The following is a 53,545-nucleotide window of genomic DNA, read 5'->3' as shown; positions in this document are numbered from 1 at the left end:
AGCGCGGTGCCCGTGCCGCGGCCTTCCTGGATCGCGCCGTCGCCGCGGGGGCCGAGCGTGCGTTCCTGGAGGTGTCGGCCGACAACGCCGCCGCGCGCGTGCTCTATGCGCGGGCCGGCTTTGCCGAGGCCGGCCGGCGACGCGGTTATTACCGCCGGCCAGACGGCGGCGCCACGGATGCGCTTCTCCTTGCCTGCCCGCTCGGGCCTGCCGCGCCGGCCGAACCGCGTCAGACTGCTTGACCAATCGGTCAAGTTAACCGCTCGTCATGCGGAATCGCTATTGACCGGCAAGAGCCCTTTCGCCCTAATCATCGGCAATCCGCGCCGTTGAGAGGCCGACCCGCGGGACGGCGCTGAGCGCGGATCGACAGGGATTATCAACCGGGAGTTCCTCCATGACCCTTCAGAGAAAATTCCTCGGCGCGGCCGCGGTGCTGGCGCTGACCTCGGGCGCGGCGCTGGCCGACCCGGCGATCATCTACGACCTCGGCGGCAAGTTCGACAAGTCCTTCAACGAGGCCGCGTACAACGGCGCCGAGAAGTGGAAGGCGGAAACCGGCGGCACCTACAAGGAGCTTGAGATGCAGTCCGAGGCCCAGCGCGAACAGGCGCTGCGGCGGCTGGCCGAGGCCGGCGCGAACCCCGTCGTGATGACCGGCTTCGCCTTCGGCGACGTGCTGAACAAGGTGGCACCCGACTTCCCCGACACCAAGTTCGCGATCATCGACATGGTGGTGGAGCAGCCGAACGTGAAATCGGTGGTCTTCAACGAACACGAAGGCTCCTACCTCGTCGGCATGATGGCTGCGCTGGCCTCGAAGACAGGCACCGTCGGCTTCATCGGCGGCATGGACATCCCGCTGATCCGCAAGTTCGGCTGCGGCTATGCCGAGGGCGTCAAGGCGGTGAACCCCGACGCGACGGTCGTGATGAACATGACCGGCACCACGCCCGCGGCCTGGAACGACCCGGTGAAGGGTGCCGAGCTTGCCAAGGCACAGAAGTCGCAGGGCGCGGACGTGATCTATGCCGCCGCGGGCGGCACCGGCATCGGTGTTCTGCAGGCGGCGGCAGACGAGGGGATCCTCTCGATCGGCGTCGACAGCAACCAGAACTACCTGCACCCCGGAAAGGTGCTGACCTCCATGGTCAAGCGCGTGGACAACGCGGTCTATGACGCCTTCAAGGAAGGCGCCGACATGACCACGGGGATCAACGTGATGGGCCTCGCCAACGAGGGCGTCGGCTATGCGATGGATGACAACAACGCGAGCCTCGTCACCGACGACATGAAGGCGAAGGTCGAGGAGGCCGCCGCCAAGATCAAGTCGGGCGAGATCAGCGTGCACGACTACATGTCCGACAACACCTGCCCCGCCGCGACCTTCTGATGGCCGCTGGCGGCGACAGCGCGACGGCAAGGACGGGGCGGCCGGAAACGGCTGCCCCATTTGCCATCGAACTGAAGGGAATCTCGAAGGCCTTCGGCCCCGTGCAGGCCAACAAGGACATTTCGATCCAGGTGGCGAAGGGCTCGATCCACGGCATCATCGGCGAGAATGGTGCTGGCAAGTCGACACTGATGTCGATCCTCTACGGCTTCTACAAGGCCGACGCCGGGGAGATCCTCATCGACGGCCGCGCGACACAGATCCCCGACAGCCAGGCCGCGATCCGTGCCGGCATCGGCATGGTCTTCCAGCATTTCAAGCTGGTGCAGAATTTCACCGTGCTGGAGAACGTCATCCTCGGCGCCGAGGATGGGCCGCTCCTGCGCCCCTCGCTGGCCAAGGCGCGCAAGGTGCTGGGCGAGCTTGCGCGCGAATACGAACTCGACGTCGATCCCGACGCGGTGGTGGAGGAACTCTCGGTCGGACACCAGCAGCGGGTGGAGATCCTGAAGGCGCTCTACCGCAGCGCCGAGATCCTGATCCTCGACGAGCCCACCGGCGTACTGACGCCCGACGAGGCGGATCACCTCTTCCGAATCCTCCGGGGCCTGAAGGAACAGGGAAAGACCGTCATCCTCATCACCCACAAGCTGCGCGAGATCATGGAGATCACCGACACCGTATCGGTGATGCGTCGGGGCGAGATGACGGCGACGGTGAAGACGGCGACGACAAGCCCGGAGGAACTTGCCGAGCTGATGGTCGGCCGAAAGGTCCTGCTCGACGTGGCCAAGGGGCCGGCGACGCCCGGCCGGGTGGTGCTCGAGGTCGAGAACCTCCGCGTCGTCGATGCCGACAAGGTGGAGCGGCTGCGCGGCATATCGTTCCAGATCCGCGCGGGCGAGATCTTCGGCATCGCCGGTGTCGCCGGCAACGGCCAGTCCGAACTGCTCGAAGTGCTGGGCGGGTTCCGCCGCGCAACCGGCACCGTAAGGCTGAACGGCGTCGAGCTGGACCTGACCGGGACGAAATCCGATGGCCAGACCCGGCGCGCGAAGGGCATTTCCCATGTGCCGGAGGATCGCCAGCGGCTTGGCATGATCATGGATTTCGCCGCCTGGGAGAACATGGCCTTCGGCTACCACAACGACCCGGCCTACCAGAAGAGCCGGCTCCTGATGGACAACGACGCCATCCTCGAGGACACCCAGGGCAAGATGGAGCGCTTCGACGTGCGCCCGCCGATCCCGACGCTCGCCGCCAAGAGCTTTTCCGGCGGCAACCAGCAGAAGCTGATCCTCGCGCGGGAAATCGAGCGGAACCCCGAGCTTCTCCTCGTCGGCCAGCCCACGCGCGGCGTGGACATCGGCGCGATCGAGTTCATCCACAAGCGCATCGTGGAGCTCCGGGACGCCGGCAAGGCGATCCTGCTCGTCTCCGTGGAGCTTGACGAGATCCTCGGCCTCGCCGACCGCATCGCGGTGATGTTTGACGGCCGCATCATGGGCGAGCGCGACCCCGAGAAGACCAACGAGCGCGAGCTCGGCCTTCTCATGGCCGGCGTCGAGGGAGGTCAGGCGGCATGACGAAGCTTCCCCGCTGGGCCGACCTCGTCCTCGTGCCGGCCATCAGCCTTCTCCTCGCGGGCATCATCTCCGCCCTCGTCATCCTCGCCATCGGGCAAAGCCCGTCCGAGGCGCTCAGGACGATGGTCCAGGGCGCGGTCGGATCGGCCTATGGTTGGGGTTACACGCTCTACTATGCCACGAGCTTCATCTTCACCGGGCTCGCGGTGACGGTGGCGTTCCACGCCAGCCTCTTCAACATCGGCGGCGAGGGCCAGGCGCAGCTTGGCGGCCTTGGCGTGGCGCTCGCCTGCCTCGCCCTGCCCTGGCCGCACTGGACGCTCGCGCTTCCTGCGGCGATGGCGGGCGGCGCGCTCTTCGGTGCGGCCTGGGCGGCGGTGCCGGCCTACCTCCAGGCGAAACGCGGGAGCCACATCGTCATCACGACGATCATGTTCAATTACATCGCCGCGGCCCTCCTCATCTATTTCCTCGTGGAGGTCCTGCGCCCGCCGACCAGCATGGACCCGGCGAGCGCGCGCTTTCCCGAAGGGACGCGGCTGCCGACGCTGCATGAAATCCCGGGGCTGAACCTCGTCTTTTCCAAGCAGGTGCCGGCGAACGTGACGCTCTTCGTGGCGCTCCTCGCCTGCTGGCTCGTCTGGGTCCTGCTCTGGCGCACGCGGCTCGGCTATGAAATCCGCGCCTTCGGAAAATCGGAACCGGCCGCGCGCTATGCGGGGATCAACCCCTTCCGGGTGACGATGATCGCCATGCTGATCTCCGGCGCGCTCGCGGGCCTCATGTCGATCAACAACGTCATGGGAGAGGCCGGACGGCTCTTGCAGAACTCGGCCGAGGGGGCCGGCTTCATCGGCATCGCGGTCGCCCTCATGGGGCGCAACCATCCGGTCGGCGTCTTTCTCGCCGCCATCCTCTTCGGCTTCCTCTACCAGGGCGGGGCGGAGCTCGGCCTCTGGACGGCGATCCCGATCGAGCTCCGGACCGTCGTGCAGGGGCTCGTCATCCTCTTCACCGGGGCGCTTGACTACATGGTGCGGATGTTCCTCGGCCTCTTCTTCCGGCCGCGACCGCTCGGGGGGGCCGCGTGATGGACTATGCGACGCTTCTGCAGATTCTCGACTCCACGCTGCGGCTTGCGACGCCCCTGCTGCTGGCCTGCCTCGCCGGGCTCTACTCCGAACGGTCCGGCGTCTTCGACATCGGGCTCGAGGGCAAGATGCTCGCCGCGGCAATGTGCACCGGGGCCGTGGCCGCGCTGACCGGCAACGTCTGGCTCGGGCTGCTCGCGGGCATCGCCGGTTCCCTCGTCTTCGCGGCGATCCACGGGCTCGCCTCGATCACCTTCCGCGGCAACCAGCTCATCTCGGGCGTGGCGCTGAACTTCGTCGCCTCCGGGATCACGGTTCTGGCGGCGCAGTCGCTCTTCCGGCAGGGCGGGCGGACGCCGCCGCTGACCGGCAACGGCCGGTTCAATCCGATCGAGCTTCCCTTCGCCGACGCCATCGGGCAGGTCCCCCTTGTCGGCCCCTTCTACCGCGAGGTCCTGTCCGGTCACGGCGCGCTCGTCTACGTCGCCCTTCTCGCCGTGCCCGTCACATGGTGGGCGCTCTACCGCACCCGCTTCGGGCTCCGCCTGCGGGCGGTGGGTGAAAACCCTGCCTCGGTCGATACCGCCGGCATCTCGGTCGTGCGGCTGCGCTATACCGCCGTGATGATCACCGGCGTCCTTTGCGGCATCGCCGGCGCCTACATGGCCGCCGGGCTCCAGGCCGGCTTCGGCAAGGAGATGACCGCGGGGCGCGGCTACATCGCGCTCGCCGCACTCATCTTCGCCAAGTGGCGGCCTTGGTACGCGCTGATGGCGACGCTCCTCTTCGGCTTCTTCCAGGCGCTCGCGCTCAGGCCGGACGTCATCAAGAAGACTGTGGGATTCGACGTGCCGGTGCCTATGCTCGACGCGCTGCCCTACATCCTGACGGTGATCGTGCTCGCCGGCTTCGTCGGCCGCGCGATCCCGCCGCGCGCGGGAGGCGAGGCCTATGTCAAGGAGCGCTGACCTCGCGCGGCTCATCCGCCAGCGCGCCGGACCGGAAGCGGTCAGCCACGGGCTTATCCTCGGCTCGGGCCTCGGCCACATCGCGGACGAGGTGGACGGGGTGGCAATCGACTATGTCGATCTGCCGGGCTTTCCCCATGCCGGTGTTTCCGGCCACAATCCGAGGCTGGCGGTCGGCATGCTGGAGGGCGTGCGCGTCGCCGTCTTCGGCGGACGGGCGCACTATTACGAGAGCGGCCGCGCCGACGCGATGCGGCTGCCCCTCGAAGTGCTGAGATCCCTCGGCGCCGAGCGGCTGATCGTGACGAACGCGGCCGGCTCGCTCCGCCCCGCGACGCCGCCGGGATCGCTGATGCTGCTCTCCGACCACATCAACTTCTCCGGGCTCAATCCCCTGATCGGCGAAGCCTCCGACGCACGCTTCGTTCCGATGACGGACGCCCATGACCCCGCGATGCGGGCGGCTCTTCGCGCGGCGGCCTCCGCCGAGGGGCTTGACCTCGTCGAGGGTGTCTATGCCTGGTATTCCGGCCCCTCGTTCGAGACGCCGGCCGAGATCCGCGCGATCCGGACCCTCGGGGCTGACGCGGTCGGCATGTCCACGGTGCCGGAGGTGATCCTCGCCCGCTTCCTCGGGCTGAGGCTCGCCGCCGTCTCGGTCATCACCAACATGGCCGCCGGCATGAGCGACGAGAAGATCAGCCACGAGCATACCAAGGCCATGGCGCCGCTCGGCGCGGCCAAGCTCGAACGGGTGCTCCGACGATACTTGCGCGACCTGGTCTGAGCGGGGCCGGCGAACTGGCCCCACGGCTGTGGCGGCAAGCGTTTGACAGCGTCCCGTGAGGGGGGCAAGACTGGTCTCAGGCGCGCGCTTTCATCGGACACGGCGACGAGATGCAGATCTACCTGCCCATCGCGGAGGTTTCGGTCAACGCCTTCATGCTGTTCGGAATCGGCGGGCTGGTGGGCGTGCTCTCGGGGCTCTTCGGCGTGGGCGGCGGCTTTCTCATCACGCCGCTCCTGTTCTTCATCGGCATCCCGCCCACGGTCGCGGTCGCGACCGGCGCGAACCAGGTCGTCGCCTCCTCCGTCTCGGGCGTGTTGGCGCATCTGAAGCGGCGCACGGTGGACATGCGGATGGGGGTCGTGCTTCTCGTCGGCGGCCTCATCGGCTCGGCACTCGGGATATGGGCCTTCAATCTCTTGTCCCGTCTGGGCCAGATCGACCTGGCCGTGCAGCTTTCCTATGTCGTGTTCCTCGGCCTGATCGGGCTGCTGATGTTCCAGGAAAGTCTTCGCGCCATCGCACGGGCGCGGAAAGCGGGGCCGCATCCCTCGGTGAAGCGGCACCAGCACCTCTGGGTCCACCGGCTTCCCTTCAAGATGAAGTTTCGCGCCTCGGGCCTGTACATTTCGGTCATCCCCCCCGTGCTCGTCGGCATCGCCGTCGGAGTCCTGGCCGCGATCATGGGCGTCGGCGGCGGCTTCATCATGGTGCCGGCCATGATCTACCTTCTTGGCATGCCGACCAAGGTCGTCATCGGCACCTCGCTCTTCCAGATCATCTTCGTCACCGGCTTCACCACCTTCATGCACGCCTGGACCAACCGCTCGGTGGATCTGATGCTCGCGCTTCTCCTGATCCTCGGAGGCGTTGTCGGGGCACAGGTCGGCACGCGGTTCGGCGCGCGGCTGAAAGCGGAGCAACTGCGCATCCTGCTGGCGCTTCTGGTACTCGGCGTCGCCCTGAAGCTCGGCGTCGACCTCCTGATCGAGCCGCGCGAACTCTATTCCATTTCAGCAGCGGGGCGGCCATGAGGGTGGCCGCACTTCTCCTCGCGCTTCTGGCCGTCCCGGCCCCGGTCGCGGCCGGTGAGGAGGTCGTCGCCGGCCTCAGCCGGAGCGCGATCTCGATCACGGCGAATTTCGACGGATCGGACCTCATCGTCTATGGTGCGGTGAAGCGCGATGCACCGGCACCGAGCGACTCCAGGCTGGAGGTGATCGTCACCGTCGAAGGGCCCTCGACGCCGATCACGGTGCGGCGCAAATCCCGCGCCTTCGGCATCTGGGTCAACACCGCCTCGGTCGAGGTGGATCGTGCGCCAAGCTTCTATGCCGTGGCAACGACCGGCCCGCTCGACCAGATCCTGTCACAAACCGAGGACCTCAGGCGAAAGATATCCGTTCCGCAGATGATCCGCTCCGTCGGGGCGCCGCAGGACATCGCCGACAGCCCGGCCTTCACCGAGGCGCTCATCCGGGTGCGCGAGGCGAACGGGCTCTATTCCCTGCACGAGGGCACGGTCAATCTGGCGGAGGACACGCTTTTCCGCACCGACGTGGACCTGCCCGCGAACCTCGTCGAGGGCGACTACCGGACGCGGTTCATCCTGCTCCGCGATCGGCATGTCGTCGCAATGACGGAGACCGCCATCTACGTCCGAAAGGTCGGGCTCGAGCGTTGGCTCTACGACCTCGCGCAGCGCCAGCCCGCCGCCTACGGCGTCCTCGCGCTCGCCATCGCGGCGCTGGCGGGCTGGGCGGCCTCGACCGCGTTCCGCCTGCTGCGGAACGGCTGACGTCTCATCCCCGTCCGACGAAAGGCATATTGGTCGCCATGATCGTCATCGACAGGACGTTGGTCGACAGCGGCAGGCTCGCCATGTGCAGGACCGCCGCCGCAACTTCCGCGGCGTCCATCATCGGCTCTGCCCGGACGGACCCGTCGGCCTGCGGCACGCCCGATTCCATCCTCGCGGCAAGCTCCGTCCGGGCGTTGCCGATGTCGATCTGCCCGGCGGCGATCCCGAAGGGGCGCCCGTCCAGGGCGAGCGTCTTCGTCAGCCCGGTGATCGCGTGTTTCGTCGAGGTATAGGCAATGGAGCCCGGCCGTGGTGCATGGGCCGAGATCGAGCCGTTGTTGATGATCCGTCCGCCCTGTGGGCTTTGCGCCCGCATCCGGGCGAAGGCCGCGCGGGCCGCGAGGAACATGCCGTTGAGGTTCACGGCGACGGTATCGAACCAGTCGGCCAGCGGAATCTCGTCGATGAGACCCGCCGGGCGTGAAATGCCCGCGTTGTTGAACAGAGTGTCGATCCGGCCAAAGCGGCGCATGACGGCGTCGAAGGCGGCCTCAACCCCGGCGGGGTCGGTCACGTCGCAGGCGATGGGCAGGGCTTCGGGCCGACCCGCCGCCGCCTCGGCCATCGGTTCGCGCCGGCGGGCAAGCAGGGCGACATTCCAGCCCTCGGCGAGGAATCGTTCCGCAACGGCAAGACCGATCCCGGCGCTCGCACCGGTGACGACGAGGGTCCGGGCCATCTCAGAAGGCCCGGAAGGTCATCGTCGTCAAGGTCCGGGCGATGCCGGGAATGTCGAAGAGCTTGTCGTTGAGCCAGTGGCCCACGTCGACATCATCCGGGATGTAGACCTTGGCGATGAGGTCGTATTCGCCGGAGGTCGAGTAGAGTTCGGACACGACCTCGCGGTCATATATCTCGTTCGCGACCTCGTAGGTCTTGCCTGGCTGGCAACGGAACTGGACGAAAACGCAGCGCATGGGGGCCTCCTTTCGGCCAAGACTAGCGGGGCCGCCGCACGACGGAAAGCGGCGGATGCCCCGGAGGAGAGGGTTTTGGGCGACGGCGAAGGTGCCATCAGTCCTCCTCGCCGGCCGATAGCGCGAGGGGCCCGGCGGATCTCGGCAGGTCGTCGGTGGTCAGCGGACGGGCCGGCCGCGCGAGGCGGTTGCGCACGACCCAGTGGAGCCGCGTCTCGGCCCGGGTGATGGCTACATAGGCGAGGCGCTTCCAGAGCGGGATGCCCGCCTCCATCCGCCCCGTCCGGGCGGCCACGAAAAGGTCGGGCGCGAAGACCTGCACCTCGTCCCACTGGGACCCCTGCGCCTTGTGGATCGTCACCGCCGCGCCATGCAGGAAAGCCGCGCCCATGGTCGCGGCGGCGGGGATGAACGGCTCTTCCTCGTCCGGGAACTCAATCTTGATGATCGAGGCGGCGGAAACCTGCGGGTCCTCGGCACCGATGACATGCAGCCGCGCGAAGCCCGGCTTCTTGCCCGGGCCTAGGTAGATCACCTGCGCCCCCTTGATGAGGCCCCGCGCCTCGAGGTCGATGCGCTTCTTGCGATGCTTCAGCGGCAGCTCGATCCCGTCGCAGATCAAGGGCTCGCCGGGCAGGAGTTCGTCGGGCGGCGCGCCGTAGGCCGCGCGGAAGGCCTGGATCAGGCGGATGCGCGTCTGGTTGCGCCAGACCAGCGCGGGGGAGCGAGCCATCAGCCCGGCATCCACCCGTTCCGCCCAGCGCACCCGGTCGTCGCGCCGCGCGGCCGCAGCCACCATCGCCTCGAAGGCCTCGAAGCTCAGGTCGGGATCGGCCAGCGCATGGGCAAGGTCGAGGATCGGGTTGTCTTCCTCCTGCCGGTGGATTCGGTGGAGCGTGAGCTTGCGCGCCTCGGGCAGGCGGTCGAAGACCATCTCGCCCGACTGGCCCACGGGCGCAAGCTGGGCCGGATCGCCGAAGAGGATCAGCATGGGGAAGATCTCCTTCAGATCCTCGAGCTGGCGTTCATCGAGCATCGAGGCCTCGTCGACGAAGCCGATGTCGAGCGGATCCTCGCGCCGCTTCCAGCCGAGGATGAAGTCCGAACCGCGGAGCCCGGCAGCGGCGAGCGCGCCGGGGATCGACTTCACCTGATCGTAGAAGGCCTTCGCCCGGTCGAGCGCGAGGTCCGTCAGCCCCTCGACCACGGGCCGGTCGCCCTGCCCGGCGAGCCATTCGGCGATCTTCTCGTATTCGGGATCGTAGACCGGCGTGTAGAGGATGCGGTGGATCGTCGTGGCGGGAACGCCCCGGTTCCGCAGCACGCTCGCCGCCTTGTTGGTCGGAGCGAGGATCGCGAGCGTGCGGCGGTCCTTGCGGCGGCGGCCCTCGTAGTCGCCGGAGATCGTGTCCACCCCGGCTTCCGCCAGCGCCTTCGCCAGCGCGGCAAGGAGCATGGTCTTGCCCGAGCCGGCCTTGCCGACGACCGCCATCACCTGCGCGCGCGCCGGCGCGTCGGGGCGCAGCGTGCCTTCCAGGAGGTCGATCCCGGCACCTGCGAAGGCGTCGGCGACACGGTCCCAGGCTTCGGCCTGATCATGGGAAAATCTGAGCGCGGGGGCGGACATGGGCGCGACCCTACAGGGGGGATGCGTCCCTTTCCAGCGGCATGGGTCCGTGGCGGTATGTCCCGCCCCGATGCGGCTGCAAGACCGGTCCGCGCCAGGGGGCCTCAGCCGCCGCCTGTCTGGGCACCGCCCGCAGTCCCACCCGGGTCCGCCACGCGCAGGGCACCCGGATCATCGCGCAGTCGCACGATCTCGGTTTCGGCGACGCGAAGGGTTTCCTCGAGCTGCGTCGCCAACGTCTTCAGCCCGTTGGTCTGGGAAAACGCCCGCAGATCGGTCAGCACATCCAGTATCCAGTCGTATCGCATGCTTGCCCTCGCCCGGCAGAAGGAATGCGCCCCGCACCTCGACCCCGTGGGGCAATTCTTCAGAGCACCGTCGCGCAATTGCAAGCCCCGCCTGTGACGGGATGCCCCCGCGCGGAGCGTCAGGAGGCAATGCGCGCAAGCTGAGGCCCGCGCCCCTTGCGGGAACGCGGACCCGTCTGGCAGGGCAGCGTTTCAGCGCGGCCGGCCGGCCTCCAGCGCGTCCTCGAAGGTCCGGAGCCCGGTGCGCGGCGCCTGCACCAGCACCGCCATGTTGCCGGGCTTGTGCTCGTTCCGGCGCATCTTCATGTGGGCCGCCGGAATCTCGGCCCAGGGGAAGACCTCGGACATGCAGGGGTCGAGCCGGCGTTCCAGCATCAGCTTGTTGGCCGCCGCCGCCTGCTTGAGGTTGGCGAAGTGACTGCCCTGCACGCGCTTCTGGTGCATCCACAGGTAGCGCACGTCGAAGGTCAGGTTGTAGCCCGTGGTGCCGGCGCAGATCACCACCATGCCGCCCCGCTTGACCACGAACACCGAGACCGGGAAGGTCGCCTCGCCGGGGTGTTCGAACACCATGTCGACGTTGTTGCCCTTGCCGGTGATCTCCCAGATCGCCGCGCCGAACTTGCGCGCCTCCTTGAACCAGGCCGCGTATTCGGGCGTGTTGACCTTGGGCATCTGGCCCCAGCAGTTGAAGTTCTTGCGGTTGATCACGCCTTTGGCGCCGAGGCCCATGACGAAATCGCGCTTGTCCTCTTCCGAGATGACGCCGATGGCGTTGGCACCGGCCGTGTTGATGAGCTGGATCGCATAGGAGCCGAGGCCGCCCGAGGCCCCCCAGACGAGCACGTTGTCGCCGGGCTTCAGGATATGCGGCCGGTGGCCGAAGAGCATCCGGTAGGCGGTGGCCAGCGTCAGCGTGTAGCAGGCAGCCTCTTCCCAGGTCAGGTGCTTTGGCCGCGGCATCAGCTGCTGCGCCTGCACGCGGGTGAACTGCGCGAACGAGCCGTCGGGCGTCTCGTAGCCCCAGATCCGCTGGCTGGGCGAGAACATCGGGTCGCCGCCGTTGCATTCCTCGTCGTCGCCGTCGTCCTGGTTGCAGTGGATCACCACCTCGTCGCCGACCTTCCAGCGTTTCACCTTGTCGCCGACCTTCCAGACGATGCCCGAGGCATCGGAGCCGGCGATGTGATAGGGCGCCTTGTGGCCATCGAAGGGGCTGATCGGCACGCCGAGCGCGGCCCAGACGCCGTTGTAGTTGACGCCGGCCGCCATCACGAGCACCAGCACCTCCTGGCTGTCGATCTGCCAGGTGTCGACGACCTCGACCTGCATCGCCGTGTCGGGCTCGCCGTGGCGTTCGCGGCGGATCGACCATGCGTACATCTTCTTCGGCACGTAGCCGAGGGGCGGCATCTCGCCGATTTCGTAGAGGTCCTTCTCCGGCGCGTCGTAGGGCGCAATCTCGGTCTTCACGTCAAGGGCCATCGGCGTCTCCTGCAGTCCTTGCCGCAACGCAGAATCGTTGCGGGCTCCCCCGGAGGAATATGTGCCGCCGCGCAACATTGCAATAGCGCATCAGGTCGGTTTTGTAATTTTATGTCTCGGCCGGCTTTCCCCGACACAAACCGGGGCGTGTCGCGGCCCAGGTCTATGCCGCAGCCGCAGCAAGATGCTGCGCGACGGGCGCGGCGTAGAATTCGACGAGGGCGGCATCGCGGGCCGGAACCGTGAGCCGCGCGCCGTCGCGGCGGACGACCTTGCGAAGCGTCAGAATCGCCAGCGCCGCCTCCACGGCGCGGGCCGGGTCGCCCCCAGGCAGTTCCAGCCGCACCCCGCGCCCCGCCAGAGCCGCGGCAAGGCGGGCGGCCTCGGCCGTGAGCGCGCCGATGTCCGTCTCCCGGCGCGCCCCAAGCGCCGCGCAGGTGAGCGGAACCGGCAGGACCGGAACATTCGCCGCGATCCGCCGCATCAGTTCCTCGGCGAGCGCCGCGGTGACGTCATCCTGCGGCTGGCGGAGGAAGTCCGACAACGACAGGGGCTCGCCCAGGTTGACCGAGGCGGTGCCGAACTTCTGGAAACGGCCGGTCAGAACCCTGCGCAACTGGCGCCCGAGGAAGAGGAGAATAGCGCCCGGAGAGGCGCGGAACCTCCGCTCTCCCGAGGCGGCGGCGGCGGTCAGCACGCGGTCCTCGATCACCCGGTCGTAGGCAAGCGACACCGGCACGAAGACGACATCGCGCCCGCCAGGCCGGTGACCCGCGACGATGTAGGAAAGGATGCCGAGCTTGGGGCGGCCCACCCGGCCGTCGAGCGACAAGCCACCCTCGGGGAAGACCGCCTGCGCGACGCCCTCCTCCGTCGCCATCTGGACATAGCGGGCAAGGACGCGCCGGTAGAGCGGGCTGGCCGACTTGCGGCGGATGAAATAGGCGCCCGAGGCGCGGATGAGCCACGAAAGCGGCCAGACCCGCGCCCATTCGCCGACCGCGTAGGAGAGCGCCGAGCGGTCGGCGGCAAGCCAGGTGACGAGCACGTAATCCATGTTGGAGCGGTGGTTCATCACGAAGACAACGGTTGCCTCCTTGCCGATGTCCCCGATCGCGTGGAAGGGCGCGACCTCGACCCGGTAGACAAGCCGCGCAAGCCACTTGGCCGCTCGGGCGGCGACGCCGAAATACACCGTGGCGGAAAAGCCCGGCACGATCTCGCGCGCATAGCGCCGGACACGCTCAAGCTGAACCGTCTCGGGCACGCCTGTCGCCGCCGCCTCGGCCGCGATGGCCTCCGCCACCTTGGGGTCGTGGGCAAGTCGCACGATCATGTCGGGCCTTGCCATCAGCTTGAACGGCCGGATCGGCTGCGCGAGTCGGCGGTTGAGCCGCTCCACCGCCCGCTCCATCCGTCGCCTGAGGAACCAGCGCACGGAGGGAAACAGGAAGTGGGACGCGAAGGTGACCCCGGCAAAGGCGAGGATCAGCACGAAGAGCCAGAGGGGCAGCGTCACGGGTCGGAACATGCGCGGACGGTGGCAAAAAATCGCCGCGCGGTAAATCGCCGGCGGGTCGGCCGCGGCCGGAAATCTCACGCATGCGTGAGCAGCCGGCCCGGTGCGCCATGCTACCCTGATCGTCTGAACGCGACACAATAAGCGCCAACAGGAGGATTTCATGATGATCTTGAGAACGATGACCGCGGCAGCATTCACCCTTGCCGCCTCGACCGCGCTCGCACAGGACGCAACGATGAGCTTCTTCGTGACGAGCGAGAGCCCCGGCCAGGGGGGCAACTTCGGCGGCATAGCCGGGGCCGACGCACATTGCGCGGCGCTGGCAGAGGCGGCGGGCGTCACCGGCAAGACCTGGCGCGCCTATCTCTCGACCAGCACGGAGAACGCGCGCGACCGCATCGGCGCCGGCCCCTGGGTCAACGCGGCGGGCGTCACCATCGCCGAAAGCGTCGACCAGTTGCACAGCGCCGAGAACAATCTGACCAAGGAAACCGCGCTGAGCGAAAAGGGCGAGGTGGTCAACGGCCGCGGCGACGAGCCCAATCGCCACGACATCCTGACCGGCTCGATGCCCGACGGTACCGTGGCCGCGGGCATGACCTGCGAGGACTGGACCAGCGACGCCGCGGAAGCGGCCGGCATGGTCGGCCATCACGACCGCATGGGGCTGGACGATTCGGATGCGGCGAAGTCGTGGAACTCGTCGCATTCCTCCCGCGGCGGCTGTGGGCTCGAGGCGCTGCGCGGCACGGGCGGCGACGGGCTGCTTTACTGCTTCGCCGCGAACTGACCACCGGGTCGGGCCGCATTTCTGCACTGCGGCCCGATCTTTTTGCAGCGCAGCATCTGGACGCGCAACTTTGTTCCGATTAGGTTGCCCGAAAAGGAACTATATTGCTGCGAGGCGACAGCCATGACCCTCCCCCCTGAACGCGAGAAGCCGTGGCTCTTCCGCACATACGCCGGCCATTCGACGGCGGAAAAGTCGAATGCACTCTACCGGATGAACCTCGCCAAGGGACAGACCGGGCTTTCGGTCGCCTTCGACCTGCCGACGCAGACCGGCTACGACAGCGACCATGAACTCGCCAAGGGCGAGGTCGGCAAGGTCGGCGTGCCGGTCTGCCATCTCGGCGACATGCGGGCGCTGTTCCGGGACATTCCGCTCGAGCAGATGAACACGTCGATGACGATCAACGCCACGGCACCCTGGCTCCTCGCGCTCTACATCGCCGTCGCGGAGGAACAGGGCGCGGATGTGTCCCGGCTTCAGGGCACGGTGCAGAACGATCTGGTTAAGGAGTACCTCTCGCGCGGCACCTACATCTGCCCGCCCAGGCCCTCGCTCGCCATGATCACCGATGTCGCGGCCTACACGCGAGAACACCTGCCGAAGTGGAACCCGATGAACGTCTGTTCCTACCACCTGCAAGAGGCGGGAGCCACGCCGGAACAGGAACTCGCCTTCGCGCTCGCCACCGGGATCGCCGTGCTCGACGACCTGAAGGCGAAGGTGCCCGCCGAAAGCTTTCCCGAAATGGTCGGACGCATCTCCTTCTTCGTGAACGCGGGCATCCGCTTTGTCACCGAGCTTTGCAAGATGCGCGCCTTCACCGAGCTCTGGGACGAGATCTGCCGCGACCGCTACGGGATCGCGGACGAGAAATACCGTCGCTTCCGCTACGGCGTGCAGGTCAACAGCCTTGGCCTGACCGAGCAGCAGCCGGAAAACAATGTCTACCGCATCCTGCTTGAGATGCTCGCCGTCACGCTGTCGAAGAACGCCCGCGCCCGCGCCGTGCAGCTTCCCGCCTGGAACGAGGCGCTTGGCCTGCCCCGCCCCTGGGACCAGCAATGGTCGCTCAGGATGCAGCAGATCCTCGCCTACGAGACCGACCTTCTGGAATACGGCGACCTCTTCGACGGCAATCCGGCGATCACCGCCAAGGTCGAAGCGTTGAAGCAGGGCGCGCGGGACGAGCTTCACACGCTCGACTCGATGGGCGGTGCCATCGCCGCCATAGACTACATGAAGGCGCGGCTGGTGGAGTCGAACTCCGAACGCCTGAACCGGATCGAGACGAAGGAAACCGTGGTCGTCGGCGTGAACCGCTGGACGGAAGCCGAGCCCTCGCCGCTGACGGCGGGCGACGGCGCCATCCTGAGTGTGGATCCCTCGGTCGAGGCGGATCAGGTCGCACGGCTCGCCGAATGGCGCGCCGCGCGCGACGAGGCCGCGGTCCAGGCCGCCCTGACAACCCTCCGCGCCGACGCCAGGGCCGGGCGCAACGTCATGCCCGCCTCCATCGCCTGCGCCGGGGCCGGTGTCACGACCGGCGAATGGGCGGGTGTCATGCGGCAGGTCCATGGCGAGTACCGGGGGCCGACCGGTGTCTCCAGGAGCCCGTCGAACCGCACCGAGGGGCTCGACGAGATCCGCAGTGCCGTCGATGCCGTGTCCTCACGCCTTGGCCGCCGGCTCACGTTCGTGATGGGCAAGCCGGGGCTCGACGGCCACTCGAACGGCGCCGAGCAGATCGCCGCGCGGGCGCGCGACTGCGGCATGGACATCACCTACGAGGGCATCCGCCTGACACCGGCCGAGATCGTCTCGGCGGTGGCGGACACGCGGGCGCATGTGGTGGGGCTGTCGATCCTTTCGGGCAGCCACCTGCCGCTCATCGCCGAGGTGATGGAGCGGATGCGCGCCGCGGGCCTTTCCCGGGTGCCGGTCGTCGTCGGCGGGATCATCCCCGAGGAGGATGCCGCGAAGCTCCGCGAGATGGGCGTGGCGCAGGTCTATACGCCCAAGGATTTCGAGCTGAACCGGATCATGTTCGACATCGTGGCGCTGGCCGAGCCGAAGGCCGAAGCGGCGGAGTAGGGGGGCGGAAGTCGCGAAGGGCGGGAAGCGGTCGTTCGCTGCGGTCGGCATGAAGGCCCGCTTGCAGCGGATAGCTGATCCCAGCCCTTTGCAAACAGTCGCCCCCGATACTATTGTCAAATGCGTGGTGGGCGTTGCTTCCTAAATTTCATGCCAATGCCGACCAAGAACGCGGACAACTAAAATTTCGCCGTAGAGAGTCGATGCCAGAGTTTTGCAGTTTCCTTGTGTTCAGACCTAGCGAAATCGGATTGATTCATTCGATTTGCGCTGAGGCCAACTGGTCTATACGAGATATTGCTGACCCATCGACGAGGTTTAGGTTTACAGAAAGTGGTATGTCTGAAATTTCCCAAGCAGGTGCCTTGCGGGATTTTGCTCCTCTGCTCGAGGGGCAGCAACTGGAAGGTTGCTTGTTCTTGAGACCGAACAAGACGAGGCCGACAACATTATCCAACTGATCTGCGCAGCAAACCTTATTCTGGAGGGCTTCCCAGATCGATATAGCCCGCCAACTCATGGCTTTCCGCTTTCCGCCGATACTGCCAAACGCGAAGAGGTCTTCGAGTCCGTTTTCCGCACCGATGGATACTTCCAGAAATTCACATATCGGCAAACACTCCCAGATGCTATCGCAGTCGCTGCCGAGGCTTGACCGCATAGGGAACTTGTGTATGCTATTCACAAGTTGGCACTTAGCTACCAAATCGAAAGCGTGACGCCATGGTCAATGCATCCACGTCACGGACAAGTCTTTAAGAAGCACACTGACAATTTAGCCTCGCATGTTGGAACTTCGGTCGCGATAAATCTGGCATACTCAGCCATCGAAGAGCTCGGACTTGCTGTCGGAGCGAGCCCCGAGAACCCTCGATCCATTGGAAGGGGCACTTTTGTTTGGAATCCAAAAGTTTTGGAGCCATTCGAGGAGCGCTTGAAAAGGGCAGGAATAGACCCGAAAGGAACAATCGATTGGGTAACACGGGGCGACCACACAGAAGTTAAAATATATGATACGCTCGATACACCTTCCCCCTACGCGGATGGAGCGGAAATTCGGGACCGTCAGGTTTCGCTGCCAGATGCCATTAATTTTTGTGAGTATTTGCGCAATACGATGACTGCACATGCGTTTTCCAGTTCAACCCCGCGTCTTGGGCCCTATGAGGTCTACAATACTCAGCAAGTCGCAAGGTTCCTGATCTTATCTAAATGCAATCACTTGAATACTCGCGTTGAGAAACTGAGAGAACGATGTCGATAGGCTCGCAAGAAAAGCACAAAGGCCCTCGAAAGCCAATTCTCAATCCACCGTTCAGAATTAAAGCTTGGCATACATGAAGGTACGCTCTTGGCTGCCTGCGGACCTCCGCTGCACCTGACACGAAGGTCGGCTGTGGGCCGCAACCCGCCATACGCCCCTCCCCACCCGTAGCTACCGAAACCCTACAGCAACCCTATGGAGAAACCACGCACTCCCTACCCGGTTTTTCAACGATTTCAGCGCCCTCCGCTCCACCCCGCGCCCGGACGCACGAGACCCATTAACCTCCCCTCAACCTTCGCCTATCTTTCCCGGAAACCGACACGGCGAGGAGGTTCCATGTCCACCCATATCGGCGCGAAGCCCGGCGAGATCGCCGAGACCGTCCTTCTGCCCGGCGACCCCTACCGGGCGCGCTGGGCGGCGGAGACGTTCCTCGACGGGGCTGTTTGCATCAACCAGGTGCGGGGCATGCTCGGCTACACGGGGACATGGAAGGGCAATCGGGTGACGATCCACGGCTCCGGCATGGGGATGCCATCCTTGTCGATCTATGCCAACGAGCTGATCCGCGACTACGGCGCCAAGTGCTTGATCCGGATAGGGTCTGCCGGCGCGATGCAGGAAGCGGTGAAGGTCCGCGACGTGGTGATCGCGATGACCGCCTCGACCATCTCGACACCCTCCGCGGGCGTCTTCCGCGAGATGAACTTCGCCCCCTGCGCCGACTACGGGCTGCTGGAGCGGGCCGTCGCGGCGGCGCGGGCGAAGGGCACGCGTTTCCATGTCGGCGGCATCCACTCCTCGGACGCCTTCTACGACGAACGCCCCGACCTGATGGAGGCCCTGAAGCGGCACGGCGTCCTTGCAGTGGAGATGGAGGCGGCCGAACTCTACACCGTCGCCGCGCGCCACGGCGCCCGCGCCCTGGCCGTCCTGACGGTTTCCGACCACCTGATCGCCGGCGAGGCGCTGCCCTCGGAGGATCGCGAGCGGTCCTTCGGCGACATGGTCGAGATCGCGCTCGAAGCGGCGCTCGGCTAGGCTGTCAGCCAGGCGGTGACACGACCGGCGGCCGACTTCGGAAGATGCGGCCGCACCGACCAGAGCCGCAGGGTCCGGCCCAGAACCACCTTCTCGGCAAACGGTGCCACCAGCGCACCGCTTTCCAGATGCTGCGCCACCAGGGCCGAATGGCCGATCAGCACGCCCGCCCCGTTGATCGTCTCTTCCACCGCCAGCGCGTAGAGCGAAAAGACCGGGCCCTTCGCCACGAATTTCCAGCCCGGTCGCACGGCGTCCGCCCAGATGGCCCAGTCCTCGCGCCAGGCGCTGTCGGTCAGGCAGGCCACGCCCGCCAGGTCTTCCGGCACCGACAGATGGCGCGCGAGATCGGGTGCGCAGACCGGAAAAATCTCGTCCGCGGCGACCTCCTGGCCTCCTCCATCCTCGCGGTAGAAGAGGTTGAGGTCGAAGGCGGCGCGCTTCAGGTCCGGCGGCGCCTCCATCGCGGTGATCGAGATGGTGATCTCGGGCGCAGCGCGCCGGATCGCCGGTAGCCGGGGCGAAAGCCAGAGTTGCGCCACGGCGGGCAAGGCCGCGATATGCACCGTCTTCGGCGCCGCCTCGGCCCTGAGCGCGTGCACGGCAAGACCAAGGCGGTCGAATGCGTCGGAAAACTCGGGCAGCACCCGACTGGCCAGGGGCGTCAACCGCACGCCCTTGGCGAAACGCTCGAAGAGCGGCGCGCCCAGCGCATCCTCCAGCGCCTTGACATGGGCCGTCACGGCCCCTGCCGTCACCCCCAATTCGACCGCCGCTGCCGAAAACCCCCCCAGCCGCGCGGCCGCCTCGAAGGCGCGGAGCGCGTTCAGGGGAAGGCCCTTGAGGGGTGGCGGGGCGACGGGCATGGCAAGGCTCAGGTTTTCTATGCCTAAGATTTTGCATTTCTGTTTTGTGACAGCAAGCCGCCTCTGCTTTCCTGCCGCCACAGCAAGGGAGAATCCGATGCCCCACTTGTCCCTCCGACCCTGGGTGCCCGCCGCCTGCGAAGACCTGATTCAAGGGATCGCATCCGAAACATCCGCGCCATCGGCCGACATCGCCGCGCGCATCGACCGCCTTACAGACCGGAACACGCAGATCCACGACCGCGACTGCTTCAACCTCAACCCCGCGACGAACGTGATGAACCCCGGCGCGGAGGCCATTCTGGCGCGCGGCCTCGGCACCCGTCCGTCGCTCGGCTATCCCGGCGACAAGTACGAGATGGGGCTGGAGGCGATCGAGGAAATCGAGGTGATCGCGGCGGAACTCGCCGCCGAGGTCTTCGGCGCGACCCATGCCGAGGTTCGCGTATTCTCCGGCGCTATGGCCAACCTCTATGCCTTCATGGCGCTCGCAAAACCGGGCGACGCGATCATCGCGCCGCCGGCCGCGATCGGCGGCCATGTGACCCATCACAAGGCCGGCTGCGCAGGGCTCTACGGGCTCGCCACCCACGCCGCGCCGGTCGATGCGGATGGCTACACGGTAGACCTCGACGGGTTGCGCGCGCTGGCGCTGAAGGTGCGGCCGAAGATCATCACGCTCGGCGGATCGCTCAACCTCTGGCCGCATCCCGTGCGCGCGGCGCGCGCGATCGCCGACGAGGTGGGGGCGGCGCTGATGTTCGATGCCGCGCACCAGTGCGGCATCATTGCCGGCAGCGCCTGGGCCAATCCCCTGGCCGAGGGCGCGCATCTGATGACGATGTCCACCTACAAGAGCCTCGGCGGGCCGGCTGGCGGGCTGATCGTGACGAACGACGCAAGGATCGCCGAGCGCCTCGACCACATCGCCTTCCCCGGCATGACGGCGAACTTCGACGCCGGCCGCGTGGCGGCGCTGGCGCTGACCCTGCTCGACTGGCGGGAGTTCGGCCGCGACTATGCCGCGAAGATGATCTCTGTCGCCCGGGCGCTGGCCGGGGCGCTCGCGGCCGAGGGGCTGCCGGTGCACGGCGCGGGCCGCGGTTTCACCGCCTCGCACCAGTTCGCCGTCGAGGCGGCCGCCTTCGGAGGCGGCCAGGCCGCATCGAAGACGCTTCGCAAGGCCGGGTTCCTCGCCTGCGGCATCGGGCTGCCGCTGCCCGAGGTGGCCGGCGATCTGAACGGCCTCCGCCTCGGCACGCCGGAGATCGTCCGGCGCGGCGTGACGGAGGCGGACGCGCCCGAGCTTGCCCGCCTGATCGCGGCCGCGCTCAGGTCCAACGATCCTGCGGCGCTTGCCGGCGAAGTGGCCGCCCTGCGCCGGCGGTTCGGCGGGCTGCACTACGTGCGGGCCTGACGTCGGGGGTCCCGTCCCGGACGCCGCCGTGGGTGGGCCGCGATCAGATCAGAGCCCGTGGCTGCGGTCGTAGCCGTTCCGCAGCGGAGACTGCCAGCCGGCGAGGGCGGCGGGATCGGGCGCGAGGATCTCGACGCGGAGCGGGAAGCAGGCGGCGGCATCCGAGGAATGTTCGGCCGAACAATCCCCACCGGGACAGGCCGAGAGCGCGCCGAGAAGGTCGATCTCGGCGAAGAATTCGAGGAAATCGCCCGGGCGGACGGGCGAGGCCTTCATGAAGTACTGCCCCGTGGCACGGGAAAAACCGGTGCACATGAAGACGTTGAGGACGTCGTGGACGTGACCTTCCGCCTCGCGCGGGGGAATGCCGGTCGCGGCGGCGAGCGCGCGGGTGAGGTTCGAGTGGCAGCAGTGGTGATACTGGCCGCCCTGGCTGAGCAGGTTGTGGGTGTAGGGATCGCAGCGCGTGCCGATCACGTCATGCACGGAACCGCCGAAGGCGTCGAAACCGTACCAGTCGAGCGTGTCATGGGTGATCGTCGCCATCGGGCGCAGGTGCGGGAAAGAGGACCACAGCCGGTCGCCCGTGGACAGATGCGTGCCGTGGAGCGCGCGGGTCTTGCCCGAGTAGAAGCGTTCGGACAGGTCCGCCGCGTTCCAGAGGTTGAGATCGCCCACCTGCGGACCCTCGACCGAATGGATGCGGAAGAAATGGCCCGCCGGCACCCGGAAGCAGGCGGCTTCGCGCGGCGGCGCCGTGACCTCGGCCACGGGGCGGAGCGTCGCGCGGGCGGCACCGTAGAGCGCCATCGGCGCGCGGGGCAGCGTCTCGATGGGGTAGCAGATCACCGGCCGGACGGCCCGGCGCATTTCGGCGTCGGCGGGCGGCAGTGTTACGGGCCGGTCGGGCTTCATGGGGTCACCTCGTGTTGCCCGCATCCTTGGCGCCGCGCGGCCGGCCGGTCAACCAGCGTCAGCGCCCCCGCAGGCAATGGCGCGGGCGGCCGTCGGTCTCGGCGCCACAGGCAGCACAGCGGTAATGCTTGGGCCCACCGGCCTGGTCGAGCCGCCAGCGGCAGGCGCGTGTGAGGGTGGACCCGCGACGCGCGAGCCAGAGGTAGACCACGACCGAGGCCAGAAGGATGAGGAGCAGGAGCGGCATCAAGCGCCCTTAGCATGGCCGCGGAGGTCCGGAAACCCACGCGACCGGACACGGATGCTACGCGCACCCGGTACGGAATCGGCTCCGGGCGGTCCGCGCCACGAACGGCTGGCCGCCCGTCGCCGGGCTGGCAGTCCGCCTTGTCGGCAACGGCTTTTTGAACCGGCTTTCGGCATTGTGACTGAACGATGCAACAAACTTACGCCACGTACCCGTTTCGTCCCGGCGCATTTCGCTTGTCAGCCGGGGTGCGGGGACTAGGCTCTGTCCATCTTGCGCGGCGCATCTCAAGGACGCCGCTCAACCAGCAGGAGGATTTCCCATGATGAACAGGCTTCTTCTCACGACCGTACTCAGTGTCGGTCTCGCCCTTCCCGCCATTGCGGCACAGGTGCAGCTGGGCGAAACGCTGGCCGAGAACCAGGAGTACACCTACTGGCTCCTCGACGCGATCAAGTCGATGGACCCGCAGATCAACACCGATGTCGAAGGCTCGGGCATCATGCGCTCGCTCTTCGAAGGGCTCTACAACGAGGACCAGACCGGTGGCCTCGTCCCCGGCGTGGCGACCGACCACGAACTTTCGGACGACAAGACCGTCTACACCTTCCACCTGCGCGACAATGCCAAGTGGTCGAACGGCGACCCGGTCACCGCACAGGACTTCGTCTATGCATGGAAGCGGCTGGCGGATCCGAAGACCGCCTCGGAATACGCCTGGTACATGGAACTCATGCAGGTGAAGAACGCCGCCAAGATCATCGCCGGCGAGGCGCCGGTGGATGACCTCGGCGTGAAGGCGGTCGACGACCACACCTTCGAGGTGACGATCGAGGCCCCCCTGCCCTACTTCCCGAAGATGCTGACGCATTCCTCGGTCTTCCCGGTGAACCAGAAGGTGATCGAGGCGAACGGCGACAAGTGGACGGAGCCCGCCAACCTCGTCGGCAACGGCGCCTATGTGCTGAAGGAGCACATCCTGGGCGAGAAGGTGGTGATGGAACGCAATCCCAACTACTGGGACGACGCGAACACCATCCTGACGAAGGTCACGGCTCTGACGATCAACGACGAGAACGCGGCGCTGACCCGCTACCTCGCCGGCGAGCTTGACCGCACCCAGGTTCCGGCGGGCCAGTACCCGCGCCTGAAGCAGGAATACCCCAACGAGGCCGTGTCGGTCCCGCAGTCGTGCTCCTACATCTACATGTTCAACGTCGACAAGGAGAAGGGGCCGGCGGCCCTTCAGGACATCCGGGTCAGGAAGGCGCTGAGCTACGCGATCGACCGCGACATCGTCGTCAACAACATCCTCCAGGGCGGCCAGGCACCGTCCTACAACTGGACCCATGCGGCGACCGAAGGCTTCAAGCTGCCCGAGATCGACTACGCCAAATGGACGCAGGACGAGCGCACCGCGAAGGCGAAGGAGCTTCTGGCCGAGGCCGGCTACGGGCCGGACAATCCGCTGAAGCTCACGCTCAACTACAACACGTCGGAGGCGCACAAGAAGATCGCCATCGCCGTGCAGCAGTTCTGGAAGGGCGTCGGCGTCGAGCTCACGCTCAACAACATGGAATGGAAGGTCCATACCGACAAGATGCAGAACCAGGACTTCGAGGTCGCCCGATATGCATGGTGCGGCGACTACAACGAAGCCTCGACCTACCTCGACCTCTTCACCTCCTACTCGGGCCACAACAACGGCAAGTTCTTCTCGGAGCGCTATGACGAGCTGATGAAGCAGTCGAAGACCGCTGCCGATCCGAATCCGATGTACACGGAAGCCGAACAGATCCTCGCCGAGGAGATGCCGATGGCGCCGATCTACCAATACACCAAGGTCGAGATGATCAAGCCCGACATGCGCGGCATGGGTCTCAACAACCTGATGCAGAACTGGTACCTGAAGGACATGTACCGCGTCGCCAACTGACGCTTGACACGGGGTGCGGTCCGCGAGGGTCGCCCCCCCCTCTCCTTTCGGGGCGCCGCAGATGTTTTCCTTCGTCGTCAAGCGTCTGGCCGTCGCCGTGCCGACGCTTCTTCTGTTGATCGTGATCTCCTTCCTGCTGATGCATGCGGCCCCCGGCGGGCCCTTCACGCAGGAGCGGGCGCTGCCGCCGCAGGTCCTGGCCAATCTGGAGGCAAAGTACGGCCTCGATCAGCCGCTCTGGCGCCAGCTTGTCACCTATGTCTGGGGAATCGTGGCGCATTTCGACTTCGGGCCGTCCTTCATCTACAAGGACCGCACGGTGAACGAGATCATCGCGCAGGGATTCCCCGTGACGCTGACCTACGGTTCGGTCTCCTTCGTCGTCGCGGTGATCGTCGGCGTCACGCTCGGCGTCGCGGCGGCGATCCGCCACAACTCCTGGCTCGACTACCTCGCCGTCGGCATCTCCATCGGCGCGCAGGTGCTGCCCAACTTCGTCATGGCGCCCCTGCTGCTGCTCACCTTCACCTGGTGGCTCGGCTGGCTGCCCGGCGGCGGTTGGGAGGACGGGCAGTGGCAGTACATGGTGATGCCGGTCATCGCGCTCTCGACCTCCTACATGGCCTCCATCGCGCGGCTCACCCGCGCCTCGATGCTGGAGGTCCTGACCTCGAACCACATCCGTACCGCCCGGGCGAAGGGCCTGCCGGAGCGCCACGTGATCCTGCGCCATGCGCTGAAGCCCGCGCTCCTGCCGGTGCTGTCCTACCTCGGCCCGGCCTTCGTGGCGATGATCACCGGGTCGGTGGTGGTCGATTTCTTCTTCTCGACCGGAGGCATCGGACGGGCCTTCGTGGACAGCGCGCTGAACCGCGACTACGCGGTGATGCTCGGCATCACCATCCTCGTCGGTGCGCTGACGGTCCTCTTCAACCTCGTGGTCGATATCCTCTACGGCTGGATCGACCCCAAGATCCGGTACTAGGCCATGGCGATCGACGCGAGTGCAATGGGCCGGCTGGCCGAGGGAGAGGTCAAGGGACGCTCGCTCTGGGCCGACGCGCGGCGCCGCTTCTTCCGCAACAAGGCGGCCGTGGCGGGGGTGGTGACGCTCCTTCTCATCACCCTTCTCGCCCTCTTCGGCGACGCGCTGGCGCAGTGGTCGAACGAGGAGATCGACTTTGCCGTGATGGGACAGGCCGCGCAGCTTGGCCAGCCCTCGATCGCGAACGGCCACTACTTCGGCACCGACGACCTCGGCCGCGACCTCTACTCCCGCACGCTCCAGGGCACGCGGATCTCGCTCATGGTGGGCATCGTCGGCTCGCTCATCGCGGTGATCGTCGGCACCCTCTACGGCGCCGTCTCGGGCTATGTGGGCGGGCGCACCGACCAGATCATGATGCGGATCGTCGACATCCTGCTCGCGGTGCCGTTCATGTTCGTTGTCATCCTCCTTCTCGTGATGTTCGGTCGGTCGCTCTTCATGCTCTTCTTCGGCATCGGGCTGATGTCCTGGCTCAACATGGCGCGGATCGTCCGGGGCCAGACGCTGAGCCTCAAGCACAAGGAGTATGTCGAGGCGGCGCAGGCCACCGGCGTGCCGACCTTCACCATCATCCTGCGCCATATAGTGCCGAACCTCGTCGGCATCGTCGCTGTCTATGCCACGCTGCTGGTCCCCGAGATGATCCTGATCGAGAGCTTCATCTCCTTCCTCGGGCTTGGCGTCCAGGAGCCGCTGACCTCGCTCGGCGCGCTGATCTCGGAAGGGGCGCGGACGATCTACTACGGCACGACCTGGCAGCTTCTTTGGCCGCTGGCCTTCTTCATCGCCACGCTCTTCTCCTTCTTCTTCGTCGGTGACGGGCTGCGCGACGCGCTCGATCCCAAGGACCGCTGAGATGGCCATGCTGGATATTCGCAACCTCTCGGTGCGCTTCGACACGCCCGACGGCACGGTGACGGCCGTCAACGGCGTCAGCCTTTCGCTCGACCGGGGCGAGACCCTCGGGATCGTCGGCGAATCCGGCTCGGGCAAGAGCCAGCTCGCCTTCGCGGTGATGGGGCTTCTGGCGAAGAACGGCCGGGCGACGGGTTCGGTGGCCTTCGACGGGCGGGAAATCCTCAATGCCCCTCCCGCCGTCATCAATCCGATCAGGGCGCAGAAGATCGCCATGGTCTTCCAGGACCCGATGACCTCACTCAACCCCTACATGCGCGTCTCGGACCAGATGGCCGAGGTGCTCGTCCATCACAAGGGCATGTCGAAGGCTCAGGCGCTGGCCGAATGCGTGCGGATGCTGGACGCCGTGAAGATCCCCGACGCTGCGGGCCGCGTGCGGCTCTTCCCGCACGAGTTCTCGGGGGGGATGCGGCAGCGCGTGATGATCGCCATGTCGCTCCTCTGCCGGCCCGAGCTTCTGATCGCGGACGAACCGACGACCGCGCTCGACGTGACCGTGCAGGCGCAGATCATGACGCTTCTCGGCGACCTTCGGCGCGATTTAGGCATGGCGACGATCCTCATCACCCACGACCTCGGCGTGGTGGCGGGGTTTTGCGAGCGCGTCATCGTGCTCTACGGCGGCCAGATCATGGAGCAGAGCCCGACCGATCCGCTGTTCGCCACGCCCGCGCATCCCTACACGCGCGGGCTGCTCGGTGCGATCCCGCGTGTCGATCAGGAAGGCGAGGAGCTTTCGGCCATCCCCGGTAGTCCGCCCAACATGACCCGGCCGCCGAAGGGCTGTCCCTTCGCGCCGCGCTGCGCCCATGCGGGCGAGGATTGCCTCGACCACCTCGATCCGCTGACCGAGTTCGCGCCCGGCCGTTTCCGAGCCTGCAACCGTTCGCTGGAGGAACTGGCATGACCAAGCCCCTCTTGTCCGTCGCGGACCTGCGCGTCACCTTCGAACTCACGCGCGCGGGCGACATGCCCTGGACGGCGCCGCGCTTGCTTCATGCCGTCTCGGGCGTGAGCTTCGACCTGTTCCCCGGCGAGACCCTCGGCATCGTGGGCGAGTCGGGCTGCGGCAAGTCCACGCTCGCCCGGGCATTGGTGCAGATGGTTCCGGCCACGGGCCGTGCCGTCTGGACCGACGGAACCGATCTCCTGTCGCTTACCCGCGCGCAGATGCTGAAATACCGGGCAGACATCCAGATGGTCTTCCAGGACCCGCTGGCGAGCCTCAACCCCCGCATGACGGTCGGCCAGATCATCGCCGAGCCGCTTCGCACCCATCACAGGGGCCTTGCCGACGCCGAGGTGAAGGCCCGCGTAAAGGAGATGATGGACCGCGTCGGCCTCCTGCCGAACCAGATCAACCGGTATCCGCACGAGTTCTCCGGCGGCCAGTGCCAGAGGATCGGCATCGCCCGCGCGCTCATCGTGCGGCCGAAGCTCCTGATCTGCGACGAACCGGTCTCGGCGCTCGACGTTTCGATCCAGGCGCAGGTGATCAACCTCCTCGCCGAGTTGCAGCGCGACCTCGGGCTGGCGATGATCTTCATCGCGCACGACCTCAGCGTGGTGAAGCACATCTCCGACCGGGTGATGGTGCTCTATCTCGGGCGGACGATGGAAATCGCGGAAAGCGGCGCGCTCTACGCCGACCCGCAGCATCCCTACACGCAGGCGCTCCTCTCGGCGGTGCCGATCCCCGATCCCGCGGCGGAGCGGGCGAAGCGCATCATCCCGCTCGATGGCGACCTTCCCTCGCCCATGAATCCGCCGTCGGGCTGCGTCTTCCGCACCCGGTGCCCGCGGGCCGAGGCGGTCTGTGCCGAAACGGTTCCGGTGCTCTCGGCCGGCGCGCATGGGGTCGCGTGCCACTTCCCCGGCCCGCTCATCAGGACACGGCGCATGGCCGAACGGGCCTGAGCGCGTCACCCGGCGACGACGCGCTGGGTCTGCACGCCGAGCCCCTCGACCGAAAGCCGCATCACGTCGCCGGGCCTGAGGAAGCGCGGCGGCTTCCGCCCCATGCCGACGCCGGGCGGCGTGCCGGTGGCGATCACGTCCCCGGGCTGGAGCGACATGAAACGGCTGACGTAGGCGACGAGGAACGGCACCTTGTAGACCATGGTCGCCGTCGATCCGGTCTGCATCTGCTCGCCATTGACCTCGAGCCACATCGCCAGGTTGCCGGGGTCTTCCACCTCGTCCCGCGTCACGAGCCAGGGGCCGAGCGGTCCGAACGTGTCGCAGCCCTTGCCCTTGTCCCAGGTGCCGGCGCGCTCCACCTGGTATTCGCGTTCCGAGACATCGTTGACGACGCAGTACCCCGCGACATGCGAAAGCGCATCCTCCTCGGCGATGTATTTGCCGCCCCTGCCGATGACCACGCCCAGTTCGACCTCCCAGTCGGTCTTGACCGATCCGCGGGGCAGTTCAACGTCGTCATCAGGGCCGCAGATGGCCGAGGTCCACTTGCCGAAGACCACCGGTTCCGGCGGCACCTGAAGGCCGGATTCGGCCGCGTGGTCGGCATAGTTGAGCCCGATGCAGACGAACTTGCCGACACGTCCGACGCAGGGACCGAGCCGCAGGCCCGCTTGCGGGACGCCCGGAACCAGCGGCAGCGACTCGGGGTCCAGACCGGCGATGCCACCGAGCGTGGCGGGCTGAAGCGTCTCGCCGGCGATGTCGACCACCACGCCTGAAATGTCCCGCACGTGACCCTTCGCGTCGAGGATCCCCGGCCGTTCCGCGCCCCGCGCCCCGTACCGCACCAGTTTCATCTCGCCTCCCCGCATCGCTGCGGCCACAGGCTCGCCGGTCGGTCCGGCAGGGTCAAGGCCATGCACCACCGCCTTTGCCCTTGACTTAGAATTTTACCAAGAGGTTAATCGGTCCACGGCTCCCCGGCCTGCCCCTGCGGCATGAGAATCCGGGGACAACAACAAACAACCGACAGCGGAGAGTTCATCCATGCACCACAGTCGCAAACTGCTCGCGGCCACCGTCGCGGCCTTCGCATTCTTCAGCGCGCCGGTCGTGAAGGCGGAAACCCCGCCCGACACGCTGATCCAGGCCTGGGCGATCGACGACATCATCTCGCTCGACCCGGCCGAGATCTTCGAGTTCACGGCCTCGGAAATCGCCGGCAACGCCTACGAGGGACTGATCGGCTACGATCCGATGGACGTGACCAAGATCTACGGCAAGATCGCCGAAAGCTGGGAAGTCGCCGAAGACGGCATGTCGATCAGCTTCAAGATCAAGCCGGGCCGCACCTTCGCCTCCGGCAACCCGATCACGGCCGAGGACGTCGTCTTTTCGCTCACCCGCGCGGTGAAGCTCGACAAGTCGCCCGCCTTCATCCTGACCCAGTTCGGCCTGAACGCCGAGAACGTCGACCAGATGGTCGTCCAGACCGGCGAGGACACCGTCCAGTTCAAGATGGACAAGCCCTATGCGCCGACGCTGGTGCTCTACTGCCTCACGGCGACCGTCGGCTTCGTCGTCGACAAGAAACTCGTCATGGAACACGAGGCGAACGGAGACTTCGGCTACGAATGGCTGAAGACCAACTATGCCGGTTCCGGCCCCTTCACGGTCCGCGAATGGCGCGCGAACGAGGCGGTGGTGATGGAGCGCAACGCGAACTATTCGGGCGACGCGCCGCCGATGGCGCGGGTCATCTACCGCCACATTCCCGAAGGCGCGACCCAGCGGCTGCTTCTGGAACAGGGTGACATCGACATCGCCCGGTCGCTGACCGCCGAGGAAATCGACGCGGTGCGCGCGAACCCCGACCTGAAGATCATGGAAGGCCCTAAGGGTTCGATCTACTACCTCGGGCTGAACCAGAAGAACGAGAACCTCGCCAAGCCGGAAGTGCGCCAGGCGATGAAGTATCTCGTGGACTACCAGGCCATCGCCGACACGATCATGAAGGGCAAGGTGACGGTCCACCAGGCCTTCCTGCCCAAGGGCTTCCTCGGCGCGCTGGAAGAAACGCCCTTCTCCCTCGACGTCGCCAAGGCGAAGGAGCTTCTGGCGGCGGCCGGGCTGCCCGACGGATTCTCCGTTACGATGGACACCCGCAACACGCCCGAGATCACCGGCATCGCCCAGGCGATCCAGCAGACCGCGGCCGAGGCGGGCGTCAAGATCGAGCTCATCCCCGGCGACGGCCAGCAGACCCTGACCAAGTACCGCGCGCGCAACCACGACATCTACATCGGTCGCTGGGGACCGGACTACCAGGACCCGCACACCAATGCCGATACTTTCGCGCGCAACCCCGACAACTCGGATGACGCCGCGTCCAAGCCGCTGGCCTGGCGCAACGCCTGGGACATTCCGGACATGACGAAGGAGGCCGACGCGGCCGTTCTGGAAGCCGACGCGACCAAGCGCGCCGAGATGTATGTCAAGATCCAGAAGGAGCACCAGGAAACCTCGCCCTTCGTGATCATGTTCCAGGAGATCGAGGTCTCGGCAATGCGTTCGAACGTCAACGGCTTCATCGTCGGCCCGTCGTTCAACGACAACAACTACGCGCATGTGACGAAGTGATCGCATGAGCGATTCGACCATCGACGGGGGGCGCGGCAGCGCCCTCCTGCGTCTCCTGTGGAAGGCGGCGAAACTGCTGGCCACGGTGGCACTGACGTTTCTCGGGCTTCTCATCGTGACCTTCCTGATCGGAAGGGTCGTCCCGGTGGATCCGGTGCTCGCGGTCATCGGCGACCGCGCCCCGAAGTCGGTCTATGACCGCGTCTTCGTCGAACTCGGCCTGGACCGGCCGCTTTACGAGCAGTTCTGGATCTATCTCCAGAAGGTCTTCAGCGGCGACTTCGGCGAAAGCTTTCTCACCAAGCGGCCGATCACCGAGGACATCGCCCGTGTCTTTCCCGCGACCCTCGAACTTGCGACCGTCGCCATCCTCATCGGCACCGTGCTCGGCATTCCGATGGGAGTCTGGGCAGCCGTGCGGCAGGGCAGGCTTGCTGATCAGGTCGTGCGCGTCCTCGGTCTCGTCGGCTATTCCGCACCGATCTTCTGGCTCGGCCTCCTCGGCCTTCTCGTCTTCTATGCGCGGCTGAACTGGGTCGCGGGACCGGGGCGCATCGACATCGCCTACGAATACGCCATCACGCCGAAGACCGGCCTCCTGCTCCTCGATAGTGCGATGCAGGGGCAATGGGACGCCTTCCGCAACGTCTTCTCGCACATCATCCTGCCCGCCGCGCTGCTGGGCTATTTCTCCATGGCCTACATCAGCCGGATGACGCGCAGCTTCATGCTGAACGAACTGGCGCAGGAATACGTGACGACGGCCCGGGTGAAGGGCGTGCCGGAGTGGCGGATCATCTGGGTCCATGCCTTGAGGAACGCCGCCGTCCCGCTGGTGACCGTGGTCGCGCTGTCCTACGCCAACCTCCTCGAAGGCTCGGTGCTGACCGAGACCGTCTTCGCCTGGCCGGGGCTCGGACAGTACATCACCAACTCGCTCCAGAATGCCGACATGAACGCCGTTCTCGGCGGCACGCTTCTCATCGGCGCGATCTTCGTCGGGCTGAACCTCCTCTCCGACCTGCTCTACACCCTTCTCGACCCCCGCGTGCGGAGGCAGGCATGAGTTCCGCGACCCGCCGCGACTGGCTCCTCTCGGACCAGCCCGCCTCGCGCCGCCAGGCCCGGCTCGGCCAGGCCTACAGGACATGGCTCGCCTTCCGCTCGAACTGGCTTGCCATGGTGGGGCTCGGGATCGTCGTCCTTCTGATCCTGGTCGCGCTCCTTGCCAATCTCATCGCCCCGCACGACCCGCTTCTCGGCGGAGACCTCCGGACCGAGCGCTTCCTGCCCCCCTTGAGCGAAGGCCACCTTCTCGGCACTGACGACCTTTCCCGCGACATCTTCAGCCGCATCGTCCACGGCTCCCGCCTCACGCTCATGGTCGTGGTTCTCGTGGCGGTGATCGCCACGCCGATCGGCCTTCTTGTCGGCACCACGGCGGGCTATTTCGGCGGCTGGGTCGATACCGTGCTGATGCGGGTGACCGACATCTTCCTCGCCTTTCCCCGCCTCATCCTGGCGCTGGCCTTCGTCGCGGCCCTCGGGCCCGGCATCGAGAACGCGATCATCGCCATCGCCATCACCTCCTGGCCGCCCTATGCCCGTCTCGCGCGGGCCGAGACGCTGACGATCCGCGACAGCGACTTCATCAACGCCGCGCGCCTCCAGGGTGCGTCCTCGGCCCGGATCCTCTGGGGCCATGTCACGCCCCTCTGTCTCTCCTCCGTCATCATCCGCGTCACGCTCGACATGGCCGGCATCATCCTGACCGCCGCCGGTCTCGGCTTCCTCGGCCTCGGGGCGCAGCCGCCGCAACCCGAATGGGGCGCGATGATCGCATCCGGCCGGCGCTTCCTGATCGACCAGTGGTGGGTCGCGACCATGCCCGGCATCGCCATCTTCATCGTCTCCCTGGGGTTCAACCTCCTCGGCGACGGCCTGCGCGACGTGCTCGATCCGAAGGCGCGCAAATGAGCTTTCACCGTGGCCCGAATACTCCCGCCGGAGGCTCCCGCCGATGACGACGCTCCTGACGGTCGAAGACCTGCGCGTGACCTTCCCGACGCGTCAGGGGCCGAGCGAGGTGGTGCGCGGCGTCGGCTTCACCCTCGGCCGCGAACGGCTTGGCATCGTCGGCGAAAGCGGTTCGGGCAAGAGCCAGACCGGCCGCGCGATCCTCGGGCTGACGCCTCCGCCGGGAAAGGCCACGGCGAAGGTGCTCGACTTCGACGGCATCGACCTCCGCGCCGCCTCCGCCGCTACCTGGCGGCGCCTGCGCGGCGCCCGGATGTCGATGGTGATGCAGGATCCGAAGTTCTCGCTCAACCCGGTCATGACCATCGGCAAGCAGTTGATGGAAGCGTTGAAGTTCGGCGCCGGCGAGACCCGCGCGCAAGCCAGGGCCCGCGCGCTCGCCATGCTGGAGGCGGTGCAGATCCGCGACCCCGAGCGGGTCTTCCGCGCCTATCCGCACGAACTGTCGGGCGGGATGGGCCAGCGCGCGATGATCGCGATGATGCTGGTGACCGAGCCCGACCTTCTCATTGCCGACGAGCCAACCTCGGCGCTCGACGTGACGGTGCAGGTGGAGGTGCTGCGCATCCTCGACCGGCTCGTCCGCGAACGCGGAATGGGGCTCATCTTCATCAGCCACGACCTCAGGCTCGTCTCGTCCTTCTGCGACCGCGTGCTCGTCATGTATGCCGGCCGCGTGGTGGAGGAACTGAAGGCCGCCGACCTCGGCAAGGCACAGCATCCCTACACGCGCGGCCTGATGAACTGCCTGCCGAAGATCGAGGGCGGGGTGCGCCCCCTGCCGACGCTTGAAAGGGATGCGGCATGGGCGAGGTGATGCTGTCGGTCGAGGCGCTTGACGTCACCTTCCGACGGGGCGGCGACACGGTGCGCGCCGTGCGCGGCGTCGGCTTCGACGTGGCGCGCGGCGAAAGCTTCGGCATCGTCGGCGAATCCGGCTCGGGCAAGTCCACCGTGCTCCGCGCCATCTGCGGTCTGGCGCCGACCTCCGGCGGAACGATCCGGCTGAAGGGCCAGCCGCTGCCCGACCCCCGGCCTGCCACGTTTTTCCGCGCGGTGCAGATGGTCTTCCAGGATCCCTACGCCTCGCTTCACCCCCGCCACACCGTGGACCGCGTACTGTCCGAGCCGCTCGCCATCCACGGCTTCGACCGGCGCGAGGAGCGGATCGAGGGCGCGCTCAGGGATGTCGGCCTCGGCCCCAGCTTCCGCTTCCGCTACCCCCACCAGCTTTCCGGCGGCCAGCGCCAGCGCGTCGCCGTCGCACGCGCGCTGATCCTCGAGCCGGAGGTGCTGCTCCTCGACGAACCGACCTCCGCGCTCGATGCCTCGATCCAGGCCGAGGTCCTGAACCTCCTCGACCGGCTTCGGGCGGAGCGCGGGCTGACCTACGTCATGGTCAGCCACGACCTTGCCGTTGTCGCCCACATGTGCGACCGGCTGATCGTGATGCAGCACGGGGCCGCGGTGGAGGAACTGACGCGCGCGGCGCTCTCCGCCCACCGCGCCGCGACCGACTACACCAAGAAACTGCTCTCGGCCTCCGAGGGCTTTACCCCTGCGTGAGGCGCCATGATCCCGGTTTTTGACGGCCACAACGATTTCCTGCTGCGCCTGCTGCGCGACCCCACGAACCGCGAGACGATATGGCTCACGGGCGAGGACAAGGGTCACCTGGACCTGCCGCGGATGAGGGCCGGGGGCTTCGCAGGCGGCTTCTTCGCGGTCTACATCCCCTCGCCCACCGCCCATGACGCACCCGACTACGAGGCGATCATGGACGCGCCGCCCTACGACCTGCCGCTGCCCGACCTCATCGGCGCCGAGTCGGCACAGCCCGTTGCCGCAGCGATGATCGGCCACCTCATGTGGATGGAACGCACCGGAACGCTCGCGATCTGCCGCAGCGTCGACGAGATCCGGGCGGCGATGGCTGCGGGGAAGATCGCGGCGATCCTGCACTTCGAAGGGGCGGAAGCCATCGGCGAGGATCTCGACGCGCTGCATCTCTGGCACGCGGCGGGCCTGCGCTCGCTCGGTCCGGTCTGGTCAAGGCCCACGGTCTTCGGCCACGGCGTGCCCTTCCGCTTCCCCGGCAAACCCGACACCGGGCCGGGTCTGACCGAGGCCGGCAAGCGGCTCGTCCGCGAATGCAATGCGCTCAAGGTGATGATCGACCTCAGCCACCTGAACGAAGCCGGGTTCAACGACGTTGCCGCGATTTCCGACGCGCCGCTCGTCGCCACCCATTCCAACGCCCATGCCGTCACCCCCTCGACCCGCAACCTGACCGACGGGCAACTGGCGATGATCGCGGAAAGCGACGGCATGGTCGGGCTCAACTTCGCCACCGTCTTCCTCCGCGAGGACGGGCGGAAGTCGCCCTTCGCCGGGTGGGAGCCGGTGCTCAGGCACATGGACCACCTGATCGGTGTGCTCGGCGAGGACCGTGTCGGCCTCGGCTCGGATTTCGACGGGGCCACCCTTCCGGCCGACATTGGCGACGTGGCAGGCCTTCCGCGCCTCATCGACGCGCTCAGGGCGCATGGCTATGACGAGCCGCTGCTGCAAAAGCTCGCGCACGGGAACTGGCTGGCGCTCCTGTCGCGCACCTGGGGCCGGTAGAAGGGGGGCGCATGACGCTTCCGCTCCTGCGCAACGAACCGGCGCGGCGGCTTTTCCTCGACCGCCACGCGCTGATCGAGCCGCCCTCCGGCCCGGCCAGGGGGGCGGAACTTCTCGCGCTGATCCGCCGGCTCGGCTTCGTCCAGGTGGACAGCGTCAACACCGTCGAACGCGCCCACCACATGATCCTCTGGTCGCGGCGGCAGTCCTATCGCCCGGAGAACCTCGCGCGGCTTCTCGAACGCGACCGGGCTCTGTTCGAGCACTGGACCCATGACGCCTCGGTGATCCCGTCCGAGTTCTTCCGCTGGTGGAAGCTGAGGTTCGCCCGCGACGCCGAGCGGATCAAGGAGCGCTGGACCGGCTGGCAGGGCGCCGGCTTCCACGAACGGATCGCCGACGTGCGTGCACATGTCCACGCAACCGGCCCCGTGGGCACCGGCGATGTGGGGGCGGACGAGGCGCGGGCCGGGGGGGGTTGGTGGAACTGGCACCCGTCGAAGACCGCGCTCGAATACCTCTGGCACACGGGCGAGGTCTGCGTCTGTCACCGGACGAACTTCGCCAAGCAGTTCGACCTGACCGAGCGCATCCATCCGACGGAATGCGCGGAGGCACCACCCTCGGAGGCTGAGACCGTCGACTGGGCGTGCAACGCCGCGCTCGACCGGCTGGGCTTCGCCACCTCGGATGAGATCGCGGCCTTCTGGGCGACGGTGAAGCCGGAAGAGGCGAAGGCCTGGTGCGCCGGGGCGCTGAAGCGGGGCGAGATCGTCGAGATCGCCGTCGAGGCGGCGGACGGAACGCCGCGGAGATGCTTCGCCCGCCCGGGCGTCCTTGATGCGGCGACGGCGGTGGCGGACCCGCAGAACCGCATCCGAATCCTGTCGCCCTTCGACCCGGCTTTGCGCGACCGGAACCGCGCCGAGCGGCTCTTCGGCTTCTTCTACCGGATCGAGATCTTCGTGCCGGAGGCCAAACGGCAGTACGGCTACTACGTCTTCCCGGTGATGGAGCGCGACCGCATCATCGGAAGGATCGACGTCAAGGCCGTGCGCGCCGAAAGCCGGCTCGCCGTACGCGCCTTCTGGCCGGAACGAGGCGTGGCGATGGGCGCCGGGCGGCTGGCACGGCTCGAGGCCGAGCTTCAACGGCTGTCGCGCTTCGCCGGTTGCGGCGACGTGACCTTCGCGCCGGACTGGCTGCGCCTGACCTGAGGCACCGTCGGAAACGTCAGCGGCCAAGGTCGCTCGCAGGCAAGCCGACGCGCCCTCCCACCGTCAACCTGCCGTCCGAGGAGAGGCGGCATGGCAGGCGGAATCGGATACCGGCGGGGCGTCGCGCTCGTCGTCGCGGCGGCGGTGCTCTGGTCGCTCATGGCGCTGGCCATCCGCCTGATGGGCGATGCCGGCACATGGCAGGTGCTCTTCTGGCGCTCGCTCGGGCTTGTGCCCGTGCTCTTCCTCGTGATCTTCCGCCGGTCGGGCGGGAAGCCGCTGGCGCTGGTCCGCGCGACAGGCTGGGCAGGCGCCATCGGCGGCATGGGCCTCGTCTTCGCCTTCGCGGGCGCGATCTTCGCGATCCAGGCGGCGCCGGTGGCCAATGCGGTCTTCCTCTTCGCCGCCGCTCCACTGATGACCGCGGTCATGGCCTGGCTCCTTCTCGGCGAACCGGTCCGCCCCGCCACCTGGGGTGCGATCGTGGTCGCGGGTGCCGGAGTTTTCGTCATGGTGCGCGAGGGGCTCGCCCTTGGCGCAGGGCTCGGCAACCTGGCGGCCCTTCTCTCTGCGGCCGGGTTCGCGGCCTTCACCGTGACGCTGCGCTGGGGCCGGCTGGGTGACATGCTGCCCGCCGTGCTCATCGGCGGGGTCCTGTCGATCGTCGTTGCCGTCGCGGCCATCGCGCTCCGGGGCGAGAGCTTCGCCCTGCCGCTTCCGTCGATCCTTCTGGCCGTGGCCATGGGCGCAGTGCTCCTCGGCGGCGGGATGGCAATCTACACCGCGGGAAGCCGCTCCGTGCCCGCCGCCGAGATCGGCATCCTGGCGTTGGCCGAGGTCATGCTGGCGCCCGCGTGGGTCTGGCTTTTCCTGAACGAAGGGGCGAGTGCCGCGACCTTCGTCGGCGGTGCGATCCTGCTTCTCGCCATCGCGCTAAATGCCCTGACCGGGATGCGCCACCGCCCGCCGCCGATCACGGCCTGATCAGCGCGAACGGCGGAAGAAGCGCGCCCGCGCATAAAGGTCTTCCAGCCGCTTCATGCGCGCCTGCGTTTCTTCCCAGGTGAGGTTCTGCACGGCGGCCAGAAGCGTCTCGACGAGAACCTGGATTGCCACCGTGGAATCCCAGGCCGACGGCGCCTCGACATGGGCCGAAAGCCGATAGCGCGCACGCTCGGCGGCGGGCGAGACCCACTGGTCGGTGATGAGAACGACCTCTGCCCCCTGTTCGGCCGCGATCTCCACGAGGCTGAGCACGTTGTTCTCGTATCGGCGGATGTCGAAGGCCAGCAGGACATCCCCCGGCGCCATGTCGATGATCGCCGGCGGCCAGGCATTCGACATGTCCGAGATGAGCGACACGTCACGGCGGATGATCTTCATGTGGGTGACGAAATAGTCGGCCATGGCATGGGTGATCCGCCCGCCCATCGCATAGACCTTGCGGCCCTTGTCGGCCATCAGCCGCGCGACGGCGTCGAATTCGGCGTGGTCGATCTGGCCGAGCGTGGCCTGCAGGTTGCCCACCACGGCATCGGCGAACCGGTTGAGGATATGGGTATCCGGCACGCCCCCCGCCCAGCGGTCGTGCTTGGCTATGGGCGAGATCAGCCGCTCCTCCACCTCGGCGCGGACGACCGCCTGGAAATCCGGGTAGCCCTTGTAGCCGAGCTTCTGCACCAGCCGGACCACCGTCGGCGTCGAAACCTCCGCGCCCTTTGCCAGTGCGGTGATGGAACCGAGGGCGGCGACCGGATAGTGCCGGGTGATATGGGTCGCGAGCTGGCGCTCCGCGCGGGTCAGGTCGCCGAAGCTCGCCCGGATCTGCTGTTCGATGGTCCTTGCAGTACTCGGCACGCGCGACTCCTCTCTCGCGGGCAGGCTTCGCCGCGCCGCGCCAGAAACGATTGTAACAGGAATCTCCGTCAAGAAAACATCTTGACAGAAACGGAGGCGGCGAACGAGCCTTGCAGTAATGAATCGGGGGGGAAGCAGGACGATGGCGGGGGCGCGACAGTCCGGTCTTGAGGTCGTGGTGACGAGAAACCGCGAGGCGCCGGGTCCCTTCCTTGTCGTCTGCGAACATGCCTCGAACCACTTTCCGGCCGTCTTCGGCACGCTCGGCCTGGCGCCCGAGGCGCGCTCGGCGCATATCGCCTGGGACCCCGGCGCGCTCGGGGTAGCGCGACGGCTGGCACGGCTGCTCGACGCGCCGCTCGTGGCGGCAGGGGTGTCGCGGCTGGTCTACGACCTGAACCGCCCGCCGCATTCGCCGGGGGCGATGGCCGCGCGCAGCGAAGACTTCGACATCCCCGGCAACGCCCGTCTTTCCGCGGCCGAACGGCGCCGGCGGACCGAGGCCGTCTACCTGCCCTTCCACGCCGAGCTGCGCGCCGAGATCGCCCGTCGCCTCGCGCGCGGTCGCCCTCCGGTCATCGTCACGGTCCACAGTTTCACACCGGTCTGGTTCGGCCAGCCGCGCACGGTGGAATTCGGCGTCATCCATGACGCCGACCCGTCACTTGCGCTGGCGGTGCTGGCCGAGGCGAAGGTGCAGACGCGGCTCGACTGCCGGCTGAACGAGCCCTATTCGGCTGCCGACGAGGTAACGCACACGCTCAGGCTCCAGGCCACGCCCTACGGTCTGGCAAACGTGATGCTGGAAATCCGGAACGATCTCATCGCCACGCCCGAGGCCGAGGAGGCGATGGCAGCGATGCTCGCCCCCGTTCTGAAGGCCGCGCTTGCGGCAATTACCCCGCCGATGACCGAGGAGGCGGTGGCCTGACATGCCGGACTGGGCACGTTCCTACGTGAAATTCATCGAGGCGCTTAACTACCGGATCGGGCGCTTCGCGATGTATCTCCTGTTCGTCATGATGGCGATCCTGATCTGGTCGTCGGTCACCAAGATCATTCGTGTCCCGGCGATCTGGACGCTGGAGATGGCGCAGTTCACGCTGGTGGCCTACTACCTTCTCGGCGCGCCCTATACCTTCCTGCTGAACACCAACGTTCGGATGGACCTGCTCTACTCCCGGCTTCGGCCTCGGACGCAGGCGTGGTGGGACGTGTTCACGGTCTTCGCGCTGATCTTCTACCTTGGCGTCATGCTCTACGGCGCGATTGGCAGCACCGCCTATTCCTTCGAGACATGGGAGCGCAATCCCTCGGGCTGGCGCCCCTATCTCTGGCCGATCAAGGTGGTGATCTGCGTGAGCTTCGTCCTGATGATCCTGCAGGCCATCGCCCATCTCATCCGCGACGTCGCGGTCATTCGCGGTGAGGAAATCTGATGTCCTACGAGATGATCGCGGTCCTGATGTTCTCGACCATGCTCCTGATGATGATCACGGGGCAAAGGGTCTTCGGCGCCATCGGCTTCGTCGCCGTCGTCGCCGCGATCCTGCTCTGGGGGCCGGGCGGGTCCGACATGGGCTTTTCCTCGGTGATGAAGCTGATGAAGTGGAACGCGCTGCTGACACTGCCGATGTTCGTCTTCATGGGCTATGTCATGTCGGAGACCCGGCTGGCGGAAGACCTGTACAAGATGTTCCATGTCTGGTTCGGACCGCTGCCCGGCGGGCTCGCGGTGGGCACGATCCTGCTGATGGTGATGATCTCGGCGATGAACGGGCTGTCCGTCGCGGGCATGGCGATCGGCGCGACCATCGCGCTGCCCGAGCTTGTGAAGCGCAACTACGACAAGCTGATGATCTCGGGCGTGATCCAGGGCGGATCCAGTCTCGGCATCCTCATCCCGCCCTCGGTCGTGCTGGTGCTCTACGCCCAGATCGCCCGCCAGCCGGTGAGCCAGCTCTGGCTCGCGGGGCTGATGCCGGGCTTGCTGATGGCCTTCTTCTTCGTCGTCTACATCGCCGTGCGCTGCTGGCTGAGCCCCAGCCTCGCCCCACGGATGAGTGCCGAGGAACGCGCGGCGATTTCCTGGGGCGAGCGCATCCGGCTCCTGCGCGCGGGGCTCCTGCCTGTCGTGATCTTCGGCGCCATGATGATCCCCTTCGTGAAGGGCTGGACGAGCCTGACCGAGGCCTCGGTCGTCGGCGCACTGACGACGGTTATCGCCGCCGCGATCAAGGGTCGCTTCACGCGCGAGGTCTTCGAGGTCGCCACCCGCTCGACGCTCGCCATCACCACGATGTTCATGCTCATCATCATGGCGGCGCTGTCTTTCGGCGCGGTCTTTGACGGGCTGGGCGCGGGGCGCGCGATCGAGAATTTCTTCGTCCGCGACCTCGGCCTCTCGGCCTGGCAGATCCTCGTCCTGATGCAGCTCAGCTTCCTGATCATGGGGATGTTCCTCGACGACACCGCGATGCTGGTCATCGTCGCGCCGATCTACGTGGGGCTCGCCAAGGCGCTCGGTTTCGACCTGATCTGGTACGGCATCCTCTACACGATCACCTGCCAGATCGCCTATCTGACGCCGCCCTTCGGCTACAACCTCTTCCTGATGCGGGCGATGGCACCGGCCGACTTCACGCTGCCGATGATCTACCGCTCGGTCTTTCCCTTCGTCATGGTGATGATCTTCACCCTAATCGTCCTCATGATCTTCCCGGAGATCGCACTCTGGCTGCCGGAGAAACTGATTTGACCAAGAAGAAGACCCCGGGACCCGGGGCACCTGCAACAAGGAGAAGAGAGATGACGACAAGACGCAAGTTCCTGACCTCCGGCGCGCTCGCCGCAGGCGCAACGCTGGCCGCGCCGGCGACGCTGCGCGCGCAGGACGCGATCAAGTGGCGGCTGCAGACCTATGCCGGCGCGGCGCTCGGCGCCGAGGTCGTGCAGCCCGCGATCGAGGCCTTCAACACGATCGCCCAGGGCCAGATGGAGATCGAGCTTTACTTCTCGGACCAGCTCGTGCCGACGGCGGAGCTTTTCCGCGCGATGCAGAACGGCACCATCGACGCGGTGCAGTCCGACGACGACTCGATGGCCTCGCCGACCGAGGTCACGGTGTTCGGCGGCTACTTCCCGCTCGCGCTGCGCTATTCGCTCGACGTGCCGGCGCTCTTCAACCACTACGGGCTCGACGAGATCTGGAAGGAAGAATACGCCAAGGTCGGCATCCAGCACATCTCGGCCGGGTCGTGGGACCCCTGCCACTTCTCGATGAAGGACCCGGTGACCAAGCTCGCCGACCTGCAAGGCAAGCGCGTCTTCACCTTCCCGACCGCGGGCCGTTTCCTCGCGCAGTTCGGCGTGGTGCCCGTGACGCTCCCCTGGGAGGACATCGAGATCGCGCTGCAGACGGGTGAACTGGACGGCGTGGCCTGGTCGGGCATCACCGAAGTCTATACCGCCTCCTGGGCGAAGCAGGCGCCAAACTTCCTGACGAACAACATCTCGGGCGCCTGGATCGGGCACTTCTTCGCCAACCAGGAGCGCTGGAACGCGGTGCCGCCGCACCTGCAGCTCCTGATGAAGACCTGCTTCGAGCAGTCGCACTACTACCGCCAGCACTGGTACTGGGCGGGCGAGGCGAAGCTCCGCGTCGAAGGCGCCGATACCAAGCTGACCTCCATTCCCGACGAGGAATGGGCCACCGTCGAAGAGGCCGCGCGGAAGTTCTGGGAAGAGATCGCGGCGGAAAGCGAGACCAAGGCCAAGGTCGTCGCCATCATCGAGAAGTACAACGAGAACATGGTGAAGGCCGGGCGGCCCTACCGCTACACATGACGGCAGGACGGGGCGGCGGGTCTTTCGCCGCCCCTTTCCTTCACCGAAAAATTTGATCAAATACCAAACCGACAGGGACAGGGCCCGAATCCGGCCCCGAAAGACGAGCGAGGAGAGGCTAAATGCCCGCAAACCTGACTTTCGACGCGCTGAAGAAGGCCGTCGCCGCCGGCGAGATCGACACTGTCCTCGTGGCCATCGTGGACATGCAGGGCCGCCTCATGGGCAAGAGGTTCGTCGCACAGCACTTCGTCGACAGCGGTTGGGAGGAGACGCATTGCTGCAACTACCTCCTCGCCGTCGATGTCGAGATGTTCACGGTTCCGGGTTACAAGTCGGCCGGCTGGGAAAAGGGCTATGGCGACTACGTGGTCAAGCCCGATCTCGCCACGCTGCGCCGCATCCCCTGGCTTGCGGGCACGGCGCTCTGCATGGCCGACCTTCTCGACCACCATACGCATGAAGAGGTCGCCGTCAGCCCCCGCGCGATCCTCAAGCGCCAGGTCGCCCGCGCCAAGGCGATGGGCTTTGACGCGATGATGGCGACGGAGCTGGAGTTCTACCTCTTCGAGGAAAGCTTCGACACGCTGCATGACCGCGATTACCAGAACCTGCGGACGCTCGGCCGTCACAACGCCGATTACGCGATCTTCGGCACCTCGAAGGAAGAGTCGGTGATGCGGGCGATCCGCAACGGCCTCTGGGACGCCGGCATCCCGATCGAGTGCTCGAAGGGCGAGGCCGAGGCCGGGCAGGAGGAGGTGAACGCGAAGTACTCCGACGCGCTCGACACCTGCGACATGCATGCGATCATCAAGAACGGCGTGAAGGAAATTGCCCATTCCCAGGGCCGCGCCGCGACGTTCATGGCGAAATACGACCACCGCCGCGCCGGCTCGTCGAGCCATATCCACCAGTCGCTGTGGAAGGCAGGCAAGCCCGCCTTCCGCGACGAGAAGGACCCGCACGGAATGTCGGCGCTGATGAAGCACTACATCGCCGGGCAACTGGCCTATGCGCGCGAGATCACGCCGCTCCTCGCGCCTTACATCAACAGCTACAAGCGCTTCGTTGTCGGCATGTTCGCGCCAACCAAGGCCGTCTGGTCGCTCGACAACCGCACGGCCGGTTTCCGCGTCTGCGGCGAGGGGACGAAGGCGGTCCGCGTCGAATGCCGCATAGGGGGTGCCGACCTGAATCCCTACATGGCCTGTGCCGGGCTCCTGGCGGCGGGTCTGGCCGGTATCGAGCAGAAGCTGGAACTGGAGCCCGCGATCGCCGGCGACATCTACCACGCCAAGCGCGTAAGGGAGATTCCGCACACGCTGGGCGAGGCGGCGGCGCTGATGAGCAAGTCGAGGATGCTGCGCACCGCCTTCGGCGACGACGTGGTGGACCATTACGTCCATGCCGCGGAATGGGAGATCAGCGAGCAAAACCGCGTCGTGACCGACTGGGAAGTGAAACGGGGATTCGAGCGGCTCTGACGCCGCTGGAGACGCACAGGCGCCAAGTGAGGACCAGATGACGAAGATGATCCAGTGTATCTCGCCCGTGGACGGGCGGGTCTATGCCGAGCGGCCGCCGCTTTCGCCGGAGGCGGCGGCTTCGGTCGTGGCGCGGGCGAAGGCGGCGCAGCCCGCCTGGGCGGCGCGGACGCTCGACGAGCGCATCCGGCTCGTGAAGGACGGCGTGGCCCGGCTCAATGCCGACAAGGAGCGGATCGTCGAGGAACTGGCCTGGCAGATGGGCCGCCCGACCCGCTTCGGAGGCGAGTTCGGCGGGCTGAACGAACGCACGAACTACATGGCCGGCATCGCCGCCGAGGCGCTGGCGCCGATGCTGGTGGAGGAGACCGACCGTTTCGCCCGCCGCATCGAATTCGCGCCCCATGGGCTCGTCTTCGTCATCGCGCCCTGGAACTACCCCTACATGACCGCGATGAACACGGTCGTGCCCGCGCTCATCGCCGGCAACGCGGTGATCCTGAAGCACGCGAGCCAGACACTCGTCGTCGGCGAACGCATCGCCGAGGCGCTGCATGCCGCGGGCGTGCCGCAGGACGTGTTCCAGAACGTCGCCCTCGACCACGCCGGGACCGAGAAGCTCATCGCCGACCGTTCCTTCGGCTTCGTCAACTTCACCGGCTCGGTCGGCGGCGGCCAGGCGATCGAACGCGCGGCGGCGGGCACCTTCACCGGACTCGGGCTGGAGCTTGGCGGCAAGGATCCCGGCTACGTCATGGAGGATGCCGACCTCGACTGGGCCGTCGATGTCCTCATGGACGGCGCGATGTACAATGCCGGCCAGTGCTGCTGCGGGATCGAGCGCATCTACGTCAACCACAGGCACTTCGACGAGTTCGTCGCGAAGTCGGTGAAGTGGGTGAACGCCCTGAAGCTCGGCAACCCCTTCGACGCCGACACCACGCTCGGCCCGATGGCCAACCGCCGCTTCGCCGACACGGTGCGCGCGCAGACCGCCGAGGCCGTGGCTGCGGGCGCCAAGCCGCTGATCGAGCGGCAGAATTTCCCGACCGACGACGGCGGCGCCTATCTCATGCCGCAGATCCTCGTGAACGTCGATCACTCGATGCGGGTGATGACGGAGGAAAGCTTCGGCCCCGTCGTCGGCATCATGGCAGTGAAGGACGATGCCGAGGCGCTGAGGCTGATGAACGACAGCCCCTATGGCCTGACGGCGAGCCTCTGGACGCAGGATCCCGACCGCGCCTGGTCGATCGCTAGGCAGGTGGAGACCGGCACCGTCTTCATGAACCGCGCCGACTACCTCGACCCGGCCATCTGCTGGACCGGCTGCAAGGATACCGGCCGCGGTGTCGGCCTCTCGAAACTTGGCTACCAGTCCGTCACCCGACCCCGCTCCTATCATTTCCGCAAGGTGAAATCATGACAGTGCCCAGCGCCAACTGGTCCTATCCGACCGCCGTGAAATTCGGCCCCGGCCGCATCCGCGAGCTTGCCGACCACTGCAAGGCGGTCGGCATGAAGCGACCGCTCCTCGTCACCGACAAGGCGCTGGCGTCGCTGCCGATCACGGGCCAGGCGCTCGACATCCTCGATGCCGCCGGGCTTGGCCGCGCGGTCTTCTCGGAAGTCGATCCGAACCCGAACGAGATGAACATGGAGGCCGGGCTCAAGGTCTATCGCGCCGGGGGGCATGACGGCGTCGTCTGCTTCGGCGGCGGCTCCGCGCTCGACCTCGGCAAGATGATCGCGCTGATGGTCGACCAGACGGTCCCGGTCTGGGATCTGGAGGATATCGGTGACTGGTGGACGCGGGCGGACGGCTCGAAGATCGCACCCATCATCGCGGTGCCGACGACGGCCGGGACCGGCAGCGAGGTCGGCCGCGCCGGCGTCCTCACCAACTCCGCCACCCACAAGAAGAAGATCATCTTCCACCCGAAGCTCCTGCCCTCGGTCACGATCTGCGACCCGGAACTGACGGTCGGGATGCCGCGCTTCATCACCGCCGGGACGGGCATGGACGCGCTGGCGCATTGCCTCGAGGCCTATTCCAGCCCGTTCTACCACCCGATGAGCCAGGGCATCGCGCTGGAAGGCATGCGGCTGGTGTTCGAAAACCTGCCGAAGGTCTACGACAACCCGAACGACCTTGAGGCGCGCGCCCACATGATGAGCGCGGCGGCGATGGGCGCGGTGGCGTTCCAGAAGGGCCTCGGCGCCATCCACTCGCTTTCCCACCCGGTCGGCGCGGTCTACGGCACGCACCACGGCACGACGAATGCCGTCGTCATGCCCATGGTGATGGAGTTCAACCGCAACGCCATCGAGCACCGGATCGAGAAGGCCGCCGCCTACATCGGCTTCGGCGGGGGCTTTGCCGGCTTCCACGATCAGGTCATGGAGTTGCGCGCGAATCTCGCCATACCCGAGAATCTCTCGGCCATGGGCGTGCAGTTCGCCGATCTCGACATGCTGACCGAGATGGCGCTTGAGGACCCCTCCTGCGGCGGCAACCCGGTGAAGATGACACGCGAGAACACCCGCAGACTCTACGACGCCTGCATGTGATCTGCGCCGTTCGCGGGACGGCGCCAGCCGTCCCGCGCCACCAGGCGTTGCATAAATGACCGCCGGTGCGGCGATCCATCGCCCGCCGGGCGGCCATGCGGTCCTTAGCCCCTCGCAGCCGCTGGCGATCCGTGTATAGTGTCGGCAAACAAAAGCGCCGCAGCAATAAGACGGAGAGCAGGGTGCGGGGACAGAAGATCGCAGGCATCGGCCTCACGTCCGTGGCCGCCCTCGGGGCTTGGGTGGCCTATGCCGAGCCGACCCTGACCCCCAGCCCAGGGACATTTGGCCTGCCCGGGCTCGTCGACATGCCGACGGCCGAAAGCAATCCGGAAGGGATCATCACCGCCAGCGTCTTCCGCTTTGCCGGCGCGATGCGGATCACGGCCACCTTCCAGGTGACCGACCGGTTGACCGGCGCCTTCCGCTATTCGCGCGTGCCGAGGATCTTCACCAACGGATCGGCGCTCTACGACCGATCCTTTGACGTCCAGTACCGCCTGCTCGACGAGAAGGACTGGCGCCCGGCAGTCGCGATCGGCCTGCGCGACTTCATCGGAACCGGGGTCTATTCCGGCGAATACATTGTCGCGTCCAAGACGGTCACGCCGCGTCTCAGGGCGACGGCGGGCCTCGGCTGGGGCCGGCTCGGCAGCCATGGCGACATCGGAAGCCCCTTCGGGTCGCGCCCGACGCTCGACATCGGCGAGGGCGGCAAGGCCAACACCGACCAGTTCTTCCGTGGCCCGGTATCGCCCTTCTTCGGCCTCGCCTGGGCGGCGACCGACAAGCTGACGCTGAAGGCGGAATATTCCACCGATGGCTATGACCGCGAGACGGCGGCGGGCACGTTCTCCCGCGATTCCTCGGTCAACCTCGGTTTCGAGTATCGTTTCAACAAGTCGGCGAGCCTCACGGGATACTACCTCTACGGCACGGAAGTCGGGCTCCAGTTCAACCTCACCGTCGATCCGCGCCGAGCGCCGGCGCCAAGCGGGCTGGAGACGGCCCCGCTGCCGGTCCGGCCGCGCCCGTCGCCCTCGGCCGATCCCGCGGCCTGGGCGACCGACTGGACCGCCGACCCCGAGGTGCATTCCGGCGTGCAGACCGCGCTTGCCAAGGCGCTGGCGAAGGACGGACAGGTTCTGGAGAGCATGGCGCTTTCGGCCACAAGGGTCGAAGTGCGCGTCCGCAACCAGAAATACCTCGCCCAGCCGCAGGCAGTGGGTCGCGTTGCCCGGGCGCTGACCCGCGCCGTTCCACCGTCGGTCGAGACCTTCGTCATCACCTCGATGGCAAACGGGATGCCGACATCTTCGGTCACGCTCCAGCGGAGCGACATCGAGCGGCTGGAGAGCGAAGGCTCGGTCGAGATCCTGCGGACGGCCGAGTTCACCGATCCCATGACGGGACCGGACACCGGCCTCGTGCCGACGCCGGGCACCTACCCGCGCTTCGTCTGGTCGCTGTCGCCCTACGGCGAGGCCAGCGTCTTCGACCCCGACGATCCGCTCAGGGCCGATTTCGGCGTGCAGCTCGCCGGGCGCTACGAGTTCGCGCCGGGGCTGATCCTTTCGGGCAGCATCCGCAAGAAGATCGTGGGCAACCTGGACGACTCGACCCGCGTTTCGGACTCGACGGTCTATCACGTGCGCTCCGACCTCGTGGAGTACCAGAGGCAGGGCGACGCGGGCATCCATGACCTGACGCTGGCCTGGTACGCGCGTCCTGCCCCGAACCTCTACAGCCGGGTGAGCGTCGGCCTCCTCGAACGCATGTACGGCGGCGTGTCGGGCGAGCTTCTGTGGAAGCCGGTCGACAGTCGCCTCGCCCTCGGGGCCGAGGTCAACTATGTCAAGCAGCGCGACTTCGACACGATGTTCAGCTTCCGCGACTACGATGTCGCGACCGGACATGTCTCGGCCTATTACGACTTCGGCAAGGGTTTCCTGGGCCAGGTGGATGTCGGCCGCTACCTTCTCGGCGACTGGGGCGCGACCTTCACACTCGACCGCGAGTTCGCCAACGGCTGGAAGGTCGGCGCCTACGCGACATTCACCGACTTGTCGGAACAGGACTTCGGCGAAGGCTCGTTCGACAAGGGCGTGCGGCTGACGATCCCGGTCAGCTGGACGACCGGGAAGCCGTCCACCAACAAGGTGAGCACCGTCATCAAGCCGCTCAACCGCGACGGCGGCGCGCGGCTCGACGTCGATGGCAGGCTCTACGAGACCATCCGCAGCACCCACCAGGGGGACATGCAGATCCAGTGGGGGAGGTTCTGGCGGTGACGTACCACGTCGCGCCCGCCGGGCGCACCTTCCGCCGCGCCGCCGCTGTCGGCGCCGGGCTCGTCGCGCTGGCCCTGGCCGGCTGCGGGACCGATACCTCGAAGACCGAGGGAACGACGATCGCCATGGGCGTCGTCAAGGGCATGACGGCAAAGCTGTCGCCGAAGAAGGCCGCCGGACCGGCCACCGTCCCGGACCCGGAGAGCCTCGCCGCGTCGGCGATGGCATCCTTCAAGGGCCCGCTGATTCTCGCGCAGATCGAGAAGGCCGGGCTGCTCACCGCTTTGGGCGAGACGGGGCGGAACGGCGCGGTGAGGACCTACGCCACGTCGAACGAACAGACGCTGGTCCTGCGCAATGGCCTGCTCACCGCCACGCGCGGCCTGGGCGACGATCTGATGTCGGCCAAGACCGACGCCGCAGCGGGATTGATCCTGCGCCGCCAGGCGGGCACGGTCGATCGCGTCTATCGCTACCTCGACGGCGAGGGGATCGAGCGGCCGCTGCCCATGGCATGCAGCGTCACGACCGGGCCGGCAAAATCCTTCGACTTCGCGGGGCGCCACTACGACACGCTGCAATTGGACGAATCCTGCAAGGCGACATCCACGACCCTGACGGTGAGCAACAGCTACTGGGTCACTGCCGACGGCACCGTCGCGCTGTCGCGGCAATGGATCGGCCCGGCCCTAGGCCATGTCACGATCCAGCTCGTCCGGCCCTGAGGTCCGGGCCGCGCGACAGGCCCTGCGCGACAAGGAGACTGCCTGCTAGGACGAAGGCCGGACGCACAGCGCCCGGCCTCCACCTTCGTACTCGAACGTCGATCCCGAGATCAGGAGTCCGACGAAGCCGCCGCGATGACGCCCAGCAGGAGGAGCGCCGGCACGATCAGGCCCGCATTGGAGGTTCCAGCCGGGGCGACTGCAACCGGCTCGGCTTCCACGACGGGCGCCGAGTAGCCGCCGGCAAACGCCGCGCCGGCCGAAAGAGTGATGACCGCAGCGAGGGTCGCGATTTTCTTCATGTTGATTCTCCGCTCTTAGCCTTCAAGAGCCGCCACTCGCGGCAGCATCCTTTCGCAGCAGAGCATATTCCTGAACGAGATCAAAGCAGTTTTCGGAGTTGCTGCAATGCAGCTACGACAGTGTTGCAAATTGGCCCGAGGGTTCGCGCACTCGTTGCGTCAGCCGGCAAAGTTCTGGGAAACGTAATAATTTCCGCAGTATGGCGCCTTCCCGTCGAAACCTACGCCCGAACCGACCCGGGTCACCTTGCGGTCGAGTATGTTCCGGCGATGATCCGCCGAAGCCATCCAATAGGTGACAATGGTACGCGCCAAGGTTGCATAGGTATGGGGTGGAATCACCCTCCCGTCGCTGCCGCGAAACCCGCAGGAGGCGCCGTCGGCGATCCGGAACGACTTGCCGTCGATCTGGAAGCGCGCGATCTGGCCGATGTTTTCCGATCCGGCCCGGAACCTGACGCCTGACGCCTTGATCCGCGCGAGCGTGTTCGCCTGCCCGGGCGTCTGCGACTTGTGGGACAGCGCCCGGGCCTTGGCCATCCATTTCGCGTGCTGGCCTGCGACCTTGCGCAGGCCCTGCGCGTCCGCGAGCGCCGGCACACCCGCCTTGCAGCGGTGGTAGTTGAGTTCGGCCAGGATGGCGGCATCGACCAGGGCCTGGTCGATGCGCTCCTCGGGCCGAATGGCGGCGTCGGCCCCCCGAACGGTCGGGCGCGAACAGGCATCGGCTGCACCGACGAGCGTCAGGCCGGCGAGGATTCCGGCGGCAAGGAGTTTCACGGCGCGCGGGATCATTTCCGGACTCCAGGGCGAACGACGACAAGTCGCGGCATTTCGCGCGACTGTGCACGAAACCCGGACATTTCCGGGGCAGGATTGCGCCGACATGCGGCTCAGGCGTTGACAGGCCGGTTGGGATGGGTCCTTCTCCAGCCCGAGTATTGGTCGGGGGCGTTTCATGAAGATCGCGATGATCGGCACGGGCTATGTCGGGCTCGTCTCCGGCGTCTGCTTTTCCGATTTCGGGCACCAGGTCGTCTGCGTCGACAAGGACCCGCGCAAGATCGACATGCTGAAGGCGGGACGGGTGCCGATCTATGAACCCGGACTCGATGTCCTGATGGCGAAGAACGTCACCGCCGGACGCCTCTCCTTCACCGGTGACCTGGCCTCGGCCGTCGACGGGGCCGACGCGGTCTTCATCGCCGTGGGCACGCCCACCCGGCGCGGCGACGGCCATGCCGACCTGACCTATGTCATGTCCGCCGCCGAAGAGATTGCCCGGGCGCTCACGGGCTATGCCGTCGTGGTGACCAAATCGACCGTCCCTGTCGGCACGAATGCCGCCGTGCGCGCGGTGATCGAGAGAGCCGCGCCGGGCAAGGACTTCGACGTGGCCTCGAACCCCGAGTTCCTTCGCGAAGGCGCGGCCATCGACGACTTCATGCGGCCCGACCGCGTGGTCGTCGGCGTCACCTCCGAGCGTGCGAAGAAGGTCATGGGCGAAGTCTACCGCCCGCTCTTCCTGCGCGACTTCCCGATCCTCTACACCGACCTGGAGACGGCGGAACTGATCAAGTACGCCGCCAACGCCTTCCTCGCGACGAAGATCACCTTCATCAACGAGATCGCACGGCTCTGCGAAAGGGTGGGAGCGGACGTGAAGCAGGTGTCGAAGGGCATCGGCCTCGACGGCCGGATCGGCAACAAGTTCCTGCATGCAGGCCCCGGCTACGGCGGGTCGTGCTTCCCGAAGGACACCTCGGCGCTGGCCCGGATCGGCCAGGAACATGCCGCGCCGATGCAGATCGTCGAGACCGTGATCAAGGTCAACGACGAGATCAAGCGGCGCATGGTCGACAAGGTGATGGACCTCTGCGGCGGCACGGTGAACGGCAAGACCGTCGCCGTGCTCGGCGTCACCTTCAAGCCCAACACCGACGACATGCGTGACGCGCCCGCCCTCACCATCGTGCCGGCGCTCGTGGGGAACGGCGCGAAGGTGCGTGTGGTCGATCCGCAGGGCCGGCGCGAGGGAGAGCACCTCCTGCCCGGTGTCACCTGGATGGAGGACGCCTATGCAGCCGCGGCGGGGGCGGACGCCGTCGTGATCCTGACCGAATGGAACGAGTTCCGTGCGCTCGACCTGTCCCGCATGGCGAAGGCGATGACCCACGCCCGGATGGCCGACCTCAGGAACGTCTATTCTCCGAAGGACGCCGCCGAGGCCGGGTTCGAGGCCTACACCGGCGTCGGCCGGTGAGTCAGGAGGCGAAGATGTCCCGGAACTCGTCGCGCAAAACCGCCTTCTGCACCTTGCCCATGGTGTTGCGCGGCAGGCTGGCGCGGAAGGCCACGACCTTCGGCTGCTTGAACGTCGCCAATGTCTCGGACAGCGACGCCCGGATCGTGGCTTCATCCAGCGTGGCGCCGGCCTCCGCCACGATGACGGCCACCACGCCCTCGCCGAAATCCGGGTGCGGCGCGGCGATCACCGCGCTTTCCAGGACGCCGGGCAGCGCGTCGATGGCAAGCTCCACTTCCTTCGGATAGACGTTGAAGCCGCCGGTGATGATCAGGTCCTTGCCCCGGCCGACGATCGTCACATAACCGTCCGCGTCCACGAACCCGAGGTCGCCGGTGATGAAGAACCCGTCCGCGTGCAGTTCCTCGGCGGTCTTTTCCGGCATCATCCAGTAGCCCTTGAAGACGTTCGGTCCCCGCACTTCGATGGTGCCGATCTGGCCCCGCTGCACCTCGCGCCCCTCCCCGTCGCAGACCTTCAGTTCCACTCCCGGCAGGGGGAACCCGACCGTTCCCGGCCGCCGCTCGCCCTCGTAGGGGTTCGAGGTGTTCATGTTGGTCTCGGTCATGCCGTAGCGTTCGAGGATGCGATGGCCGGTGCGCGCCTCCCACTGGCGGTGGGTCTCGGCCAGCAGGGGCGCGGAGCCGGAGATGAAGAGACGGACCTTGGCGACAAGGTCGCGGGTCAGGCGCGGGTCCTCGATCAGCCGCGTGTAAAAGGTCGGCACGCCCATCATCGCGGTCGCCTCGGGCAGGAAGCGGATCACCTGATCGGCGTCGAACTTCGGCAGGAAGATCATCGGGCAGCCCGCGAGAAGCGCCACGTTGGTAGCGACGAAAAGCCCGTGGGTGTGGAAGATCGGAAGCGCGTGGAGAAGGACATCCCGGTCCGTGAAACGCCAGAAATCCACCAGCACCTTCGCGTTCGAGAGGAGGTTCGCGTGACTCATCATCGCGCCCTTCGACCGGCCCGTGGTGCCGGAGGTGTAGAGGAGCGCCGCAAGGTCCTCCGGCCCCCGCGCCACGGCAGGGCCCGGCGCTGCGGCGCGGGCGGCCTCCGCGAAACTCCCGCTCCCGTCTGCGTTGACCGTGGCGAGGCGCGCTCCCGCCGTCGTGGCCACCGGGGCGAGAAGGGCTTCCGACCGCCCGTCGCAGAGGAGGAGCCGCGCGCCCGCGTCGGCGACGAAGTAGCCGACCTCGGCCGGTGTGTAGGCGGTATTGAGCGGAAGGAAGACCACGCCCGCCTGGATAGCGCCGGCGATCACGGCGAGCATGTCGGGGCTCTTGTCCATTTGCAGCGCCACCCGGTCGCCCGGTTCGAGCCCCGCCCCCCGAAGCGCGGACGCATAGCGCGCGGCCATCGCGCCGAAAGCGGCGTGGCTGAGCCGCGACCCGTCGGGAAGGATCAGGAAATCCGCCGCGCTCCGCTCGTGACGTCCGAAGAGCGCGTCGTAGAGATGGTTGGCCATGCTGTTCCCCGGGTCTGCCTCCCGGCCGGAATACCGCCGTCGCTGACCGGAATCTAGCGGGCGCGGAAGGGGATCAGGCTCAGGCCGAAGAGACCCGCGGCCGCCGCGACGATCGAGGGCCCCGCGGGCGTGTCGAAAAGAAGCGAGAGCCAGAGCCCGGCCACCACCGC

Annotated in this window: 50 protein-coding genes and 1 pseudogene; 36 read left to right on the top strand and 15 right to left on the bottom strand. The window is 66.9% G+C overall.

Annotation, left to right across the window (positions count from 1 at the left end):
* The 8 genes and pseudogenes from F9K34_RS01505 to F9K34_RS01470 all read left to right on the top strand — a co-directional run.
* Positions 1–242 (top strand): annotated as a pseudogene (locus F9K34_RS01505) (ribosomal-protein-alanine acetyltransferase); the annotation flags it as partial.
* Between the two features lie 155 nt (positions 243–397).
* Positions 398–1,393 carry a BMP family lipoprotein gene (locus F9K34_RS01500; protein WP_291334737.1) on the top strand — a complete coding sequence of 332 codons (996 nt, stop codon included), beginning with the start codon at positions 398–400 and terminating at the stop codon, positions 1,391–1,393.
* Positions 1,393–2,979, top strand: a complete 1,587-nt coding sequence (locus F9K34_RS01495) for an ABC transporter ATP-binding protein (RefSeq protein WP_291334735.1) — start codon at positions 1,393–1,395, stop codon at positions 2,977–2,979. The genes F9K34_RS01500 and F9K34_RS01495 overlap by 1 nt, the downstream gene beginning before the upstream one ends.
* Positions 2,976–4,070, top strand: coding sequence for an ABC transporter permease (locus F9K34_RS01490; RefSeq protein WP_291334733.1), 1,095 nt, complete (start codon positions 2,976–2,978; stop codon positions 4,068–4,070). The genes F9K34_RS01495 and F9K34_RS01490 overlap by 4 nt, the downstream gene beginning before the upstream one ends.
* A complete protein-coding gene (locus tag F9K34_RS01485) occupies positions 4,070–5,038 on the top strand; it encodes an ABC transporter permease (RefSeq protein ID WP_291334731.1) in 969 nt (322 codons plus the stop codon). The genes F9K34_RS01490 and F9K34_RS01485 overlap by 1 nt, the downstream gene beginning before the upstream one ends.
* Entirely contained in the window at positions 5,022–5,825 is an 804-nt protein-coding gene (locus F9K34_RS01480) for a purine-nucleoside phosphorylase (protein ID WP_291334730.1), read from the top strand. Before F9K34_RS01485 ends, F9K34_RS01480 begins: the two co-directional genes overlap by 17 nt.
* A gap of 110 nt (positions 5,826–5,935) precedes the next feature.
* Positions 5,936–6,859, top strand: coding sequence for a sulfite exporter TauE/SafE family protein (locus F9K34_RS01475; RefSeq protein ID WP_291334729.1), 924 nt, complete (start codon positions 5,936–5,938; stop codon positions 6,857–6,859).
* Complete coding sequence (locus F9K34_RS01470; protein ID WP_291334727.1) at positions 6,856–7,623, top strand: TIGR02186 family protein; 768 nt, start codon at positions 6,856–6,858, stop codon at positions 7,621–7,623. Before F9K34_RS01475 ends, F9K34_RS01470 begins: the two co-directional genes overlap by 4 nt.
* 4 nt (positions 7,624–7,627) lie before the next feature.
* Here F9K34_RS01470 and F9K34_RS01465 read toward each other — a convergent pair whose 3' ends face one another.
* The 6 genes from F9K34_RS01465 to F9K34_RS01440 all read right to left on the bottom strand — a co-directional run bounded on the left by F9K34_RS01465 (position 7,628) and on the right by F9K34_RS01440 (position 13,554).
* Positions 7,628–8,365 carry an SDR family oxidoreductase gene (locus F9K34_RS01465; protein ID WP_291334725.1) on the bottom strand — a complete coding sequence of 246 codons (738 nt, stop codon included), beginning with the start codon at positions 8,363–8,365 and terminating at the stop codon, positions 7,628–7,630.
* A 1-nt stretch (position 8,366) separates the two neighbouring features.
* A complete protein-coding gene (locus F9K34_RS01460) occupies positions 8,367–8,603 on the bottom strand; it encodes an Lrp/AsnC ligand binding domain-containing protein (RefSeq protein ID WP_291334723.1) in 237 nt (78 codons plus the stop codon).
* Positions 8,604–8,700: 97 nt separating this feature from the next.
* Positions 8,701–10,230 (bottom strand): AAA family ATPase, encoded by a 1,530-nt coding sequence (locus F9K34_RS01455; protein ID WP_291334721.1) that lies wholly within the window; start codon positions 10,228–10,230, stop codon positions 8,701–8,703.
* A gap of 104 nt (positions 10,231–10,334) precedes the next feature.
* Positions 10,335–10,538 (bottom strand): hypothetical protein, encoded by a 204-nt coding sequence (locus tag F9K34_RS01450; protein ID WP_291334719.1) that lies wholly within the window; start codon positions 10,536–10,538, stop codon positions 10,335–10,337.
* A 192-nt stretch (positions 10,539–10,730) separates the two neighbouring features.
* Complete coding sequence (gene ccrA, locus F9K34_RS01445) at positions 10,731–12,023, bottom strand: crotonyl-CoA carboxylase/reductase (protein ID WP_291334717.1); 1,293 nt, start codon at positions 12,021–12,023, stop codon at positions 10,731–10,733.
* A 163-nt stretch (positions 12,024–12,186) separates the two neighbouring features.
* Positions 12,187–13,554: a 1-acyl-sn-glycerol-3-phosphate acyltransferase gene (locus F9K34_RS01440; protein ID WP_291334715.1), complete on the bottom strand. Its 1,368-nt coding sequence runs from the start codon at positions 13,552–13,554 to the stop codon at positions 12,187–12,189.
* A 151-nt stretch (positions 13,555–13,705) separates the two neighbouring features.
* Between F9K34_RS01440 and F9K34_RS01435 the strand changes: the two genes are divergently transcribed.
* The 4 genes from F9K34_RS01435 (at position 13,706) to deoD (ending at position 18,737) form a co-directional block, all read left to right on the top strand.
* Positions 13,706–14,335, top strand: a complete 630-nt coding sequence (locus F9K34_RS01435; protein WP_291334713.1) for a DUF1554 domain-containing protein — start codon at positions 13,706–13,708, stop codon at positions 14,333–14,335.
* Positions 14,336–14,458: 123 nt separating this feature from the next.
* Complete coding sequence (locus F9K34_RS01430; RefSeq protein ID WP_291334711.1) at positions 14,459–16,429, top strand: protein meaA; 1,971 nt, start codon at positions 14,459–14,461, stop codon at positions 16,427–16,429.
* Positions 16,430–16,838: 409 nt separating this feature from the next.
* Positions 16,839–17,084, top strand: a complete 246-nt coding sequence (locus F9K34_RS01425) for a hypothetical protein (RefSeq protein WP_291334709.1) — start codon at positions 16,839–16,841, stop codon at positions 17,082–17,084.
* Between the two features lie 948 nt (positions 17,085–18,032).
* Positions 18,033–18,737, top strand: a complete 705-nt coding sequence (deoD, locus tag F9K34_RS01420; RefSeq protein ID WP_291334707.1) for a purine-nucleoside phosphorylase — start codon at positions 18,033–18,035, stop codon at positions 18,735–18,737.
* Here the strand turns inward: deoD and F9K34_RS01415 are convergent.
* Complete coding sequence (locus F9K34_RS01415) at positions 18,734–19,603, bottom strand: LysR family transcriptional regulator (RefSeq protein WP_291334705.1); 870 nt, start codon at positions 19,601–19,603, stop codon at positions 18,734–18,736. The two genes, deoD and F9K34_RS01415, sit on opposite strands and share 4 nt — an antisense overlap.
* A 97-nt stretch (positions 19,604–19,700) precedes the next feature.
* Between F9K34_RS01415 and glyA the strand changes: the two genes are divergently transcribed.
* A complete protein-coding gene (gene glyA, locus F9K34_RS01410) occupies positions 19,701–21,020 on the top strand; it encodes a serine hydroxymethyltransferase (protein WP_291334703.1) in 1,320 nt (439 codons plus the stop codon).
* 48 nt (positions 21,021–21,068) lie between these two features.
* Here glyA and F9K34_RS01405 read toward each other — a convergent pair whose 3' ends face one another.
* Both F9K34_RS01405 and F9K34_RS01400 read right to left on the bottom strand, forming a co-directional pair.
* On the bottom strand, positions 21,069–21,935 hold the full coding sequence (locus F9K34_RS01405) for an urea carboxylase-associated family protein (protein ID WP_291334701.1): 867 nt from the start codon (positions 21,933–21,935) through the stop codon (positions 21,069–21,071).
* Between the two features lie 58 nt (positions 21,936–21,993).
* A complete protein-coding gene (locus F9K34_RS01400) occupies positions 21,994–22,182 on the bottom strand; it encodes a hypothetical protein (protein ID WP_291334699.1) in 189 nt (62 codons plus the stop codon).
* A gap of 325 nt (positions 22,183–22,507) precedes the next feature.
* Between F9K34_RS01400 and F9K34_RS01395 the strand changes: the two genes are divergently transcribed.
* The 5 genes from F9K34_RS01395 to F9K34_RS01375 all read left to right on the top strand — a co-directional run bounded on the left by F9K34_RS01395 (position 22,508) and on the right by F9K34_RS01375 (position 28,001).
* Complete coding sequence (locus F9K34_RS01395) at positions 22,508–24,118, top strand: peptide ABC transporter substrate-binding protein (RefSeq protein ID WP_291334741.1); 1,611 nt, start codon at positions 22,508–22,510, stop codon at positions 24,116–24,118.
* 61 nt (positions 24,119–24,179) lie between these two features.
* Positions 24,180–25,103 (top strand): oligopeptide ABC transporter permease OppB, encoded by a 924-nt coding sequence (gene oppB / locus F9K34_RS01390; protein WP_291334698.1) that lies wholly within the window; start codon positions 24,180–24,182, stop codon positions 25,101–25,103.
* A gap of 3 nt (positions 25,104–25,106) precedes the next feature.
* Positions 25,107–26,021 carry an ABC transporter permease subunit gene (locus F9K34_RS01385; protein ID WP_291334696.1) on the top strand — a complete coding sequence of 305 codons (915 nt, stop codon included), beginning with the start codon at positions 25,107–25,109 and terminating at the stop codon, positions 26,019–26,021.
* A gap of 1 nt (position 26,022) precedes the next feature.
* On the top strand, positions 26,023–26,991 hold the full coding sequence (locus F9K34_RS01380) for an oligopeptide/dipeptide ABC transporter ATP-binding protein (RefSeq protein WP_291334694.1): 969 nt from the start codon (positions 26,023–26,025) through the stop codon (positions 26,989–26,991).
* The gene (locus F9K34_RS01375) at positions 26,988–28,001 is read left to right on the top strand and encodes an oligopeptide/dipeptide ABC transporter ATP-binding protein (protein WP_291334692.1); all 1,014 of its coding nucleotides are present in this window, start codon (positions 26,988–26,990) and stop codon (positions 27,999–28,001) included. The genes F9K34_RS01380 and F9K34_RS01375 overlap by 4 nt, the downstream gene beginning before the upstream one ends.
* Before the next feature lie 5 nt (positions 28,002–28,006).
* On the opposite strand, the gene F9K34_RS01370 is transcribed toward F9K34_RS01375, so the two are convergent.
* Complete coding sequence (locus F9K34_RS01370; RefSeq protein WP_291334690.1) at positions 28,007–28,861, bottom strand: fumarylacetoacetate hydrolase family protein; 855 nt, start codon at positions 28,859–28,861, stop codon at positions 28,007–28,009.
* Positions 28,862–29,051: 190 nt separating this feature from the next.
* Between F9K34_RS01370 and F9K34_RS01365 the strand changes: the two genes are divergently transcribed.
* The 8 genes from F9K34_RS01365 to F9K34_RS01330 all read left to right on the top strand — a co-directional run bounded on the left by F9K34_RS01365 (position 29,052) and on the right by F9K34_RS01330 (position 37,507).
* Entirely contained in the window at positions 29,052–30,644 is a 1,593-nt protein-coding gene (locus tag F9K34_RS01365; RefSeq protein ID WP_291334688.1) for an ABC transporter substrate-binding protein, read from the top strand.
* Between the two features lie 4 nt (positions 30,645–30,648).
* Positions 30,649–31,710, top strand: a complete 1,062-nt coding sequence (locus tag F9K34_RS01360; protein ID WP_291334686.1) for an ABC transporter permease — start codon at positions 30,649–30,651, stop codon at positions 31,708–31,710.
* Positions 31,707–32,621 (top strand): ABC transporter permease, encoded by a 915-nt coding sequence (locus F9K34_RS01355; RefSeq protein WP_291334685.1) that lies wholly within the window; start codon positions 31,707–31,709, stop codon positions 32,619–32,621. Before F9K34_RS01360 ends, F9K34_RS01355 begins: the two co-directional genes overlap by 4 nt.
* Before the next feature lie 43 nt (positions 32,622–32,664).
* On the top strand, positions 32,665–33,498 hold the full coding sequence (locus F9K34_RS01350) for an ABC transporter ATP-binding protein (protein ID WP_291334683.1): 834 nt from the start codon (positions 32,665–32,667) through the stop codon (positions 33,496–33,498).
* A complete protein-coding gene (locus F9K34_RS01345) occupies positions 33,498–34,247 on the top strand; it encodes an ABC transporter ATP-binding protein (RefSeq protein ID WP_291334739.1) in 750 nt (249 codons plus the stop codon). The genes F9K34_RS01350 and F9K34_RS01345 overlap by 1 nt, the downstream gene beginning before the upstream one ends.
* Before the next feature lie 6 nt (positions 34,248–34,253).
* Positions 34,254–35,306, top strand: coding sequence for a dipeptidase (locus F9K34_RS01340; protein ID WP_291334682.1), 1,053 nt, complete (start codon positions 34,254–34,256; stop codon positions 35,304–35,306).
* 11 nt (positions 35,307–35,317) lie between these two features.
* Positions 35,318–36,523, top strand: coding sequence for a winged helix-turn-helix domain-containing protein (locus tag F9K34_RS01335; protein ID WP_291334681.1), 1,206 nt, complete (start codon positions 35,318–35,320; stop codon positions 36,521–36,523).
* A gap of 90 nt (positions 36,524–36,613) precedes the next feature.
* Positions 36,614–37,507: a DMT family transporter gene (locus F9K34_RS01330; RefSeq protein ID WP_291334679.1), complete on the top strand. Its 894-nt coding sequence runs from the start codon at positions 36,614–36,616 to the stop codon at positions 37,505–37,507.
* Here the strand turns inward: F9K34_RS01330 and F9K34_RS01325 are convergent, their stop codons facing one another.
* A complete protein-coding gene (locus F9K34_RS01325) occupies positions 37,508–38,380 on the bottom strand; it encodes a MurR/RpiR family transcriptional regulator (protein WP_291334677.1) in 873 nt (290 codons plus the stop codon).
* 142 nt (positions 38,381–38,522) lie between these two features.
* On the opposite strand from F9K34_RS01325, the gene F9K34_RS01320 reads away from it, so the two are divergent.
* From F9K34_RS01320 to F9K34_RS01280, 9 genes are all read left to right on the top strand, one after another.
* On the top strand, positions 38,523–39,311 hold the full coding sequence (locus F9K34_RS01320) for an N-formylglutamate amidohydrolase (RefSeq protein ID WP_291334675.1): 789 nt from the start codon (positions 38,523–38,525) through the stop codon (positions 39,309–39,311).
* A 1-nt stretch (position 39,312) separates the two neighbouring features.
* Positions 39,313–39,819, top strand: coding sequence for a TRAP transporter small permease subunit (locus tag F9K34_RS01315; RefSeq protein WP_291334673.1), 507 nt, complete (start codon positions 39,313–39,315; stop codon positions 39,817–39,819).
* Entirely contained in the window at positions 39,819–41,138 is a 1,320-nt protein-coding gene (locus tag F9K34_RS01310; RefSeq protein WP_291334671.1) for a TRAP transporter large permease, read from the top strand. The genes F9K34_RS01315 and F9K34_RS01310 overlap by 1 nt, the downstream gene beginning before the upstream one ends.
* A 50-nt stretch (positions 41,139–41,188) precedes the next feature.
* Positions 41,189–42,226 (top strand): TRAP transporter substrate-binding protein, encoded by a 1,038-nt coding sequence (locus tag F9K34_RS01305; protein ID WP_291334669.1) that lies wholly within the window; start codon positions 41,189–41,191, stop codon positions 42,224–42,226.
* A gap of 122 nt (positions 42,227–42,348) precedes the next feature.
* The gene (locus F9K34_RS01300) at positions 42,349–43,713 is read left to right on the top strand and encodes a glutamine synthetase family protein (protein WP_291334667.1); all 1,365 of its coding nucleotides are present in this window, start codon (positions 42,349–42,351) and stop codon (positions 43,711–43,713) included.
* Between the two features lie 37 nt (positions 43,714–43,750).
* Complete coding sequence (locus F9K34_RS01295) at positions 43,751–45,139, top strand: aldehyde dehydrogenase family protein (RefSeq protein WP_291334665.1); 1,389 nt, start codon at positions 43,751–43,753, stop codon at positions 45,137–45,139.
* Positions 45,136–46,284 carry an iron-containing alcohol dehydrogenase gene (locus F9K34_RS01290; RefSeq protein WP_291334664.1) on the top strand — a complete coding sequence of 383 codons (1,149 nt, stop codon included), beginning with the start codon at positions 45,136–45,138 and terminating at the stop codon, positions 46,282–46,284. The genes F9K34_RS01295 and F9K34_RS01290 overlap by 4 nt, the downstream gene beginning before the upstream one ends.
* 182 nt (positions 46,285–46,466) lie before the next feature.
* Positions 46,467–48,575 carry a YjbH domain-containing protein gene (locus F9K34_RS01285; protein ID WP_291334662.1) on the top strand — a complete coding sequence of 703 codons (2,109 nt, stop codon included), beginning with the start codon at positions 46,467–46,469 and terminating at the stop codon, positions 48,573–48,575.
* A complete protein-coding gene (locus tag F9K34_RS01280) occupies positions 48,572–49,300 on the top strand; it encodes a YjbF family lipoprotein (protein WP_291334660.1) in 729 nt (242 codons plus the stop codon). The genes F9K34_RS01285 and F9K34_RS01280 overlap by 4 nt, the downstream gene beginning before the upstream one ends.
* Before the next feature lie 110 nt (positions 49,301–49,410).
* On the opposite strand, the gene F9K34_RS01275 is transcribed toward F9K34_RS01280, so the two are convergent.
* Together F9K34_RS01275 and F9K34_RS01270 are read right to left on the bottom strand one after the other, a co-directional pair.
* The gene (locus F9K34_RS01275) at positions 49,411–49,602 is read right to left on the bottom strand and encodes a hypothetical protein (protein ID WP_291334659.1); all 192 of its coding nucleotides are present in this window, start codon (positions 49,600–49,602) and stop codon (positions 49,411–49,413) included.
* A 159-nt stretch (positions 49,603–49,761) separates the two neighbouring features.
* Positions 49,762–50,583: a CAP domain-containing protein gene (locus F9K34_RS01270; RefSeq protein WP_291334658.1), complete on the bottom strand. Its 822-nt coding sequence runs from the start codon at positions 50,581–50,583 to the stop codon at positions 49,762–49,764.
* On the opposite strand from F9K34_RS01270, the gene F9K34_RS01265 reads away from it, so the two are divergent.
* Positions 50,561–51,865, top strand: coding sequence for a UDP-glucose dehydrogenase family protein (locus F9K34_RS01265; RefSeq protein WP_291334657.1), 1,305 nt, complete (start codon positions 50,561–50,563; stop codon positions 51,863–51,865). The genes F9K34_RS01270 and F9K34_RS01265 overlap by 23 nt on opposite strands.
* A 1-nt stretch (position 51,866) precedes the next feature.
* On the opposite strand, the gene F9K34_RS01260 is transcribed toward F9K34_RS01265, so the two are convergent.
* On the bottom strand, positions 51,867–53,375 hold the full coding sequence (locus tag F9K34_RS01260) for a malonate--CoA ligase (protein ID WP_291334656.1): 1,509 nt from the start codon (positions 53,373–53,375) through the stop codon (positions 51,867–51,869).
* 53 nt (positions 53,376–53,428) lie between these two features.
* Positions 53,429–53,539, bottom strand: coding sequence for a hypothetical protein (locus F9K34_RS19030; protein WP_366557758.1), 111 nt, complete (start codon positions 53,537–53,539; stop codon positions 53,429–53,431).
* Positions 53,540–53,545: the final 6 nt, after the last annotated feature.

Source organism: Albidovulum sp. (assembly GCF_008933605.1).
Taxonomy (GTDB): Bacteria; Pseudomonadota; Alphaproteobacteria; order Rhodobacterales; family Rhodobacteraceae; genus Albidovulum.
The sequence above is the reverse complement of the archived record's forward strand: the minus strand, read 5'-3'. Positions and strand labels throughout refer to the sequence as shown.

Excerpts from the sequence above, each read along its gene's own strand:
- F9K34_RS01345 (WP_291334739.1), top strand. The coding sequence starts at position 33,498 with ATGCTGTCGGTCGAGGCGCTTGACGTCACCTTCCGACGGGGCGGCGAC.
- F9K34_RS01415 (WP_291334705.1), bottom strand. The coding sequence starts at position 19,603 with ATGCCCGTCGCCCCGCCACCCCTCAAGGGCCTTCCCCTGAACGCGCTC.
- F9K34_RS01275 (WP_291334659.1), bottom strand. The coding sequence starts at position 49,602 with ATGAAGAAAATCGCGACCCTCGCTGCGGTCATCACTCTTTCGGCCGGC.
- F9K34_RS01385 (WP_291334696.1), top strand. The coding sequence starts at position 25,107 with ATGGCGATCGACGCGAGTGCAATGGGCCGGCTGGCCGAGGGAGAGGTC.
- F9K34_RS01455 (WP_291334721.1), bottom strand. The coding sequence starts at position 10,230 with ATGTCCGCCCCCGCGCTCAGATTTTCCCATGATCAGGCCGAAGCCTGG.
- F9K34_RS01490 (WP_291334733.1), top strand. The coding sequence starts at position 2,976 with ATGACGAAGCTTCCCCGCTGGGCCGACCTCGTCCTCGTGCCGGCCATC.
- F9K34_RS01375 (WP_291334692.1), top strand. The coding sequence starts at position 26,988 with ATGACCAAGCCCCTCTTGTCCGTCGCGGACCTGCGCGTCACCTTCGAA.
- F9K34_RS01260 (WP_291334656.1), bottom strand. The coding sequence starts at position 53,375 with ATGGCCAACCATCTCTACGACGCGCTCTTCGGACGTCACGAGCGGAGC.
- F9K34_RS01480 (WP_291334730.1), top strand. The coding sequence starts at position 5,022 with ATGTCAAGGAGCGCTGACCTCGCGCGGCTCATCCGCCAGCGCGCCGGA.
- F9K34_RS01295 (WP_291334665.1), top strand. The coding sequence starts at position 43,751 with ATGACGAAGATGATCCAGTGTATCTCGCCCGTGGACGGGCGGGTCTAT.
- F9K34_RS01475 (WP_291334729.1), top strand. The coding sequence starts at position 5,936 with ATGCAGATCTACCTGCCCATCGCGGAGGTTTCGGTCAACGCCTTCATG.
- F9K34_RS01360 (WP_291334686.1), top strand. The coding sequence starts at position 30,649 with ATGAGCGATTCGACCATCGACGGGGGGCGCGGCAGCGCCCTCCTGCGT.
- F9K34_RS01290 (WP_291334664.1), top strand. The coding sequence starts at position 45,136 with ATGACAGTGCCCAGCGCCAACTGGTCCTATCCGACCGCCGTGAAATTC.
- F9K34_RS01450 (WP_291334719.1), bottom strand. The coding sequence starts at position 10,538 with ATGCGATACGACTGGATACTGGATGTGCTGACCGATCTGCGGGCGTTT.
- F9K34_RS01435 (WP_291334713.1), top strand. The coding sequence starts at position 13,706 with ATGATGATCTTGAGAACGATGACCGCGGCAGCATTCACCCTTGCCGCC.
- F9K34_RS01335 (WP_291334681.1), top strand. The coding sequence starts at position 35,318 with ATGACGCTTCCGCTCCTGCGCAACGAACCGGCGCGGCGGCTTTTCCTC.
- F9K34_RS01405 (WP_291334701.1), bottom strand. The coding sequence starts at position 21,935 with ATGAAGCCCGACCGGCCCGTAACACTGCCGCCCGCCGACGCCGAAATG.
- F9K34_RS01320 (WP_291334675.1), top strand. The coding sequence starts at position 38,523 with ATGGCGGGGGCGCGACAGTCCGGTCTTGAGGTCGTGGTGACGAGAAAC.
- F9K34_RS01305 (WP_291334669.1), top strand. The coding sequence starts at position 41,189 with ATGACGACAAGACGCAAGTTCCTGACCTCCGGCGCGCTCGCCGCAGGC.
- F9K34_RS01440 (WP_291334715.1), bottom strand. The coding sequence starts at position 13,554 with ATGTTCCGACCCGTGACGCTGCCCCTCTGGCTCTTCGTGCTGATCCTC.
- F9K34_RS01400 (WP_291334699.1), bottom strand. The coding sequence starts at position 22,182 with ATGCCGCTCCTGCTCCTCATCCTTCTGGCCTCGGTCGTGGTCTACCTC.
- F9K34_RS01485 (WP_291334731.1), top strand. The coding sequence starts at position 4,070 with ATGGACTATGCGACGCTTCTGCAGATTCTCGACTCCACGCTGCGGCTT.
- deoD (WP_291334707.1), top strand. The coding sequence starts at position 18,033 with ATGTCCACCCATATCGGCGCGAAGCCCGGCGAGATCGCCGAGACCGTC.
- F9K34_RS01315 (WP_291334673.1), top strand. The coding sequence starts at position 39,313 with ATGCCGGACTGGGCACGTTCCTACGTGAAATTCATCGAGGCGCTTAAC.
- F9K34_RS01365 (WP_291334688.1), top strand. The coding sequence starts at position 29,052 with ATGCACCACAGTCGCAAACTGCTCGCGGCCACCGTCGCGGCCTTCGCA.
- F9K34_RS01465 (WP_291334725.1), bottom strand. The coding sequence starts at position 8,365 with ATGGCCCGGACCCTCGTCGTCACCGGTGCGAGCGCCGGGATCGGTCTT.
- ccrA (WP_291334717.1), bottom strand. The coding sequence starts at position 12,023 with ATGGCCCTTGACGTGAAGACCGAGATTGCGCCCTACGACGCGCCGGAG.
- F9K34_RS01460 (WP_291334723.1), bottom strand. The coding sequence starts at position 8,603 with ATGCGCTGCGTTTTCGTCCAGTTCCGTTGCCAGCCAGGCAAGACCTAC.
- F9K34_RS01495 (WP_291334735.1), top strand. The coding sequence starts at position 1,393 with ATGGCCGCTGGCGGCGACAGCGCGACGGCAAGGACGGGGCGGCCGGAA.
- F9K34_RS01300 (WP_291334667.1), top strand. The coding sequence starts at position 42,349 with ATGCCCGCAAACCTGACTTTCGACGCGCTGAAGAAGGCCGTCGCCGCC.
- F9K34_RS01395 (WP_291334741.1), top strand. The coding sequence starts at position 22,508 with ATGAACAGGCTTCTTCTCACGACCGTACTCAGTGTCGGTCTCGCCCTT.
- oppB (WP_291334698.1), top strand. The coding sequence starts at position 24,180 with ATGTTTTCCTTCGTCGTCAAGCGTCTGGCCGTCGCCGTGCCGACGCTT.
- glyA (WP_291334703.1), top strand. The coding sequence starts at position 19,701 with ATGCCCCACTTGTCCCTCCGACCCTGGGTGCCCGCCGCCTGCGAAGAC.
- F9K34_RS01500 (WP_291334737.1), top strand. The coding sequence starts at position 398 with ATGACCCTTCAGAGAAAATTCCTCGGCGCGGCCGCGGTGCTGGCGCTG.
- F9K34_RS01330 (WP_291334679.1), top strand. The coding sequence starts at position 36,614 with ATGGCAGGCGGAATCGGATACCGGCGGGGCGTCGCGCTCGTCGTCGCG.
- F9K34_RS01370 (WP_291334690.1), bottom strand. The coding sequence starts at position 28,861 with ATGAAACTGGTGCGGTACGGGGCGCGGGGCGCGGAACGGCCGGGGATC.
- F9K34_RS01470 (WP_291334727.1), top strand. The coding sequence starts at position 6,856 with ATGAGGGTGGCCGCACTTCTCCTCGCGCTTCTGGCCGTCCCGGCCCCG.
- F9K34_RS01380 (WP_291334694.1), top strand. The coding sequence starts at position 26,023 with ATGGCCATGCTGGATATTCGCAACCTCTCGGTGCGCTTCGACACGCCC.
- F9K34_RS01350 (WP_291334683.1), top strand. The coding sequence starts at position 32,665 with ATGACGACGCTCCTGACGGTCGAAGACCTGCGCGTGACCTTCCCGACG.
- F9K34_RS01430 (WP_291334711.1), top strand. The coding sequence starts at position 14,459 with ATGACCCTCCCCCCTGAACGCGAGAAGCCGTGGCTCTTCCGCACATAC.
- F9K34_RS01340 (WP_291334682.1), top strand. The coding sequence starts at position 34,254 with ATGATCCCGGTTTTTGACGGCCACAACGATTTCCTGCTGCGCCTGCTG.
- F9K34_RS01310 (WP_291334671.1), top strand. The coding sequence starts at position 39,819 with ATGTCCTACGAGATGATCGCGGTCCTGATGTTCTCGACCATGCTCCTG.
- F9K34_RS01355 (WP_291334685.1), top strand. The coding sequence starts at position 31,707 with ATGAGTTCCGCGACCCGCCGCGACTGGCTCCTCTCGGACCAGCCCGCC.
- F9K34_RS01265 (WP_291334657.1), top strand. The coding sequence starts at position 50,561 with ATGAAGATCGCGATGATCGGCACGGGCTATGTCGGGCTCGTCTCCGGC.